Origin of the sequence: Rhizobium sp. NPDC090279, from assembly GCF_044769665.1 — a bacterium.
In the GTDB taxonomy this organism is placed as follows: domain Bacteria; phylum Pseudomonadota; class Alphaproteobacteria; order Rhizobiales; family Rhizobiaceae; genus Rhizobium.
The window spans coordinates 282,557-338,077 of sequence record NZ_JBIVYI010000002.1 but is presented as its reverse complement, the minus strand read 5'-3'; the positions used below and the strand labels follow the sequence as shown (position 1 = coordinate 338,077).

Annotated in this window: 58 protein-coding genes and 1 other RNA gene (2 of these 59 only partly in view); 20 read left to right on the top strand and 39 right to left on the bottom strand. The window is 60.8% G+C overall.

From position 1 onward, the window contains the following. Positions 1-149: the start of an outer membrane protein gene (locus ACIQWP_RS05740; RefSeq protein WP_402783357.1), read on the bottom strand. Its footprint begins 673 nt before the window's first position; 149 of the gene's 822 nt are visible here — the first part of the coding sequence; the start codon lies at positions 147-149; the stop codon falls past the left edge of the window. A 245-nt stretch (positions 150-394) separates the two neighbouring features. Continuing rightward, on the bottom strand, positions 395-1,246 hold the full coding sequence (locus ACIQWP_RS05735) for an outer membrane protein (protein ID WP_402783355.1): 852 nt from the start codon (positions 1,244-1,246) through the stop codon (positions 395-397). A gap of 319 nt (positions 1,247-1,565) precedes the next feature. On the opposite strand from ACIQWP_RS05735, the gene ACIQWP_RS05730 reads away from it, so the two are divergent. Then, positions 1,566-2,126, top strand: a complete 561-nt coding sequence (locus tag ACIQWP_RS05730; RefSeq protein WP_402783353.1) for an SH3 domain-containing protein — start codon at positions 1,566-1,568, stop codon at positions 2,124-2,126. A 91-nt stretch (positions 2,127-2,217) separates the two neighbouring features. On the opposite strand, the gene glmM is transcribed toward ACIQWP_RS05730, so the two are convergent. The 11 genes from glmM to ybgC all read right to left on the bottom strand — a co-directional run bounded on the left by glmM (position 2,218) and on the right by ybgC (position 14,288). After that, positions 2,218-3,570, bottom strand: a complete 1,353-nt coding sequence (glmM, locus tag ACIQWP_RS05725; RefSeq protein WP_402783351.1) for a phosphoglucosamine mutase — start codon at positions 3,568-3,570, stop codon at positions 2,218-2,220. A 377-nt stretch (positions 3,571-3,947) separates the two neighbouring features. Further along, positions 3,948-5,891 carry an ATP-dependent zinc metalloprotease FtsH gene (gene ftsH / locus ACIQWP_RS05720; RefSeq protein WP_402783349.1) on the bottom strand — a complete coding sequence of 648 codons (1,944 nt, stop codon included), beginning with the start codon at positions 5,889-5,891 and terminating at the stop codon, positions 3,948-3,950. 116 nt (positions 5,892-6,007) lie between these two features. Further along, entirely contained in the window at positions 6,008-7,333 is a 1,326-nt protein-coding gene (gene tilS / locus ACIQWP_RS05715) for a tRNA lysidine(34) synthetase TilS (protein WP_402783347.1), read from the bottom strand. A 5-nt stretch (positions 7,334-7,338) separates the two neighbouring features. Beyond that, positions 7,339-8,370 carry a tol-pal system protein YbgF gene (ybgF, locus tag ACIQWP_RS05710; RefSeq protein WP_402783345.1) on the bottom strand — a complete coding sequence of 344 codons (1,032 nt, stop codon included), beginning with the start codon at positions 8,368-8,370 and terminating at the stop codon, positions 7,339-7,341. 158 nt (positions 8,371-8,528) lie between these two features. Continuing rightward, positions 8,529-9,062, bottom strand: coding sequence for a peptidoglycan-associated lipoprotein Pal (pal, locus tag ACIQWP_RS05705; RefSeq protein ID WP_402783343.1), 534 nt, complete (start codon positions 9,060-9,062; stop codon positions 8,529-8,531). Positions 9,063-9,217: 155 nt separating this feature from the next. Then, positions 9,218-10,543, bottom strand: coding sequence for a Tol-Pal system beta propeller repeat protein TolB (gene tolB, locus ACIQWP_RS05700; protein ID WP_402783341.1), 1,326 nt, complete (start codon positions 10,541-10,543; stop codon positions 9,218-9,220). Beyond that, a complete protein-coding gene (locus ACIQWP_RS05695) occupies positions 10,543-10,965 on the bottom strand; it encodes a cell envelope integrity protein TolA (protein WP_402783339.1) in 423 nt (140 codons plus the stop codon). Before ACIQWP_RS05695 ends, tolB begins: the two co-directional genes overlap by 1 nt. Before the next feature lie 8 nt (positions 10,966-10,973). Continuing rightward, on the bottom strand, positions 10,974-12,197 hold the full coding sequence (locus tag ACIQWP_RS05690) for a hypothetical protein (protein ID WP_402783337.1): 1,224 nt from the start codon (positions 12,195-12,197) through the stop codon (positions 10,974-10,976). Positions 12,198-12,206: 9 nt separating this feature from the next. Then, positions 12,207-12,668, bottom strand: a complete 462-nt coding sequence (gene tolR / locus ACIQWP_RS05685) for a protein TolR (protein ID WP_402783335.1) — start codon at positions 12,666-12,668, stop codon at positions 12,207-12,209. A gap of 26 nt (positions 12,669-12,694) precedes the next feature. Further along, positions 12,695-13,417: a protein TolQ gene (gene tolQ, locus ACIQWP_RS05680; protein ID WP_112343405.1), complete on the bottom strand. Its 723-nt coding sequence runs from the start codon at positions 13,415-13,417 to the stop codon at positions 12,695-12,697. A 415-nt stretch (positions 13,418-13,832) separates the two neighbouring features. Next, positions 13,833-14,288 carry a tol-pal system-associated acyl-CoA thioesterase gene (ybgC, locus tag ACIQWP_RS05675; RefSeq protein ID WP_402783332.1) on the bottom strand — a complete coding sequence of 152 codons (456 nt, stop codon included), beginning with the start codon at positions 14,286-14,288 and terminating at the stop codon, positions 13,833-13,835. 136 nt (positions 14,289-14,424) lie between these two features. Here ybgC and ACIQWP_RS05670 point away from each other — a divergent pair, with 136 nt between their 5' ends. From ACIQWP_RS05670 to ACIQWP_RS05660, 3 genes are read left to right on the top strand one after another with little or no spacing between them, the layout of a single operon-like run. Further along, the gene (locus ACIQWP_RS05670) at positions 14,425-15,645 is read left to right on the top strand and encodes an NAD-dependent epimerase/dehydratase family protein (protein ID WP_402783330.1); all 1,221 of its coding nucleotides are present in this window, start codon (positions 14,425-14,427) and stop codon (positions 15,643-15,645) included. Positions 15,646-15,659: 14 nt separating this feature from the next. Continuing rightward, positions 15,660-16,508: a glycosyltransferase gene (locus ACIQWP_RS05665; RefSeq protein WP_402783328.1), complete on the top strand. Its 849-nt coding sequence runs from the start codon at positions 15,660-15,662 to the stop codon at positions 16,506-16,508. Beyond that, positions 16,505-17,458, top strand: a complete 954-nt coding sequence (locus ACIQWP_RS05660) for an NAD-dependent epimerase/dehydratase family protein (RefSeq protein ID WP_402783326.1) — start codon at positions 16,505-16,507, stop codon at positions 17,456-17,458. The genes ACIQWP_RS05665 and ACIQWP_RS05660 overlap by 4 nt, the downstream gene beginning before the upstream one ends. On the opposite strand, the gene ACIQWP_RS05655 is transcribed toward ACIQWP_RS05660, so the two are convergent. The 8 genes from ACIQWP_RS05655 to ruvC form a co-directional block, all read right to left on the bottom strand. After that, complete coding sequence (locus tag ACIQWP_RS05655) at positions 17,403-17,966, bottom strand: DinB family protein (RefSeq protein ID WP_402783324.1); 564 nt, start codon at positions 17,964-17,966, stop codon at positions 17,403-17,405. The genes ACIQWP_RS05660 and ACIQWP_RS05655 overlap by 56 nt on opposite strands. Before the next feature lie 9 nt (positions 17,967-17,975). Beyond that, positions 17,976-18,488, bottom strand: a complete 513-nt coding sequence (locus ACIQWP_RS05650; RefSeq protein WP_402783322.1) for an NUDIX hydrolase — start codon at positions 18,486-18,488, stop codon at positions 17,976-17,978. A gap of 5 nt (positions 18,489-18,493) precedes the next feature. Beyond that, complete coding sequence (locus ACIQWP_RS05645) at positions 18,494-19,396, bottom strand: metallophosphoesterase (protein ID WP_402783320.1); 903 nt, start codon at positions 19,394-19,396, stop codon at positions 18,494-18,496. Next, a complete protein-coding gene (gene ruvB, locus ACIQWP_RS05640; protein WP_402783318.1) occupies positions 19,397-20,437 on the bottom strand; it encodes a Holliday junction branch migration DNA helicase RuvB in 1,041 nt (346 codons plus the stop codon). Positions 20,438-20,590: 153 nt separating this feature from the next. Beyond that, positions 20,591-21,205, bottom strand: coding sequence for a Holliday junction branch migration protein RuvA (ruvA, locus tag ACIQWP_RS05635; protein ID WP_402783316.1), 615 nt, complete (start codon positions 21,203-21,205; stop codon positions 20,591-20,593). A 12-nt stretch (positions 21,206-21,217) separates the two neighbouring features. After that, entirely contained in the window at positions 21,218-21,631 is a 414-nt protein-coding gene (locus ACIQWP_RS05630) for a type II toxin-antitoxin system VapC family toxin (protein WP_402783314.1), read from the bottom strand. A 2-nt stretch (positions 21,632-21,633) separates the two neighbouring features. Beyond that, on the bottom strand, positions 21,634-21,885 hold the full coding sequence (locus tag ACIQWP_RS05625) for an AbrB/MazE/SpoVT family DNA-binding domain-containing protein (RefSeq protein WP_402783312.1): 252 nt from the start codon (positions 21,883-21,885) through the stop codon (positions 21,634-21,636). A gap of 60 nt (positions 21,886-21,945) precedes the next feature. Beyond that, the gene (gene ruvC, locus ACIQWP_RS05620; RefSeq protein ID WP_402783310.1) at positions 21,946-22,458 is read right to left on the bottom strand and encodes a crossover junction endodeoxyribonuclease RuvC; all 513 of its coding nucleotides are present in this window, start codon (positions 22,456-22,458) and stop codon (positions 21,946-21,948) included. 191 nt (positions 22,459-22,649) lie between these two features. Here ruvC and ACIQWP_RS05615 point away from each other — a divergent pair, with 191 nt between their 5' ends. Then, positions 22,650-23,648, top strand: coding sequence for an LLM class flavin-dependent oxidoreductase (locus tag ACIQWP_RS05615; protein ID WP_402784351.1), 999 nt, complete (start codon positions 22,650-22,652; stop codon positions 23,646-23,648). Between the two features lie 65 nt (positions 23,649-23,713). Here ACIQWP_RS05615 and ACIQWP_RS05610 read toward each other — a convergent pair whose 3' ends face one another. The 3 genes from ACIQWP_RS05610 to ACIQWP_RS05600 all read right to left on the bottom strand — a co-directional run bounded on the left by ACIQWP_RS05610 (position 23,714) and on the right by ACIQWP_RS05600 (position 25,708). Further along, positions 23,714-24,151: a DoxX family protein gene (locus tag ACIQWP_RS05610; RefSeq protein ID WP_402783308.1), complete on the bottom strand. Its 438-nt coding sequence runs from the start codon at positions 24,149-24,151 to the stop codon at positions 23,714-23,716. Positions 24,152-24,247: 96 nt separating this feature from the next. Further along, the gene (locus ACIQWP_RS05605; RefSeq protein ID WP_402783306.1) at positions 24,248-24,709 is read right to left on the bottom strand and encodes a tetratricopeptide repeat protein; all 462 of its coding nucleotides are present in this window, start codon (positions 24,707-24,709) and stop codon (positions 24,248-24,250) included. A 24-nt stretch (positions 24,710-24,733) separates the two neighbouring features. Further along, complete coding sequence (locus ACIQWP_RS05600) at positions 24,734-25,708, bottom strand: MBL fold metallo-hydrolase (RefSeq protein ID WP_402783304.1); 975 nt, start codon at positions 25,706-25,708, stop codon at positions 24,734-24,736. 343 nt (positions 25,709-26,051) lie between these two features. Here ACIQWP_RS05600 and ACIQWP_RS05595 point away from each other — a divergent pair, with 343 nt between their 5' ends. Together ACIQWP_RS05595 and ACIQWP_RS05590 are read left to right on the top strand one after the other, a co-directional pair. Continuing rightward, positions 26,052-26,807, top strand: coding sequence for a sigma-70 family RNA polymerase sigma factor (locus ACIQWP_RS05595; RefSeq protein ID WP_402784348.1), 756 nt, complete (start codon positions 26,052-26,054; stop codon positions 26,805-26,807). Beyond that, positions 26,804-27,607 carry an anti-sigma factor family protein gene (locus tag ACIQWP_RS05590; RefSeq protein ID WP_402783302.1) on the top strand — a complete coding sequence of 268 codons (804 nt, stop codon included), beginning with the start codon at positions 26,804-26,806 and terminating at the stop codon, positions 27,605-27,607. The genes ACIQWP_RS05595 and ACIQWP_RS05590 overlap by 4 nt, the downstream gene beginning before the upstream one ends. 119 nt (positions 27,608-27,726) lie before the next feature. On the opposite strand, the gene ACIQWP_RS05585 is transcribed toward ACIQWP_RS05590, so the two are convergent. The 8 genes from ACIQWP_RS05585 to ACIQWP_RS05550 form a co-directional block, all read right to left on the bottom strand. Then, positions 27,727-28,473: a YebC/PmpR family DNA-binding transcriptional regulator gene (locus tag ACIQWP_RS05585; protein WP_402783300.1), complete on the bottom strand. Its 747-nt coding sequence runs from the start codon at positions 28,471-28,473 to the stop codon at positions 27,727-27,729. A gap of 133 nt (positions 28,474-28,606) precedes the next feature. Further along, complete coding sequence (locus tag ACIQWP_RS05580; RefSeq protein WP_402783298.1) at positions 28,607-29,449, bottom strand: MBL fold metallo-hydrolase; 843 nt, start codon at positions 29,447-29,449, stop codon at positions 28,607-28,609. A gap of 126 nt (positions 29,450-29,575) precedes the next feature. Then, on the bottom strand, positions 29,576-30,400 hold the full coding sequence (locus ACIQWP_RS05575) for a YmdB family metallophosphoesterase (RefSeq protein WP_402783296.1): 825 nt from the start codon (positions 30,398-30,400) through the stop codon (positions 29,576-29,578). A 3-nt stretch (positions 30,401-30,403) separates the two neighbouring features. After that, entirely contained in the window at positions 30,404-30,991 is a 588-nt protein-coding gene (locus ACIQWP_RS05570) for a 5-formyltetrahydrofolate cyclo-ligase (RefSeq protein ID WP_402783294.1), read from the bottom strand. A 105-nt stretch (positions 30,992-31,096) separates the two neighbouring features. Continuing rightward, positions 31,097-31,771 (bottom strand): HAD-IA family hydrolase, encoded by a 675-nt coding sequence (locus ACIQWP_RS05565; RefSeq protein ID WP_402783292.1) that lies wholly within the window; start codon positions 31,769-31,771, stop codon positions 31,097-31,099. Between the two features lie 186 nt (positions 31,772-31,957). Then, entirely contained in the window at positions 31,958-33,355 is a 1,398-nt protein-coding gene (locus ACIQWP_RS05560; RefSeq protein WP_402783290.1) for a virulence factor, read from the bottom strand. Then, entirely contained in the window at positions 33,352-35,961 is a 2,610-nt protein-coding gene (gene mprF, locus ACIQWP_RS05555; protein WP_402783288.1) for a bifunctional lysylphosphatidylglycerol flippase/synthetase MprF, read from the bottom strand. The genes ACIQWP_RS05560 and mprF overlap by 4 nt, the downstream gene beginning before the upstream one ends. A gap of 632 nt (positions 35,962-36,593) precedes the next feature. Further along, positions 36,594-37,076: an SRPBCC domain-containing protein gene (locus ACIQWP_RS05550; RefSeq protein ID WP_402783285.1), complete on the bottom strand. Its 483-nt coding sequence runs from the start codon at positions 37,074-37,076 to the stop codon at positions 36,594-36,596. Positions 37,077-37,149: 73 nt separating this feature from the next. Between ACIQWP_RS05550 and ACIQWP_RS05545 the strand changes: the two genes are divergently transcribed. Beyond that, the gene (locus ACIQWP_RS05545; protein WP_402783283.1) at positions 37,150-37,473 is read left to right on the top strand and encodes an ArsR/SmtB family transcription factor; all 324 of its coding nucleotides are present in this window, start codon (positions 37,150-37,152) and stop codon (positions 37,471-37,473) included. A gap of 9 nt (positions 37,474-37,482) precedes the next feature. Here ACIQWP_RS05545 and ACIQWP_RS05540 read toward each other — a convergent pair whose 3' ends face one another. Beyond that, positions 37,483-38,346, bottom strand: a complete 864-nt coding sequence (locus ACIQWP_RS05540) for a helix-turn-helix transcriptional regulator (protein ID WP_402783281.1) — start codon at positions 38,344-38,346, stop codon at positions 37,483-37,485. Between the two features lie 101 nt (positions 38,347-38,447). Here ACIQWP_RS05540 and ACIQWP_RS05535 point away from each other — a divergent pair, with 101 nt between their 5' ends. Both ACIQWP_RS05535 and ACIQWP_RS05530 read left to right on the top strand, forming a co-directional pair. Further along, positions 38,448-39,266 carry an SDR family NAD(P)-dependent oxidoreductase gene (locus ACIQWP_RS05535; protein WP_402783279.1) on the top strand — a complete coding sequence of 273 codons (819 nt, stop codon included), beginning with the start codon at positions 38,448-38,450 and terminating at the stop codon, positions 39,264-39,266. A 45-nt stretch (positions 39,267-39,311) separates the two neighbouring features. Next, the gene (locus ACIQWP_RS05530; protein WP_402783277.1) at positions 39,312-40,028 is read left to right on the top strand and encodes an SDR family oxidoreductase; all 717 of its coding nucleotides are present in this window, start codon (positions 39,312-39,314) and stop codon (positions 40,026-40,028) included. A gap of 40 nt (positions 40,029-40,068) precedes the next feature. Here the strand turns inward: ACIQWP_RS05530 and ACIQWP_RS05525 are convergent, their stop codons facing one another. Then, positions 40,069-40,506: a MarR family winged helix-turn-helix transcriptional regulator gene (locus tag ACIQWP_RS05525; RefSeq protein WP_402783275.1), complete on the bottom strand. Its 438-nt coding sequence runs from the start codon at positions 40,504-40,506 to the stop codon at positions 40,069-40,071. A gap of 323 nt (positions 40,507-40,829) precedes the next feature. On the opposite strand from ACIQWP_RS05525, the gene ACIQWP_RS05520 reads away from it, so the two are divergent. After that, positions 40,830-42,626 (top strand): chloride channel protein, encoded by a 1,797-nt coding sequence (locus ACIQWP_RS05520; protein ID WP_402783272.1) that lies wholly within the window; start codon positions 40,830-40,832, stop codon positions 42,624-42,626. Positions 42,627-42,718: 92 nt separating this feature from the next. Here the strand turns inward: ACIQWP_RS05520 and ssrS are convergent. The 3 genes from ssrS to ACIQWP_RS05505 all read right to left on the bottom strand — a co-directional run bounded on the left by ssrS (position 42,719) and on the right by ACIQWP_RS05505 (position 43,644). Then, a non-coding RNA gene (gene ssrS, locus ACIQWP_RS05515) (6S RNA) lies at positions 42,719-42,877 on the bottom strand. Between the two features lie 66 nt (positions 42,878-42,943). Further along, positions 42,944-43,321, bottom strand: a complete 378-nt coding sequence (locus tag ACIQWP_RS05510) for a cell division protein ZapA (protein ID WP_402783270.1) — start codon at positions 43,319-43,321, stop codon at positions 42,944-42,946. 47 nt (positions 43,322-43,368) lie between these two features. Continuing rightward, positions 43,369-43,644 carry a DUF4164 domain-containing protein gene (locus tag ACIQWP_RS05505; protein ID WP_015341018.1) on the bottom strand — a complete coding sequence of 92 codons (276 nt, stop codon included), beginning with the start codon at positions 43,642-43,644 and terminating at the stop codon, positions 43,369-43,371. 406 nt (positions 43,645-44,050) lie between these two features. Here ACIQWP_RS05505 and tkt point away from each other — a divergent pair, with 406 nt between their 5' ends. From tkt to ACIQWP_RS05475, 6 genes are all read left to right on the top strand, one after another. Then, positions 44,051-46,033, top strand: coding sequence for a transketolase (tkt, locus tag ACIQWP_RS05500; protein ID WP_402783268.1), 1,983 nt, complete (start codon positions 44,051-44,053; stop codon positions 46,031-46,033). Between the two features lie 63 nt (positions 46,034-46,096). Beyond that, the gene (gap, locus tag ACIQWP_RS05495; RefSeq protein WP_402783266.1) at positions 46,097-47,107 is read left to right on the top strand and encodes a type I glyceraldehyde-3-phosphate dehydrogenase; all 1,011 of its coding nucleotides are present in this window, start codon (positions 46,097-46,099) and stop codon (positions 47,105-47,107) included. 417 nt (positions 47,108-47,524) lie between these two features. After that, positions 47,525-49,375: a potassium/proton antiporter gene (locus ACIQWP_RS05490; protein ID WP_402784345.1), complete on the top strand. Its 1,851-nt coding sequence runs from the start codon at positions 47,525-47,527 to the stop codon at positions 49,373-49,375. Positions 49,376-49,548: 173 nt separating this feature from the next. Next, positions 49,549-50,751, top strand: a complete 1,203-nt coding sequence (locus tag ACIQWP_RS05485) for a phosphoglycerate kinase (protein WP_402783264.1) — start codon at positions 49,549-49,551, stop codon at positions 50,749-50,751. A 427-nt stretch (positions 50,752-51,178) separates the two neighbouring features. Next, positions 51,179-52,258 carry a serine hydrolase domain-containing protein gene (locus tag ACIQWP_RS05480; RefSeq protein ID WP_402783262.1) on the top strand — a complete coding sequence of 360 codons (1,080 nt, stop codon included), beginning with the start codon at positions 51,179-51,181 and terminating at the stop codon, positions 52,256-52,258. A 10-nt stretch (positions 52,259-52,268) separates the two neighbouring features. Then, positions 52,269-52,397, top strand: a complete 129-nt coding sequence (locus ACIQWP_RS05475) for a hypothetical protein (protein WP_402784401.1) — start codon at positions 52,269-52,271, stop codon at positions 52,395-52,397. Positions 52,398-52,579: 182 nt separating this feature from the next. On the opposite strand, the gene ACIQWP_RS05470 is transcribed toward ACIQWP_RS05475, so the two are convergent. After that, on the bottom strand, positions 52,580-53,389 hold the full coding sequence (locus ACIQWP_RS05470) for an SDR family NAD(P)-dependent oxidoreductase (protein ID WP_402783260.1): 810 nt from the start codon (positions 53,387-53,389) through the stop codon (positions 52,580-52,582). Positions 53,390-53,436: 47 nt separating this feature from the next. Here ACIQWP_RS05470 and ACIQWP_RS05465 point away from each other — a divergent pair, with 47 nt between their 5' ends. Further along, complete coding sequence (locus tag ACIQWP_RS05465) at positions 53,437-53,817, top strand: winged helix-turn-helix transcriptional regulator (RefSeq protein ID WP_402783258.1); 381 nt, start codon at positions 53,437-53,439, stop codon at positions 53,815-53,817. A 137-nt stretch (positions 53,818-53,954) separates the two neighbouring features. Next, entirely contained in the window at positions 53,955-54,872 is a 918-nt protein-coding gene (locus ACIQWP_RS05460) for a PhzF family phenazine biosynthesis protein (RefSeq protein WP_402783255.1), read from the top strand. Positions 54,873-54,920: 48 nt separating this feature from the next. Here ACIQWP_RS05460 and ACIQWP_RS05455 read toward each other — a convergent pair whose 3' ends face one another. Next, on the bottom strand, positions 54,921-55,082 hold the full coding sequence (locus tag ACIQWP_RS05455; RefSeq protein ID WP_402783253.1) for a hypothetical protein: 162 nt from the start codon (positions 55,080-55,082) through the stop codon (positions 54,921-54,923). 227 nt (positions 55,083-55,309) lie between these two features. On the opposite strand from ACIQWP_RS05455, the gene ACIQWP_RS05450 reads away from it, so the two are divergent. Then, on the top strand, positions 55,310-55,521 hold the start of the coding sequence (locus ACIQWP_RS05450) for an MFS transporter (RefSeq protein WP_402783251.1). Its footprint extends 1,063 nt past the window's final position; the window shows 212 of its 1,275 coding nt (coding positions 1-212); the start codon lies at positions 55,310-55,312; its stop codon lies off the right edge, out of view.

Sequence of the window (55,521 nt, the reverse complement as noted above, 5' to 3'; positions counted from 1 at the left end):
ACGTCGCCGCGCACATACCATCCCTTGGCATCCTTGACGCTGACCTCGGGCATCTTGATCTCCGGCGGCGCAGCATCGGCCGCGATGGCAACACCCGCCGATGCGCCTGCCATCGCCGCGGCCAGCGCCAAAGCGTCAAAACGGATCATTACCCCTCGCCTTCCATCCTCAGGCTGACGCCAGCGCGTCAAGTCGGCCGGCCTGCCCTTATCTGCGACGCCCCTCAAACGGGAGTTCGATCAGGGAAAGCCGCCATTCTCATTTCATTAACCATAGGGAATTCATGGTTAATGAAGCTTTAAGGCGGCGGAGAATTGCTTAACGGGACGGACAAAAAGCGAAAAGCCGTCCGGAGGAAACCGGACGGCTTTTCAGTGGCTTGTATGGAGATCGCTTACTTGTAGACCGGTGGCTGAACCGGAATGTCTGCCGGCGGCATGTAGCTTGCGGTCTGGCAGCCGCCGAAGGTGTAGCGGGCACCGATGCGGGCTTCGTGCAGGTTCAGACCCTTGTCGTAGCCAGGACCGCCATTCTCGTTGTAACCGAACATGTCGCCGCCCTGAACGTGGCGGTAGCGATAACCGACGTCGGCCTTGAGGTTGCAGGTCAGGTCGATGGAGGTACCGGCCATCAGCGCGTAGGTGAAGCGCCAGCTGCCACGGCCGTTATGCGTGACCGATCCGTCGCATGAATCCGGATTGGCGTCGGAGCAGGACGTGTTCTTCAGATTGCTCCACTTGACATAGGTGCCGCCGAGACCGCCACCGACATAGGGAGTGAAGATGCCGTAGGTGCCGAGATCGACATAGGCGTTGGCAAGCAAGCTGTAGGCGGTCAGGGACGCCAGGTCACGGGAGGTCGCCGGCACGGCCGTATAGCCCGGACCGCAACCGCCGCAATCGCCCTTCGTCGAGCCCTTGAAATCGGACTTGAAGAGGTAGTCGAGCGTCAAGTCCGTGCGCAGGTAGTTGTTGATCTGGTAACCGACACCGCCACCGAGCGTGACATTGCCATCGACCTTTGCGCTGTTGAAATCGACCAGGCTGGAATTGGAGCCCTGGAAGTAGTTGGCGCCGCGCAGGTTCGTGAAGGCATAGCCGACATCGCCGCGCAGGTACCAGCCGCCGGATTGGGCGACACTTACCTCCGGTGCCGGCTGGACGGGTTCCGGTGTATAAAGATCAGCGGAAAAGGCCGACGTGCCGACAAGCAAAGTGGCAAGTGCCCCGATCAGGGTTTTCATCATGGCTTTGGCTCCAAATTTCTTGCCCTTGGCACAGCAAATGCTTGCCAACTGAAAAGACATGACAAGGATAATGATGAAAAGGAGTTAAAACCTGATTAACTACGAATATTTACCCTGTTTATTCAGGAGTTATACTTTATTTTATATATTAGCAAACCAAGATTTTTAAATAAAGAGAATGAGATACGCTCGCCTGCATCCTTGCTTTCTCCACCATGGCGCGGGAGCTGCGGATATTCTGAAGCCGGCTTTCTAAACCAATTGGCAAGAATCGAACCATTACAGTGCCGCGGCCGGGAGATAACTCAGGAGGAAGTCGTTGACTTACCGTCGAACAATATGGGCCGGCTTGGGCCTTGCTTTTGTCTTCCTGAGCTCCGCCGCGCTGGCCGGTACGATGCCGGCAAAGCCGATAACAGCCACGGTTACGGCCTGGAACAAGGGGCGCGAAACGGGCTTGCCGATCCCGCGCTATGTTTCGCTGAGAGCCCATAAGGCGCGCATGCGCGTGGGACCGTCGACGATCTATGCCACGAAATGGATCTATACGAAGCCGGGCCTTCCGATGGAAATCATCGACGAATACGGCCATTGGCGGCAGGTCCGCGACGATACCGGCGTGACCGGCTGGATGCACAGCGCCCTGCTTTCCGGAACGCGCACGGCCGTGATCGCGTCCTGGCTGACGAAGAATGCCATGCTGCGCGCCGATCCCAATCCGGCCGCAGGGGCAATTGCGGAACTGCAGCCGCGCGTACTGGTTTCGCTACAATCCTGTACCGGAACATGGTGCCGCGTTTCCGTCCGCGAGCATTCCGCAAAAGGCTATATCAGGCAGGACAAGCTCTGGGGTGCCTATCCCGGAGAAATGTTCCAATAGGCCGGCACATCACTCCGAGGCCTGAAATACTATGGCCGCCCCGATAGGACGGCCATAGCATTATATCCGCAATGACTTCTCTCCCGCCTGTTCAGGCGGCCGAACGCACACTTGAGATTACGTCGATCAGCCCGCCGACGATACGCTCGATCTGGCCGCGATCGTCCCCTTCCGCCATGACGCGGATCAGAGGCTCGGTGCCGGACGGGCGGATCACCAGGCGACCGCTGCGGGCAAGCTCGCTTTCCGCATCGGCGATTGCCTGCCGTACCTGAATATCCTCCAGCGGCTTGCCACCGGAAATGCGGACATTGCGCAGCAGCTGCGGCACCGGATCGAAACGGCGACAGACTTCGCTGACCGGCTTGCCCGTACGCTTCACCGCGGCAAGGATCTGCAGCGCGGCCACGAGACCGTCGCCCGTTGTACCGTAGTCGGACAGAACGATGTGACCGGACTGCTCGCCGCCGACATTGTAATTGTGCTGGCGCATATGCTCGACGACATAGCGGTCGCCGACGGCAGTACGGGCAAGCGACATGCCGCGCTCTTCCAGGAAGCGTTCCAGGCCGAGATTCGACATCACGGTCGCAACGATGCCGTTGCCGCGCAGCGTCTGGCTCTCGGCCCAGCTTTCGGCGATGACGGCCATCAGCTGGTCGCCATCGATGATCGTGCCGGTTTCATCGACGATGATGACGCGATCGGCGTCGCCATCCAGCGCGATGCCGATATCGGCGCGCACTTCGTCCACCTTCTTCTGAAGGGCGACAGGGCTGGTGGAGCCACAATTCAGATTGATATTCGTGCCGTTCGGTTCGTTGCCGATGGTCACGACCTCGGCGCCAAGTTCCCAAAGGGCGGCCGGGGCAACCTTGTAGGCCGCACCATTGGCGCAGTCGATGGCGATCCGCAGCCCCTGCAGCGTCACATCGCGCGGCAGCGTGCGCTTGGCATGCTCGATATAGCGGTCATGGACACCGTCGATACGCTTGGCGCGACCGATATTCTCGGACTTGGCAAGATGTTCCGACATGTCCCTGTCGAGCATGTCCTCGATCTTCATTTCCAGATCGTCGGAGAGCTTGTAGCCATCGGGGCCGAAGAGCTTGATGCCATTATCTTCATAAGGGTTATGCGAGGCGGAAATCATAACGCCGATATCGGCACGCAACGAACGCGTCAGCATGGCCACCGCCGGCGTCGGGATCGGGCCGAGAACGAAAGCATCGACACCGGCCGCGGTGAAGCCCGCCACTATCGCATTTTCCAGCATATAGCCGGAAAGACGCGTATCCTTGCCGATCACGACGCGATGACGATGACTGCCTCGATGGAAGATCGTGCCGGCAGCGATACCCACGCGCATGGCAAGATCCGGCGTCATCGGATAGATATTGGATCGACCGCGAATTCCGTCAGTTCCGAAATAACGACGTTTCATATGCACTCCTGTCGTTGCCGCGTCCTCGCAAGGATTGCGGCGGCACCGATATCGCCGCTTCGAAACCAGCGACACTACCAACATCGGTGCTCGTGGCTCATGCCACAGATCGTAAAACTCGGCACTTAAATTACCGAGAACGCCTATTACAACGCGTTACCATTAATAAGCACTAAAAAACTGTATCGGGTCGAGATGAACAATAGTCCAATTCACAGCCAATGCCGTTCGCATTACTTCGCCCTGATACCGCGATTGCCGTAAGCCTCGGCCGGCACCCGAACGTTACCTGCCTTTGGCGCTCGCAAAGCAAAAGGCCAGCCACCCGAAAAAGGTGGCTGGCCTCTCAACCATAAGCTTTGAACGCCTTCGCGCTTTTAGCGCGGCTGCGGTTCGAAGCCGCTTTCGGGCTCTTCACCCTTGGCGCCGAGCGAACCGTCCTTCTTCGCGCCGGTCTTCGGCACGGCCGAACCACGGCTCGGAGGCGTGTCGTCACCGAGATCGCGAGCCGGCTTTTCGCCGCGAAGGAGAGCCTTGATCTCGTCGCCGGTCAGCGTCTCGTATTCCAGCAAGCCTTCGGCGATCGCCACGAAGCCATCGTGATGCTCCGTAAGAATATCCTTGGCCTGCCTATACGCCTGGTCGATCAGACGGCGGACTTCCGTGTCGATCGTCTGCGCCGTCGCCTCGGACACGTTCTTCGACTGCGAAACCGAGTGGCCGAGGAATACTTCCTGCTGGTTCTCGCCGTAGGCAACCTGACCAAGCTGATCGGAGAAGCCCCATTGCGTGACCATGGCGCGGGCAAGCTTGGTGGCCTGCTCGATATCCGAGGATGCGCCTGATGTGATGTTTTCCTTGCCGAACGTCAGCTCTTCGGCAACGCGGCCACCCATCATGATGCAGAGGCGCGACACCATCCACATATAGCTCATGGAGTAACGGTCACCCTCCGGCAACTGCATGACCATGCCGAGCGCACGGCCGCGCGGAATGATCGTCGCCTTGTGCAACGGATCGGCAACGGCAACCTTGAGCGCCGTGATCGCATGACCGGCTTCGTGATAGGCGGTGAGCTTCTTTTCCGCTTCGGTCATGGCCGAAGAGCGGCGCTCGGCGCCCATCATGATCTTGTCCTTGGCGTCTTCGAATTCCTGCATGGTCACCAGACGCTTGTTGCGGCGTGCGGCCATGAGGGCGGCTTCGTTGACGAGGTTCATCAGATCGGCACCGGAGAACCCGGGCGTACCGCGTGCGAGCGTCTTCAGATCGACATTCGGTGCCAGCGGCACGTTGCGGGCATGAACTTTCAGGATACGCTCGCGGCCGACGATATCCGGGTTCGGCACGACGACCTGGCGGTCGAAGCGGCCCGGACGCAGCAGCGCAGGGTCGAGAACGTCGGGACGGTTGGTGGCGGCAATGAGGATGATGCCTTCATTGGCCTCGAAGCCGTCCATCTCGACCAGCAACTGGTTGAGCGTCTGTTCGCGTTCGTCGTTACCGCCGCCGAGACCGGCGCCACGATGGCGGCCGACGGCGTCGATTTCGTCGATGAAGATGATGCAGGGCGCGTTCTTCTTGGCCTGCTCGAACATGTCGCGGACGCGGCTTGCACCCACGCCGACGAACATTTCAACGAAGTCGGAACCGGAAATGGTGAAGAACGGCACATTGGCTTCGCCGGCGATGGCGCGTGCCAGAAGCGTCTTACCCGTACCCGGAGGACCGACGAGCAGAACGCCGCGCGGGATGCGACCGCCGAGGCGCTGGAACTTCTGCGGGTCGCGCAGGAATTCCACAATCTCTTCCAGATCCTGTTTGGCCTCGTCGACGCCTGCGACGTCATCGAAGGTGACGCGGCCATGCGCTTCCGTCAAAAGCTTCGCCTTCGACTTGCCAAAGCCCATGGCGCCGCGCGAGCCACCCTGCATCTGCCGCATGAAGAACAGCCAGACGCCGAGGATCAGGAGCATCGGCAGCAGCGTGCCGAGATAGCTCAGGAAGCTCGAGGAACCATCCGATTCCGGACGGGCGACGATGTTGACGTTTTTGGTCTGCAGGCGTTCAAGCAGGCTGTCATCAATGACCGGAGCATAGGTCTGGAAGGGAGTGCCGTTTTCGACATAGCTGCCGACGACACGATTGCCCGTGACGGTCACGTCACGAACGCGGCCGGAATCAACTTCCCGGAGGAACTGCGAATACGGTATTTCCCTGGAGCCTGTTTGTGCCGGCGCGTTCTGAAACATGCTGAACAGGGCAATCAGCAACAAGGCTATGATTGCCCACAGAGCGAAATTACGAAAATTAGGGTTCATCGAACTCCCCAGCACTGAAACTTCCGCCGCTTGAGCGACGGCATTACTTGATCCCTAACATAGGGTTGCGCCAAGCCGTTGCCAAGGCAAACCGCATCGGTGCATGTTTTTTCCGTCTATAGGGCCGAAAGCGGCAGCCGCCTATAGGCTTCACGGCCGAAAGCAACAGATAGGCGATCCGCAAATGTGAGGTCGAATCGTGTCAAAAAGCGGTCGAAGGGCGCAAGATAAGGCAGAAGCGCAACCGCTGCCGCCCCCGAGCTCCCCGCCGGCGCAATCGATGGCATCGCCGCCCGGGCGCGCTGCACCACGCCTTTCGGCAGATTCGCCGGAAAAATCGTCGCATTTTCCGCTCCGCTGGCGCTGACGACGACCGGCGCCGAGCCAGAATTGGCTATCTCAAAGCGGCCATCCCAGTTGCCCTTTTCGCCGGGCGAGACCGAAACAGCGACGATATTGCGGCATTCTCGCATCAGGTAAAGCGCGTCGCGGCGCAGGTCGAAGACCACTCCGCCGGCCGTACGCCGACCGGATTTCGCCCCGTTCACAAATTCGAGAACACGCTCCATCTGCACGCGCGCCGGCCCGTAAGTCCTGCCGCCGAAGGCGGCGGAAAGATAAGACAGGGCATAGGCAACGACCGCTTCATCCGCCGAAAGACCGGATCGGTCGATGATGCAGAGCGCACTCGCATGGATCGCGACATGATCGTCAAACCATGCGGCCGCCCGCCTGGAAAGCGCGGCACGATCGGCTCCGCCATCTGCCGGCGGTTCGGCCACGGGCTGCCTTGCAAGGTCCATGCGGGTGCGCACCCGCTCGTATTTCACATCCTCGTTGCTCGGGTCGTCGAGCCAGGGTACGCCATGCGTCTTGAGATAGGCCCTGATATCCTCCCGCTGGCAGGCGAGAAACGGCCTCATGATCCAGATGCGTCTGTCAAACAACACCGCGTCGGCAATACCTGTGCCGTAAGCGCCTTGCGCACGGCGCGCGGCGCGCATGACCATCGTCTCGCGCTGATCGTCGAGCGTATGGGCGGTCACGATCACATCGGCGGAAATGTCGAAGGCCAGGCCCGCAAGCAGCGCATAGCGCGCCTCGCGCGCCGCCGCCATGATGCCGGTCTCAGGCTTTTCGCCCTCCCAGCGGCGGACAAAATGAGAAATCCCGCGCGCGGCGCAGAGTGCGGCAACCTCCAGCGCTTCGTCCGCAGCTGCGGCGCGCAATCCGTGGTCGACGGTCGCGGCGGTCAGGGTAATATTTTCGTGAGGATAGGATTTCAGCCGCTCGGCAAGGGCAATCAGCAGCCCGGTGGAATCGCTGCCGCCCGAAACGGCGACGAGAATGTGAGCAGGCTTCGCTAGAGAGTGCAGAAATTCGCTTGCTGCGGCTTCAGGCGTGAGGGCTGTGGCCCCGCCGGTCACAGCGTCAATGGGCATGGCAATCAGCAGGCAAGCCGCTTCTCTTCGCTGGCGACCTTGCTGGTCACGGCCTTGGAAGCCTTCGGGTAGCGCTTGGTCACCTCGCGAAGCGTAGCGCAGGCCGTATCCTTGTTGTCGAGTGCCGCAAGCGACATGCCGAGCTTCAGCAGCATTTCGGGGGCCTTTTCGGAACCGCTATATTTCTGATGCGCGTTCAGGAAGGTCTTGGCGGCCTCGTTGTACTTGCCCTGCGAATAAAGGGCTTCGCCGAGCCAGAAATTCGCATCCGAGGCCCGCGAGCTGCTCGGATAGCTGTCGAGATACTGACGGAACTCCTGCTCGGCGACACTATAGTCGCCGGACAGGACGTGGCCGTATGCGGCCCTGTATTGGTCGTTCTCGCTGCCGAGCGAAGCCGTCTGCGAGCCCGAGCTGGAGCCTCCAGCGCTCGGTGGCGCACCCGAACCGTTGTTTGTCCCGGTCATCGAGGAGCCAACCTGGTCGCCGCTCTGGTCGAACTGGATCGAACCGAGCTCGCTCGGCGCCTTGCCCGAGCCATTGTCGCGCGACGAGGCCACGTTGCCATTCTGCGAGCCGGAGATGACGCCGGCGACATCGTCCTGCTGGCCACCGCCGCCCTGCGAGGGGACATCGGCCTCGCTCTTCTTCATCGTGCCGCCCGCACCCGCGGCCGGCGCAGGTGCGCCGCCACCACGCTTTTCGAGCTGCTGGAAGCGGAATTCATTGTCTTCCTGCGCCTTGCGAATCGTCTCCTGCATCTGCAGAAGTTGATAGCTCATTTCCTCGACGCGGCCGTTCAGCTGGCGCATCTGGTCCTCGAGCTGCTGCAGGCGTACTTCGGCATCGCTGTTTTGAACGTTGATGACCGGTGCCTGGCCGTATTGCGCTTGTCTTTGGGAATTGCCGGAAGCCGACTGCGCGGAAGCATCCCGGCCTCCGAGATGGATTCCAAACAACGACAAGGCAGAAGCATCGCGCTCGCTACCGATGACGGCAGCGAGACAAAGCATGCTCGCCATGACAAGTTTTCTCATATGGATCTTCCTGTCCTATTGATTCTTCGGGCCTGAGGGCTCGAACAGGAGATTTTTACAATTGCTCTCAAAAAGCAACGGAGTTCGGCCAAAGTGTGGTCAAAAAAGTAAAGGCGGCCACGAGGCCGCCTTTTGCATTTTGATTGGTCTTTCGACGATCAGGAACCAGCGCCGTTCAGCACGGTGACGGCACGGCGGTTCTGCGACCAGCAGGAGATGTCGTCGCAGGTCGCAACCGGACGTTCCTTGCCGTAGGAGATCGTCTTCATGCGCTTGGCCGGAACGCCGCGCGAAGCGAGATAATCCTTGGCGGCAGAGGCGCGACGCGCGCCGAGAGCCAGGTTGTATTCGCGGGTGCCGCGCTCGTCGGCATGGCCTTCGACGGTGATGGCGTAGTTCGGATAGCGAGCGAGCCACTGCGCCTGACGGTCAAGCGTCTGGGCGGCGTCGGCGCGGATGGACGTGCTATCCGTATCGAAGAAGATGCGGTCGCCGACATTGACCGTGAAGTCCTGCGGCGAGCCCGGAGTAGCATTGCCGGCACCGTTCAGGCCAAGACCGTTGGCATCGTTCGGCAGACCCTTCTTGGAGGCGCAGCCGGCCAGCGAAAGGCCGACGAAAAGCGCGATCATGATCGGGTTGCGGGCGAGGTTCTGCATGTGGCCAACGGCCGGGGTTGCGATGCGGCTCATGGCCGGGTCTCTCCTTAGTCTCTCTATCAGGGTTGCCAGACTGTAACCGGGTTCGGTTAATCGGATTCCAACGAATATGGTTAATGATGTCCTAAAATTGTCCCGAAACGGTTCCCTCACAGGACTTTGCGGCGATAACGTGGCAGGCCTTTTCACTACTCGAGAAGCGGCGACCACGCCGGGTCCGAAGCGAAGCCCGGAGTCGGGATTTTCTGCTCGTTATAGCCTGTGAGATCGATGGAGTAGAGCTGCGGGCCGCCGGCGCCGGCCGGCTGGCGGAAGAACATGATGACACGGCCGTTCGGCGCCCAGGTCGGGCCTTCATTGTGGAAGCCGGTGGTCAGCAGGCGCTCGCCCGAACCGTCCGTCTTCATCACGCCGATGGAGAAGCTGCCGCCGGACTGCTTGGTGAAGGCGATGAGATCGCCGCGCGGCGACCAGACCGGCGTGGAATAGGAGCCGTCGCCGAAGGAAATGCGGCGCTGGTTGGAACCGTCCGCGCCCATCACGTAGATCTGCGGCTTGCCGCCGCGGTCGCTTTCGAAGGCGATCTGCGAGCCGTCGGGCGAATAGGACGGCGAGGTGTCGATCGCGGCCGTCGACGTCAGGCGCGTCGTGGTGCGCGAGCGCAGGTCCATCGTATAGATATTGGCGTTGCCCTCCTGCTGCAGGCTCATGATGACGCGCTGGCCATCCGGCGAGAAGCGCGGCGAGAAGGTCATGCCGGGGAAATTGCCGACCAGTTCGCGCTGGCCCGTCTGCAGCTGCAGCAGATAGACGCGCGGCTGCTGGTTGGCAAACGACATGTAGGTCACTTCCTGGCGGCTCGGCGAGAAGCGCGGCGTCAGCACGAGGTCGCTGCCGTCGGTCAGCATGCGCACATTGGCGCCGTCCTGATCCATGATGCCGAGCTGCGTCTTGCGAGCCGTCTTCGGGCCGCTTTCCGAGACGAAGACGACGCGCGTGTCGAAATAACCCTTTTCACCGGTGATCTTCTGGTAGATCGCGTCGGCAATGATGTGAGCGACACGGCGCCAGTTGTCCGGCTGGGCATAGAACTGCTGGCCGATCATCTGGCTGTTGCCGAACGTATCCCAGAGGCGGAACTCGGCGCGAAGGCGGCCGCCTTCCTGCGTCACGCGGCCGGTCATCAGCGCCTGCGCGTTGATCGACGTCCAGTCCTGGAAGCGCGGCGTCGAATCCGGATTGGTGATCTTCTCGATGAAGGCCTGCTTGTTGATCGGAGCGAACAGTCCGGAGCGCTGCAGGTCGGCGGCGATCACGCCCGAGATCTGCTGGCCGAGCGTATCATTCGACAAAAGGTCGGTGATGGCGATCGGCATGGGCTGAACGTTGCCCTTGTTGATGTTGAGCTCGACCACGGCGTAGGCCGGGGTGGACAGCACTGCCATCAGGCCTGCCAGCACCAGCAGGAGACGGACGAAGGGTTTTCTGATCATATGTATCAAGCCTTTCAGCATTAATGCCCGAAGTCGTCCGAGTTGAAGCTAATGGCTACTTCTTTCCAGACGTCATACTTATCCATTGGCAGGTTTTTGAACGGAGCCGACCGGAGCACGGCTCGCAGCGCACTTGCCGCCACAGCTTTTTGGGTGTTTTCGGGGCCGCCAGTCATGGTCACCTTTGGCTCGCCAATTATCTTTCCAGTGCGATCAAGCTCAAACCGGATCTGGACGCGGACATCTTTTAGGCCCGTCATGTCGGCAGGTGGAAGCCAGTTCGCCGTGACGCTGTTGTGAATGTTTTCCATGGTAGAATGACGAAGGCGATCCTCGTTGGCGGCAGTTGCCGGCGGCGCCCACACGGAAGCTGCCGACATGATCGCGAAAGCCGTCATCAACGACAGGCCGATGCGAGGACAGTGGTTTGCCGAAAGCCGCACTCCTCGCATCACATCCCCATATCCGCTGCGCTGAAATTCACGACGACTTCCTGCCAGTCCTCGTACTTATCCGCCGGAAGAATCTTCAGATACTCCGATTGCGCCCTCAAGACAGCGCGCACGGCGGCGCCCTGCATCGCAGCCTGCGTCGACGACGGTCCGCCGCTCGTGCTCGCTTCAGGCTCGCCAACGATCTGCCCCGACTTGTCGAGCCTGAAGTGCACCTTGACGCGCACGTCACCGGCACCTTCAAGTCCAGGAGTCAGATTCCAGTACTTCTGGATCAAATCGCGCAAGCCATCCTGCTGGCTCTGGCTAAGCTTGCCGGCGCCAAGCGATTTCATGCCGCCGCGCGTGTTGACCTGCGTATCCGCACCTGCCGAAGCCTGCTGTGACGACCGCTTCGCACCGCCCTTTGACGATGTGTTGTTGAGAACGTTGGCGATCTCATCGGCAAGACCGTCGTCCAAGCCCTTGTTGGAGGCCTTGGCCGTCTCGCGCTTCTTGTCAGCATCCTTCTTGCCGTCGTCGGCAGAGGTGTTCTTGCTGGTGCTCTGGGTGGTTGTCTTGTCGGTCGGCTTGGCGTCGGCCACCTTCACGTCCGGCTTCGGAGCAGGCTTGACCTCGGGCTTCTGCTCGGCGGCTTTCGGCGGCGTCGGCTGCGGCTTGATATCCGGTACGGGAACATTGTTCGGGACCGGGATTTCGGCCTGCTCCTGGGTTGGCGGTGGCGTTGGCGTCGCATCGACCTTCGGAGTCGGCGGCGCAGGGTCGGTCTTCGGCGTCGGAGCAGGAGTCACTTCCGGCTTTTGCTGCGGGATGGCGGCCACTTCCTTCGGCGCAGCCTCGGTGTCCTTCTGCTCGATCGTCTTGACGTCGTTCGGCCGCGGATCATTTTGCGGAACGGGCGCATCCACCTTCTTCGGCGCCAGTGCCGCCGTGTCGCTCTCCGGCCGTTTGGTCGGCACGACCGGGTTCTTGATATCGACGTTGTTTTCGCCAACATTCTGAGCGTTGGCGACCTGATCCTGCTTCGTGGTCTGCTTGCGCGAGACGTGATCCGTCACCGGCGCCTTCTTCTCACCCTGCTGGAGCTGGTCCGCCTGCACGATATCGACATCCATTGCCGTGCTTTCCGGCGTCTCCAGCGGCGCCGGCGCACTCAGTGTCACCATGGCGCCGACCAGCACCAAGATATGAATGACAGCAGATGTAGCAATACTGCGCTTCATGTCGGTTCGTCAGTGATCCGTTGTCTGCTGCTGCGTAACCAGGCCGATATTCTTGTAACCGGCTTCCTGAATGCGTGACATGACGTCGGCGATGACGCCGTAAGGCGCTTTCGCATCGCCCTTGACGAAGATGCGTTCACTGTAGCCAGTCGTGGCGATCGCCTTCAGCTTGTCCGAGATTTCGGTAGCCTGGATTTGCGATTCCCCGATGAACACCTGGCCATCGGCCTTGATCGAGATCGTGATCGGCTGGGTCTGGGCGTTCAGTGCGCCGGCCTGCGTCTGCGGCAGGTCGATCGGCACGCCCGAGGTCATCATCGGCGCCGCCACCATGAAGATGATGAGCAAAACGAGCATGACGTCGACCAGCGGCGTCACGTTAATCTCGGAAATCGGGCCGCTTCGGCTTCCGCCGCGACGCCCGCCACGGCGGCCACCGCCGCCACCATTGCCTCCAACAGACATTCCCATGTGAATACTCCGGTTCTGTCCGCGACTTACTGAGCAGCCTGGCGCGGCTGCAGCTTCTCATCGATCTGGCGCGAAAGAATGGCGGAGAATTCGTCCGCGAAACCTTCCATGCGTCCCGAGAGCTTGCCGGCGTCGCCAGAGAACTTGTTGTAGGCGATAACGGCCGGAATAGCGGCGACCAGACCGATGGCGGTTGCCAGCAGCGCTTCGGCGATACCGGGCGCAACAACCGCAAGGTTGGTCGACTTCGAACCGGCGATCGCCTGGAACGAGGTCATGATACCGACGACCGTACCGAAAAGACCGATGAACGGACCGGCCGAGCCGATGGTCGCGAGCGATCCGAGACGGGCGGTCAGATGTTCCGATTCGCGGGCCAGTGTGACATCCATGGCGCGGTCGATACGCATCTGCAGGCCGATCGGCGAACGGGCGCCGCGCTCGAACGACTTCTTCCATTCCCGCATCGCTGCGACGAAGATCGCGCTCAAACCTGTGTTATTGCGCTCCGAAAGCGTCCGGTAAAGCTCTTCGAGCGACTGGCCAGACCAGAAGACCTGCTCGAAATGATCGAACTGACGGCGCGCTCGCGCGTAGCTCAGATATTTGTCGATGACGATTGCCCACGTCCACACGGATGCGGCCAGAAGGCCGATCATGACGAGCTTGACGACCAAGCCCGCCTGCATGAATAGCGACCAGAGGGTGATGTCCGGTGTGGTGGCCGCTGCCAATGCTACTTGTTCCATTGATCCAAAATCCCCGAATCCAAACGCCCGGCGCTAGACCGGGCGGCTAAAAGTGATCTCACAAGAATTGTTTGGCAGCCGCCGCTGAACGCCCTGGTCAAGCCTTCCAAGCTTACAACTGCCTTCTTGCCGTCAAATTTGGTCAAAGGAAGGCGTGCATCGCACAAACTCCGACAGAACCAGTAAGACACTATTATGGTTAAAAGAATGTTAGCGTCGAAACATGAAGGATTTAACGGCGGCGAAGGTTATTCTAGCTCCAGGGAAGAACTGACCGGACGAAACCGGCGGCTAACGCAGACAAAGCTTGCGCGGCGAATTCCTTCACATAAAACTCAAGTTTTGGCAAGCGCCGACGGATAATTGGTTATATCTTTGCAAGTCGCCGCTTCTCGCGAGCCGTTGAAATGCCGTGCTAGACGACGGATTCGGATGCGGCGAGCATCTGCGCGGCGAGCTTTTCGGGCAAGCGGCGCGGTCGCCCCTTCGCGTTGATCACGGCGATGATGACCTTGGCGGCGATCAGCAAAGTATCGTCGCGGCGTATCTCCTGGGACAGCACCATCTTGGCGCCGCCGGCCTTTTCCGTCACCGTTCGGATCGTCAGCACGTCATCCATGCGCGCCGGCCCCTTGAAGTCGATCTCCATGCGATGAACGACAAAAACCAGCCCTTCTTCGTCGGCATTCAGCAGTTCGCGCTGTTCCACTCCGAGACAGCGCAGATAGTCCGTGCGGCCACGCTCGAGGAAATGCAGGTAGCGCGCGTGATAGACGAGGCCGGAAAAATCCGTATCCTCGTAATAGACTCGCTGCACCAGCCGGTGGCTTCCGGCTTCCAGTTCCCCAGCTATCAGAAAGGGGCTGTTCATCGTTGCCGCATCTCCTTGAGTGTCCGGCATCTCTTTGGCCGAACTTCCGCCATCAAGCAAGCTTTCAACAATTGTCATAGAGTCCGACTATCCGGGATGGTGCCGGCTAGCGGATCGGCGCAGAAGGAAAATTCTCATGAAAATAGCGGTTATGGGCGGCGACGGATTCATCGGCTGGCCAACCTCGCTCCATCTCTCCGACGCCGGTCATGAGGTCCATATCCTCGACAATCTCTCTCGCCGCTGGATCGATACGGAATTGGGCGTCCAGTCGCTGACGCCGATGGACTCGATCCAGGAGCGCACCCGTATCTGGCACGCAGAAACCGGCCGCCGCATCCACTTCAACCTCATCGATCTCGCCAAGGACTATGAGCTCCTGAAAAAGTGGCTGGCCGAGCATCGCCCCGATGCGATCGTGCATTTCGCCGAGCAGCGCGCAGCCCCCTATTCGATGAAGAGCGACCGCCACAAGAACTACACGGTCAACAACAACGTCAACGCAACGCACAATCTCCTGAACGCGCTGGTCGAGCTCAATCTCGACGCGCATCTCGTGCATCTCGGCACCATGGGCGTCTACGGCTATTCGACAATCGGCGCCGCCATTCCCGAAGGCTATCTGCCCGTCGGCATCGAGACAGCCGATGGCCGCACCGTCAGCCAGGAGATCCTCTATCCGGCCAATCCCGGCTCGATCTACCATATGACGAAATGCCTCGATCAGCTGCTTTTCCAGTTCTATGCCAAGAACGATGGCCTCCGGATCACCGACCTGCACCAGGGCATCGTCTGGGGCACGCATACCGAGCAGACGCGCCGGCACACGCAGCTTATCAACCGTTTCGACTACGACGGCGACTATGGCACGGTGCTCAACCGCTTCCTCATCCAGGCGGCGATCGGCTATCCCCTCACCGTGCACGGCACCGGCGGCCAGACGCGCGCCTTCATCCATATTCAGGATTCCGTGCGCTGCATCGAGCTGGCGCTGAAGAACCCGCCGGCCCGCGGCGCCCGCGTCGAAATCTTCAACCAGATGACGGAAACCCATCGCGTGCGCGATCTCGCCGAGATGATCGCCAAGATGAGCGGCGCTGAAGTCGTCCGCCTGCCCAACCCGCGCAAGGAAGCCCCCGAGAACGAACTGATCGTCAAGAACGACAAGTTCCTCGATCTCGGGCTGGCGCCGATCACGCTGGAGGCCGGCCTTCTCGGCGAAATCGTCGATGTCGCCAAGAAATACGCCTACCGCGTCGATCGTTCGCGCGTTCCGGCCGTTTCCGCCTGGACCAAGGATATCGCCGCGACGGTCAACCACGATCCAGAAGGCAAGAGGTTGAAATCCGTGTCATGATGCTGGGAAGCGAAATGCTGCAAGGTTTGCGCCCGCAAACCCGCCCCCGCTCCGGCCAGGCATTCGTGACGCTCGTCACGAATGCCGACTATGCCATGGGTGCCGTGGCGCTGGCACGCTCGATCGTTCGCAGCGGCACCAAGGCGGATATCGTCGTGCTGTATACGGAAGGGGTCGGCGAAGACGACGTCGCCCGGCTCACGGCACTCGACTGCCGGCTGATCGAAGTCGAACATCTGCCTCTGTCCGACGCTTTCAACGAGCGGCATGCCCGCGGCAATCTTCATGCCGCCGCTCCGTTTGCAAAGGGGCGCAAGCCTTCCTTCCACACGCCGCTCGACAATTTCTGCAAGCTGCGGCTCTGGCAGCTGATCGAATATGACACCTGCGTCTTCATCGACGCGGACGCGCTGGTGCTGAAAAATGTCGACCGGCTCTTCGACTACCCGGAATTTTCCGCCGCGCCGAACGTCTACGAAAGCCTTGCCGATTTTCACCGGCTGAACTCGGGCGTCTTCGTCGCCAAGCCGTCGCTTGCGACCTTTCAGCAGATGCTGGAGCACCTCGACCGTCCCGACGTCTTCTGGCGCCGCACCGATCAGACCTTCCTCGAGGCATTCTTCCCGGATTGGCACGGACTGCCAATCTTCATGAACATGCTGCAATATGTCTGGTTCAGCATGCCAGAGCTCTGGGACTGGAACAGCGTCTCGATCCTGCACTACCAATACGAGAAGCCATGGGAGAAAAATCATCCCAAAGCCGAGCAACTGGGGCCATTGATCGACCTCTGGCACAACTTCCATACCGGCCGAAACATGCCCGATATCGCTACGCTCGCAAATCCCAGAGCCGCGGCATGAAAGTCCTCATTTCAGGCGGAACGGGCCTCGTCGGTCGATACATAGCCGAAGAGCTGCTGTCGGCCGGATACAAGGTTGCAATCGGCGGGCGCAATCCGCCGCCATCGGGCCACTTTTCGCAGCCCGTCACCTTTGTGCCCTTGAGCCTCGACCCTGCAGAAAATCAGAGCTGCACCTTCGACGACGCCTATTTCTTCGTGCATGCGGCCTTCAGCCATGTCACCGGCAAATATCGCGGTGGCGAAGGCGAAGATCCGGAAGGCTTTCGCCGGCTCAATCTGGACGGCACGGTCAAGCTGTTCGAGACCGCCAGAAAGGCCGGCATCCGGCGCTGCATCTTCCTGTCTTCCCGCGCCGTCTACGGCGATGGGATTGCCGGAGAACAACTGACCGAGGCGACCAGGCCGATGCCGAATACGCTGTATGGCCAAGTGAAGCGCGACGCCGAACACGCGCTGTTCTCCCTCTCCGCTCCCGGCTTCGCGACCGCGAGCCTCAGAGCGACGGGCGTCTATGGCGACCTGCGGCCCAATAAATGGGATGGGCTGTTCGACGACTACCTCAAGGGCAAGCCGGTTCCGTCCCGCGCCGGCACCGAAGTCCACGGCCGCGATCTCGGCCGCGCGGTTCGCCTTTTGCTGGAAACGGAAACAGGCCGCATCGACGGCGAGGCCTTCAATCTGTCCGACATTCTGGCCGATACGCACGAAATCCTGAGCCATCTCCAGAGCGCAACGGACTGTCCGCACGGGCTGCCTGTACCCGCGCCTCATGACCTGGTCCGTGCCATGGATGCGTCGAAGATCAGCGCGCTCGGATGGCAGGGCGGCGGCAAGACCTTGCTCCGGCAAACGATAGAGACACTGGCAAAGTCGGCCCCGGGCCATACCGGCGTCAGCGCATCAGTTTCATCTCGTCCCAATCAAGTGCAGCCAATTCCTGGCCTCTGAAGCGCGCATCGTCGGAAACGACGAATTCGTCGAGCTGCGGCGGCGCAACACTGGTTCCGGAAAGCATCGCATGCACCTGGCCTCGATGATGGGTCTGGTGCTGGAACAGATGGTTCAGCACGTCGTCAGCCCGCTCCCGCTGGATGCGGCCGCTGCGGTGAATATCAACGATCCGCATGGCTGCCTCCGGCGTCAGGCGTTCGCAGAAAGCGACGAGCCGGCGATCCACCTCCGCCTGCTCCCGGCTCAATTCGTCCAGGCGATCATACGGCTCGTCGACTTCGAAAGCTTTCAGGCCCAGAGTGCCGCCTTCCAGTGCATCGACATAGAACCAGTCGACGGTCAGGATATGATTGAGGGTCGCCTTGATCGATGGAAAGAAGCTGATACGCCTCGCTTCGAATTCACCGGGTTTCAATGCGGCACAAGCCCGATGCAGCCGGACATTCGCCAAAGCGTTGTTGTAGGCAAGCTTGCGAAAGCTGCGAACGGGATCAAAATCGGACATGGAACCTCCTCATTGAGCCCCGTCGAGATCGCCGTCGCGCCAGACGAGGTGGCGCGGCGTTACGGGCAGGTTCTCGATTTCCTCGGCAATGAAATAGGGCGGGATATCGAGCGCAACCAGCGCCTGGCGCGTGGCGCGTACCCATTTGAATTCCAGATTGTCATCGCCATCCTGGATGCGATGCACGATTTCGTCCGGCGAGAACGGGAAGCTGCGCGGTAGGTCCATCAGATAATAGAGACCAAGTTCATGCCAGTCGCGCTGCTCGTAACGAAAGAAATTCTCCACCGACCAGAGGAGGCGCCCGACCGTCACGTCGACGCCCAGTTCCTCGACCATTTCCCGCCGCAGGGTTTCCTCCGACGTCTCGCCGATCTCCGCACGTCCGCCAGGAAAGGTCCAGAATGTCTCGTGCTCGGCCCGGTGGACAAGCACATGCCCGTCACGAAAACCAAGGCCCGCCACCCGCATCTGGAATCGCGAGCGGCCGGCATTCAATCTGATGAGCTTTCGTTTCGACACGATCTTCATCCCACATCGACCACGACGATTTCAGGCGGAACACCGAAGCGAACCGGGGCAATGGAGCAGCCGAGACCACCGGAAACGATGATATGACGGTCTTCTTCCACGATGTGGCCGTAGACATACCTGTCGCCATACCGCGACGGCGAATAGGGCGACCAGCCGAAAATCCTGACCTGCCCGCCATGCGTATGTCCGGACAGCGTGAGCGACACCCGCTGCGGAACGGTCGGGAAAATATCCGGCTCATGTGCAAGAAGGATGACGGGCGCATCATCCGTAATCTGCGCCAGCGTACCACCGAGATCGTCGAGCCCCTTCGTGAAGGGTCTTTTCCACCGCATGCTCCGGCGCAGAGCAAGCTGATCCTCGACACCGGCAAGCCAGAACCCCTGCCCGTCCTTTTCCAGCCGCGCGGAGCGATTGGAATAGACCTCAATGCCGACGCCAGCCAGGGCCCTGTGGCTGAAAGTGGGACCATGCCCGCTTCTCTGAGCGGCCGCATCGTGCCACCAGTCGTGATTGCCAATGATGGCATGAACACCCAAGGGCGCCTTCAGCTTTGCCAGTTCCGATGCCCATATACGATGATCGACGCGGGCGGTGATCAGATCTGTCCCAGACGTGTAATCGCCGAGCAGAACGATGATGTCGCCGCCGAGTTCATTGGCGTGAGCGCAGATCGAGGCAATGCGCTCGCGGTTCATCCACGGTTCGCAGGCATGGAAATCGGCAAGCGCCACGATCCTGAGCTTCAGCCCCGGTGTCCATCGAGGTGGCGTCAGGGCATATCGGGTCACATTGAGGCGGATGACGGGTTCATATCCGAGGGCATATCCCCCGAGTGCCATCAAACCGAATACGCTGCCGCCGAAAAGCTTTAAGAAGGCACGACGGCCGAGCATTCATTCGTCTCCCTGGAACAACCGGAACTGCGCGGCCTCCAGATCCTTGGGCGGCTGCAGGCCCAAATGTTTCCAGGCAATCGCTGTCAGGACGCGACCGCGGGGCGTACGCTGAATGAAACCCTGCTGGATCATGTAGGGCTCGATGATGTCCTCGATCGCGTCGCGCGGCTCGGAAAGACCAGCGGCAATCGTCTCGATACCCACGGGGCCGCCACCAAAATTGACCGCGATCATGTTGAGATAGCGCTTGTCGAGCTGATCGAAGCCGACATTGTCGACCAGAAGTCGCGTCAGAGCCTCGTCGGCGATCTCACGCGTCACCGCCTCGACCTTGGCCACTTCGGCGAAATCGCGCACGCGCCGCAGCAGGCGGCCGGCGATGCGCGGCGTTCCCCGAGCGCGGCGTGCAATCTCGCGCGCGCCTTCATCCGTCATGCCGAGGCCCATCAGCCTGGCGCCGCGCCGGACGATCAGTTCGAGCTCTTCAACGGTATAAAAGCTCAGCCGGACCGGGATGCCGAAACGATCGCGCAGCGGCGTCGTCAACAGCCCGAGACGCGTCGTCGCGGCAACCAGCGTGAACTTGGCGAGATCGATCTTCACCGAGCGTGCGGCCGGGCCCTCGCCGATGATGAGATCGAGCTGGAAATCCTCCATGGCGGGATAGAGGATTTCCTCCACGGCCGGGTTGAGGCGATGGATCTCATCGATGAAGAGCACGTCGCGCTCCTCGAGATTGGTGAGGAGTGCGGCAAGATCGCCCGCCTTGGCGATGACCGGACCGGAGGTCGAGCGGAAATTGACGCCGAGTTCCTTTGCCATGATCTGCGCCAGCGTCGTCTTGCCGAGACCCGGCGGACCGACGAACAGCACATGGTCCAGCGCCTCGCCGCGCCCCTTGGCCGCCTCGATGAAGATCTTCAGATTGGCGCGCGCCTCTGCCTGGCCGGTGAATTCGTCCAGCGATTGCGGTCTGAGCGTCACATCGATGTCTTCGCCACGTTTTTCCGGCGATATCAGACGTGCGGCTTCACTCATGTCAGCGGTTCCATTCCAGATATGCGTTTCCCTGCTCCCGCACAGAAAGCGGCATCGAATCTGCCGCGTTCAAAATATTCCCTCACGCAGGCGCGTCGCAAGTCGATCTCCCGACTTTGAGACAATAGTAAGGAATGCCGAAGGTGCAAAGCCTCACCGCGCCAGTTCCTTCAAGCCGAACCGGATCAACTTGGCACTGTCGGCGCCCTCGCCGGCCAGTTTCATCGCCGCTGCGACGGCGTTGGCGGCCTGATCGCGCGAATAGCCGAGATTGGTGAGTGCCGAAACGGCATCGGCGACGGGTGCCGCGGCGACCCCTTCGCCCAGCTCCTGCTTCAAGCCGATATTGGCCACATCGCCGGCAAAGGCTGGAGCCTTGTTCTTCAGCTCGGTCATGATGCGCATCGCGACCTTCGGGCCGACGCCCGGCGCGCGGGAAACGGCGGCACGATCCTGCAACGCGATCGCATTGGCAAGCTCTGCCGGCGTCAAGGTCGACAACAGCGCAAGCGCCACCTTGGCACCGACACCCTGCACGGTCTGAAGGATGTTGAACCACTCCCGCTCCAATACCGTGGTGAAGCCGAAGAGCCGGATCTGATCCTCGCGCACATAGGTCTCGATGAAGAGAATGCAGGCCTCGCCGACGGAGCCGAGTTTGGACAATGCGCGGGCCGAACAATAGGCGACGTAGCAGACACCGTGCACATCCACGAGCACATAGTCCTCGCCGATCTCTTCGATTGTGCCTTTCAGCTTGCCGATCATGAGTTGTGTCCGTCAGGGATGGGTTTCGGGGGTGATGAGGTCGAGCGAAGGAAAGTAGGAACGGTAGCCTTTGGGGTCCCGCGTCAATATGGAATAGCCGCGCACCGCAGCGTGCGCGCCAATCAGAAAATCAGGAAGAATGCGCTCTCTACCGCCGCCAGCCTGACGATAAATCCTGAAAGCAGCCGCCGCAGCGAATGCTGCTGACCAGGGCAGGCTTTCACGGCGAAACTCGCTTTGCGGCAGCAGCTCATCCACTTGATCCATACTGCCGTAACGCACCGAGAATTCCGCATAGATTATGGGGTTGATAACAACTGCTCCTCGCTTGAACGCGGAAAGAACCTGTCCGCTGGACCAACCATGCCAAGCTGAACCAGATATCGCCAGATCAACCAACACATTCGTGTCGACGATGGTGACCATACTTACCGGTCACGCGTCATCGACATCAGCGCTTCGGCGTCTATATCCTGATCGCCGGTGCCTTCCAGGCGCTTGAGCGTAGCCATGAGCCGATCGAGGCGCTGTCGATCCTCGATTTCCCGCTTGCCATTCTTGGGCGAGACAACCAGTTTTCCATCCTCGACGGAAAATATGACTTCACTGTTGAGCTCTATGCCGGCCAACTCACGCAAGTCACGAGGAATGGTCACCTGCCCTTTGGATGTCACCCGCATTCTTACTCTCCGATCTTGCAGTAAGAATTATCATTACCACAAGAACAAGTCAAGAACAACCTACCCGGCCAGCGCTGCCTGCCGCAGCCGGCTGGCGCCTCGGTTGTGGGCGTGACAAATGGCGATGGCGAGCGCATCGGCCGCGTCATTGCCCTTGAATTCAACCTTGGGCATCAGGATCTTCAGCATCATGTGAATCTGCTGCTTTTCGCCGTGGCCGACGCCGATGACGGCTTTCTTGACTGCGTTCGGCGCATATTCCGACACCGGCAGACCAGCGCGCGCCGGCACCAGCATGACGACGCCGCGCGCCTGGCCGAGCTTGAGCGTCGCCACCGCATCTTTGTTGACGAAGGTCTGCTCGACGGCGGCCTCATCCGGTTGATAGCTGTGGACGATCTCCGCAAGCCCGTCGTGCAGCTGGCAAAGGCGGGATGCGAGATCCATGTCACCGTCCGAGGTCACGGTTCCCGACGCCACGAAGCGCAGCGAGTTTCCGAGCGTGTCGATGATGCCCCATCCGGTGCGGCGCAGGCCTGGGTCGATGCCGATGATGCGAATCGTATTCTGCATAGGTCAACCTATCTTTCAGGCCTGACATGTGCCAGCAAAATGTGAACAAAACAAAAACAAGACACAGATTGCCACGGCTGCAGTCGCGCTGAAAACATCGTGACGAAATTGCGGCGGCAGGGTTTGGAATGAGCGGGCAACGCTCCTACATGTGGAAGCAACCCTCCCTTCCACCACGCAGGTTTCTTGCCATGGTTCCCTTTTCCATCCTCGATCTTTCGCCCGTTGCCGAAGGCAGCACCATTAGCCAGTCCTTCGACAGTTCGAAGCGCATGGCGCAGAAGGCGGAAGAGCTGGGCTACAACAGGTTCTGGCTCGCCGAACATCACGGCATGCCTGGGATCGCCAGCGCCGCGACGTCAGTCGTCATCGGCCATGTCGGCGCCGCAACCTCGCGCATCCGCATCGGCTCTGGCGGCGTCATGCTGCCGAACCATTCGCCGCTGGTCATTGCCGAACAGTTCGGCACGCTGGAAGCCCTGTTTCCCGGCCGCGTCGATCTCGGCCTTGGCCGCGCCCCCGGCACCGACATGCGCACGGCGCAGGCCCTGCGCCGCAATATCGATGCCGGCGCGCAGAGCTTCCCTCAGGATATCGTCGAACTACAGCATCTCTTCAGCCCGGCCGACGAGGGACAGATCATCCTCGCCGTCCCCGGCCATGGCTCCAGCATACCCATCTGGCTGCTCGGCTCCAGCCTCTACAGCGCGCATCTCGCCGCCATGCTCGGCCTGCCCTATGCCTTCGCCTCGCATTTTGCACCGGAAGCCCTGATGGATGCCATCGCCATATACCGCGACCGCTTCACCCCTTCGGCCACACTCGACAAGCCCTATGTGATGGTCGGCGTCATGGGTGCTGTGGCGGATACGGACGAGGAGGCACGATATCACTTCACCTCCGCACAACAGCAATTCGTCAATCTGCGCCGCAACGTGCGCGGCCCCTTCCCGCGCCCGCGCAACGACATGGACGATTTTTGGACGCCGATGGAAAAGCTGAATGTGGAAAATACGCTGCGCTACGCCGTGGTCGGCTCTCCCGCCACGGCAGAGGCAAAGCTTTCGCGATTCATCAAGGACACCGAAGCCGATGAGGTCATCATTTCGATGCCGGTTCACGACATAGAGGCACGTTTGAAGTCGGTGGAACTCTTCGCAACGCTTCCAAGCTTCAAGAAAGTGTCCTGACGTTTGCAGGCGGGCAATCCGGTGAGCCGATCTTGTAAGCGCGGCTCACCTCACGATCGACGGGCTCAAGCGGCGAGCCTCGTCTTCCAATGACGCCGGATGAGCATGTCGAGCGACAGCTTGCCGGCGCCGGCGACGATCAGGGCGAACATGCCGCCTGCGATCGCCAGATCCTTTTCGAAATGCAGCAGCTCGTTGTGGCTGGCGAAATTCGTGTGAAACAGCGTTGCCGTCAGCAGGCAGAACAGGCCGAGGCCGAAGGCCGCCAGTCGGGTCATCAGCCCGAACGCAATGGCAAGGCCGGCGCCAAGCTGCAGCACGATGGTTGCAATCGCGATGGGCGCTGAGACGCCGAGCCTGGCCATGGCCTCCAACACGCTGTCGAAATTGCTGGCAAGTTCGATGCCCTCTTCCAGAAAGAGCAGCGACAGCAATATGCGGCCGAACAGCAATGCCATATCGGTCATATTGACAAGAACGGCATTCTCCTCTTCGAATTCCATGACCTATCTCCTTCCCGTTAATATCCGCAGGCTATCCGGCGGCATCTCACCGACTTGATCGAATGGAAATACCGCCGGATCGGTTGAGGCCGGGCTCTAGTTGGTTCCCTTGGCGGCGATCGCCTTGGTCAGATCCTCAAGTTCCTCGCAGCCGGCCGGGCAAAGCTTGGTGAGTGTGGCGAGCTGCTCGCGAGCCTTGGGCATATCGCCGGTCTCGACATAGAGTTCGCCGAGATATTCGTGCGCGCCCTTGTGATCGGGCTGTAGCTCGAGGGCCTTGGTGTAGTAGGTGAGCGACGTCTTGAAGTCGCCGGTCTTGCGCAGAGTGAAGCCCATCAGGTTGTAGACGTCGGCCTGCTGGTGTTCTTCGGCAATATCCCGAAGCTCGGCAAGCGCGCCGGCATAGTCCTTCGCATCGATCTTGGCACGCACCGAGGTCAGATCAGGCGCATCGGTCGATTCCATATTGTCGACAGCAAAGGCGACGCCAGCCGTCGCGGCCGGCAGGATGGTGACGGCGCACAGGCCGGCGATCCCGAAAATGGCGTATTTGAACATGGTCATGCTCCTCTGTGTGGCCGCTCAGGCCTGAATGGTGGGGGTGAAACCGTATGAATTGCCGTCCTTGACGAAGGTACCCGAGCCCGGAAACGGGAAATGCGAGCCGCAGATCCTGATCTTGTCGGCAATGACGCGATCGATGAGCCTGCGGCGGGTGGCGACGGCCATCGGACCGTCCTGGTCGTAGGCGCCTTCCCATTCCGGATGGGGCGCCAGCAGCGCCGGCACGTACATGATGTCGGCCGAGACCATCAGCTGCTCGCTGCCGCCATCGATGAGGAAGACGGAATGGCCCGGCGTGTGGCCGTATGCAGCCAGCATATGGACGCCGGGCACCACTTCGGCATTATCCTCGACAAGCTTCCAGTTCTTCCACTTCGGGAAGACGGAAGCGATGCGCCGGCCGGCTTCCTTGCGTCCCTCAGCCAGCTTGTCGACGCGGCCGGGATCGGTCCACCAATTGTATTCGGTCGCATTGACGATCAGCTCGGCATTCGGGAATACGGCCGCATTCGTCCCCTTTTCCATCAAGCCCCAGACATGGTCCGGATGGAAATGCGAGATCATTATCGTATCGATCTTCTTGTAGTCGATGCCGGCGGCGGCCATGTTGGCGGGCAGATGCGTGGCGTTGGTCTGCCACTGCCCGACGCCGGAGCCAGCATCCATCATGATCTTGCGTCCGCCGATATCGAGAACGACGACGGTCAGCGGAATGGGCATGAAGTCGGTGGTCAGGCCGGCCTTGGAAAGCGCTTCCTTGGTGTCGTCGACGGAAGCGTTCTTGATGAAGGCCGGATCATGCGGCTTGCGCCAGATACCGTCATAAATGGCCGTCACCTCGATCGAGCCGACCTTGTATTTATAGAAGCCGACTGTCGGCTCCAGCGGCGTCGCGGCAAAGGCTTGCGGAATGAATTCGAGCTTCGACGACAGCCCGAAGGCTGCCGCGGCTGCGGCCGTGCCGAGAACGGCGCGGCGGGTCATATCAAACATCGCACTATCTCCTCATGGTTATGGCTTTTCGGGCCAGGCGGAGGTCGCGACTGATCACGGCCGTCCACTGAGGAAGAAGATCGATGGCGCTGGGCGCTTATTCCCCGACGCCTGAAGAATTCTCACAAGCCGTTGAGATATATGGTGTTATTTTTGCCGACATGGATTGAAGCGGTGGAGCCGCAGGCTCTAACATTCGGTATCTGCGATTTTTTACATCCGATCGGGAATAAAACCGGCGCGAGCGCGATCTAGCTTCTCAGGCAACATTGCAAGCGCCCTATCCGAAGCTTACAGTCGGCATCGGCGTTTTGCGGGGATCACGATGACAGACGCCCGAACGATGACTTCGATCACGCTTGGCGACCAGCTCCACACATGGACATGGAATTGGTCGCATACCACCGCGATACGCAGGCTCGCGCGGTTTCTGGCTTCCCTGCGCACCTTCGTTGCGCAGCCGAAAACGGCGTGTCACGCCGTCCTCACGGCGATGGCCGAACCGACAGCAACCGCCGAACCGCTGAAGCCCGCGATCTCGTCGCCCGACGAGACCATGCACCGCTTCCAGCGCACGATCATCCCGCATCTCGACGCCGCCTATAATTTCGCACGTTTCCTGAGCCGGGATGCCGATGCCGCTCAGGACATCGTCCAGGAGGCATATCTGCGCGCCTATCGAGGCTTCGGCGGCTTTCGCGACGGCGACGCCCGTGCCTGGACCTTCACCATCGTCCGCAACTGCTATCATGCCTGGCTGCAGGAAGGGCGGCGCAAGACGCGCTACGAACAGCCGATGACCGACGACAGAGATCGGGATGAAGGCTCGCCATCGCCCGATCCCGCCTCCGAAGAGGACACACCGGAAGTAGCCTTTATCCGCAAGTCGGAAATGCAGCGCGTGCGCGCGGTCATCAACTTGCTGCCAGATGCCATGCGCGAAGTTCTGGTTCTGCGTGAACTCGAGGACCTTTCCTACAAGGAGATCGCCGACATTATCGATGCGCCGATCGGCACTGTCATGTCGCGCCTTGCCCGCGCCCGCCGCGATTTCGGCGAGGCCTGGCGCAGCCTCGACGAGAAGGGAGCGGCGCGATGAGCGGCAAGGAGCACAATGATCACGGTGCATGGGCAGACCTGCTGCACGGCTTCATCGACGGAGAACTGGATGCAGCCAACGCGACACGTTTCGAAGCACATCTGGCGACCTGCCCGGAATGTGCCGGCGAAATGGAGAATGCTCTGATGGTCAAGCGTCTCTCCGCACGCGAAGGTGTCAAATGGCAAGCGCCGGATGCCGTCCATGCCCGCGTTCAGGCGGCACTTACACTGGAACAGGCTATGACGAGGCGCGCCACAGCTGCCACGATCCAAACGGAAAGCCCGTGGCGGCGCGTCTGGCGGTTCGTCCGTGAATGGAGCTTCGTGCCCTCGCTTGCCGTCCTTGCCGCAAGCCTCATGCTGGTGCTGAATGTGCCGCAGCAGGGCCAGACGATCGAGGACCAGCTCCTTGCCAGCCATGTGCGCTCGATGCTGGCCGATCACCTGACCGACGTGCTGACCTCCGACCAGCACACCGTCAAACCATGGTTCAACGGCAAGATCGATTTCTCGCCGCCCGTGGTCGATCTGACATCTCAGGGCTTCCCCTTGGTCGGCGGCCGGGTGGATTATCTCGACGGCCGGGTGGTGGCGGCACTGATCTATCGCCGGCACGGCCATGTCATCAATCTCTTCATCTGGCCGGGCGCCTCAGGCGCTCATGGCAATGCCGAGAAGGACGGCTACAATTTCGTCGAATGGCATGCCGATGGGCTGGTGTTCTGGGCCGTCTCCGATGTCGCCGCACCCGATCTTTCCGCCTTCCGCGACGATTTCACCCGCGCGACAAACCCATAGAGCAGTTCCAGGAAAAGTGCGCAGCGGTTTTCCGTCCGGAATTGCGCAGAGAAACAATGCTCTCAAGCAAAAAGCCGGCCGCATCGCTGCAGCCGGCTTTTCTGATTGATCTGTGCAGATCAGGCCGAGAGCTTGGCCAGCACTTCCTCGGAGACTTCGAAGTTCGAATAGACATTCTGAACGTCGTCGTCGTCTTCGAGGCTGTCGATGAGCTTCATCAGCGACTGGGCCTTTTCTTCGTCGACCGGCACGTTGTTCTGCGCGCGCCAGATCGCCTTGACCGTTTCGGCCTCGCCGAGCGTTGCTTCGAGGGCCTTGGCGACTTCACCGAGGGATTCGAAGGCGCAGATGATCCAATGACCTTCCTCGTCGCTCTCGACATCATCGGCACCGGCTTCGATTGCCGCTTCCATAACCTTGTCGGCGTCGCCGACGGTCGGCTTGTAGGTGATTTCGCCGACGTGATCGAAGGAGAAGGACACCGAACCGGTTTCGCCAAGCGCGCCGCCAGCCTTGGTGAAGATCGAACGGACGTTGGAAGCCGTGCGGTTGCGATTGTCGGTCAGCGCCTCGACGATGATCGCCGTCCCGCCGGGACCGTAGCCCTCGTAGCGGACCGCATCGTAATTCTCGGTGTCGGCTCCGGAGGCCTTCTTGATGGCGCGATCGATATTGTCCTTCGGCATCGACTGCGCCTTGGCGTTCTGGATGGCCAGACGCAGGCTCGCATTCATGGTCGGGTCGGGCAGGCCCGTCTTGGCGGCGACGGTGATTTCACGCGCCAGCTTCGAGAACATTTTCGAACGCACCGAGTCCTGACGACCCTTGCGGTGCATGATGTTTTTAAACTGTGAATGGCCAGCCATGGCACCCCTGTTCACGTCTTTTGTTGGGAATGGCGCCTTATAAGAGCGAAGCGGGCTTCATTCAAGTAAAAAGCCGGATAATGGCGATGGAGGATACTCCACATCAAGACGATCGCAGAGGCGGTCAGGATGCTCAAAGTCCCTTGAGCACATAGATCAACGGCTTGCGCGGCAAGGTCTTCATCGACACCGTGACGCTAGGTGACGGCGCATAGCCGACATCGAACTCCGGACCGAACAAGGCCAGGAACTGGTCGATCGGCGGCCCCCAGCGGTGCATGGGCAGGATCAGCGACGAGCGCAGCCGCTTGACCACCCGGCTCATGCTGTCAGCCCCCATTGTCAGGCCGCCATCGACCGGCACCATGACGACATCGAGCCGCCCGATCTCGGCATATTGCTGGTCGGTAAGCTCGAAATGCAGATGCCCGAGATGGCCGATGCACAGGCCCGCCACCTCGAAGATGAAGATCGAATTGCCGTTGGCTTCGATGCCGCCACCCCAGGAGCGGATATCGGTGACGACATTGCGGATCAGCGTATCGCCCACAGTCATATGAATCTTGGCCGGTTCTCCGGGCACGTCGCTCCATCCATGCAGCACATATTTGATCGCCGGATCGGGCGTCAGCGTATAGTGGCTCGGATGCGCCTTGTTCATCGTCACGACTTCAGGCGTGTAGGGCGGCGGGTATGCACCGCTATAATCCGTGGCGATGGAAACGCCGCCTGGCGTTTCGATGAAGAGCGTCGCGTGCCCGAGGAAGGTGATCTTGACGTCACCATCGACGGGGTCATTGGCAAGTGTCGGACCGGGCGGAGAAAAGCTGGCGAATGTCGCCTTGGGCAGGGACTGCGCAATCGCCTGGCATTGGCTGGGCTCCGGGCGCGCCGGCTTTTGCTGGGCGTCCACCACGCCCGAGCCAAAGATCAACATCAGGAAGAACGCGGCAAGGACAGGAAATCGCGGCATCATGCCATCCCCTCAAGCCCAATAGTGGCGGAAGGATGCGGCATGAGCGCAGACTGGTCCAGTTGCAATCAGGCACGATTGCTCACAATCGCGTCATCGCGCGGCGACAAGGAATTGCCGTGAGGACGATCAGCGCCAAAAGTCGGGAATGGTTTCCGAAAGCCGCGGGCCGAGCCGCAGCGGTGCGATCTTCTCGGCCAATCCCGTTGCATCGGAAATCTCGACACCGACGCCGCAGATGGTCGCCGGGCCGGAAGCGGCCTCGAAGCGGCCCTTCGGCATTTTCGAAATGAACCGGTTGAGCGGCTCCTCCTTTTCCATGCCGAGCGAGGAATCATAATCGCCGCACATGCCGGCATCCGACATGTAGGCCGTGCCGCCGTTCAGGATCTGCGCATCCGCGGTCGGCACATGCGTATGCGTGCCGACGACGAAGCTGGCGCGGCCATCGACGAAATGGCCGAAGCACTGCTTTTCGCTCGTCGCTTCGGCATGAAAGTCGAAGATGATCGCATCCGCCTGCTCCTTCAGCGGGCAGGCAGCGAGGATGGCTTCGGCGGACTTGAAGGGATCGTCCAGCTCCGGATGCATGAAGACGCGGCCCATGATGTTGGCGACCAGCACGCGGGCGCCATTGCGGGCATAATAGATGCCGGAGCCTCGGCCGGGCGTGCCGGCGGGATAGTTGGCGGGGCGCAGAAACTGGTCGTGGCGCTCGCAGAAGACAACGGCTTCCTTCTGGTCCCAGACATGGTTGCCTGTCGTCACCACATCGGCGCCGGCATTGATCGTTTCCAGAAAGATATCCTCGGTAATGCCGAAGCCGCCGGCGGCATTCTCACCATTGACGATGACGAAATCGAGCTTCAGATCGGACACGAGACCCGGCAAACGGTCCCACACCGCAACCCGTCCGGTCTTGCCGACCATGTCACCCAGAAAAAGCAGCCGCATTCGCTATCCAATCACTTCCGAAACGAAATTGAGTCCGCTCTCGGTCAAAATCGCGTCAAGACGGACATCATGCGGCTCAGCCGGTACTGATGGCACTTCTTGGCAATCGAATGCAATGCCGATCAGCTGCGGATTCATGCCTTTTTGGTGCAAACGGTCGATGGCGCGATCATAATAGCCGGCCCCGTAGCCGATCCGATGGCCGGTTCCGTCGAAAGCCGAAAGCGGCACCAGCATGACATCGGGGTCCAGCACCGCCGCATCCGGCCCCGGCCCGAAGGTTCCAAATCCACACGCAACCAGCGCCGCGCCGGGAACGAGTTCCCGGAAAGCGATCGTGCTGCGGTCGAGGATGACAGGCACGCAAAGCCGCGCGCCACGCTCCCGCAAACGGGCCATCAACGGCCTTATGTCCACTTCGGAGCGGATCGGCAGAAACCCGGAAACCACCGTCCCCGGTTCGATATCGATGACATCGCCGCCATGGGCAAGCATGGCAAGCCCCTTTTCGATGCGCTCATCGGCCGGAATGGCGTCGCGCGCCGCCAGGCGCTCGTTGCGATACTGGGCTTTCTGCTGTTTGGGGGTCATCGGCTCTTCGCGAAAATTTATAATATCACGAAAACATAATGAGCCGGCGGTCTATTGCAATGCGCGAAAGCGACATGCGAGCCCGCCAGCGATCGCGCGATGACATCAGTCCTTGCGAAGGATCGACATCGAGCCGTCGCCGGCCACATGCGCGCGGACGTTTTCATAATTCTGCAGCGTCGTATGATTTGTTTCGACCGGATGCGAATGCGTGGCGGTGATGACGAGCACATCGGCACCGGCTGCCTCGCCGGCCTTGATACCGGCCATCACGTCCTCGAACACCAGGCATTCCGAGGTGCCGAGGCCAAGGCGCTGCGCGCCGAGAATATAGCACTGCGGATCGGGCTTGCCGACCTTGACGTCTTCCGCGGTTACGATGAAGCGCGGCACAGGAATGCCGGCGGCGGCAAGTCGGGCCATCGCCAGGCGGTAGGGAGAGGAGGTAACGATCGCCCAGCGCTCCGGTGGCAGGGAAGCCAGGAAATCGATGGCGCCCGGCAGTGCGACCACGCCCTCGACGTCGGCGATCTCCGCCTCCATGATGCCGGCCGACTCCGCGACCGGATCGACGCCGGGCAGGTTCAATTGGCCGATCGTGTCGACACCGCGCTTGCCATGCATGGTCGGCATGAACTTCTCGACATCAAGACCCTTGCTGCGGGCCCAATCGCCCCAGACGCGTTCGGCAGCAGCGATCGAATTGATGATCGTGCCGTCCATGTCGAACAGGAAACCGGAATAGGTCTTGGTAATGGCGGAAGACGATGCAGCGGACAAGGATGGACCTTTCTGGATAGACGGCGATCAGCCGCAAAAAACAGCCTCGCGATATGAGCCTTCCCCGACTAGCGGCAGCCGCGGCAAGAAGCAAACGAATGCTGAGTTTCACGGCGAGGAAAACACGTTCGGCCAGTGGTAAGGGCGAACGACGCGCGGCGGCAAATGTGCCGCGCGTCATGAACATCATTCGCCGAGGCGGCTCTTCAGACCATTGATGATATGGTTCGCCAGCGCCTCGTAGTCGTCATCGAAATGATGGCCGCCATCCATGGCGATGACTTCGGCGCCGGTGCCCTTCACCAGCGGGCAGGCGACATCTTCGTCATCATCCTTGCCGTAGACGCACTGCACCATCTTCGGATTGATCGACTTGAGGTCGTTGACGGGATCGCCGCCCTTGCCCTCGCTCGAAGCGCCGAGCCAGCCCATGACCGAGATCACGTAATCGACCTTCTGCGACAGCGACAGCAGCGACATCTGGACGATCTTGTCCTTTGCGGGCTGCGGCAAGCGATTGTAGCTCGCCGGCAGGACATCGGCGCCAAAGGAATAGCCGACCAGCACCACATGCTTGACCTTGAATCGCTTGGTGTAGAAATCGATGATCCGGGCGAGGTCGTTGGCCGTCTGCTGCGGGTCCTTCTCGGTCCAGAAATAGTGCAGGGTATCGACACCCACCACCGGGATGCCCTGATCCTGCAGATAGCTGCCGACTTCCTTGTCGATGTCGCGCCAGCCTCCATCACCCGAATAAACGATGGCGAGCGTATCTTCGGTCGGCGTCGTTTCCATGACGTCGACCGGCAGGCCAAGCGGCGACTTGGAACTGTCGATCGTCTTCATCAGGTCCGTCAGCGAAGCCTCTAGCGTCGCATAGGTGTCGGCATTGTCCGAATCCGTGGTCTGGACTTCAGGATGGTCCTTCTGGATTTCCTCGACATGGTCGCGTCCGTCCTTCGGCGCATTGGCCGTGAAGGTCACCAGTATCGGGTTCGGCAAGGCGCCTTCCTGCAGGCCGAAGGACACCATGTCGCCATCGGTCTTCTTCTCGGCCGGCGTGCAGAGTTCCTGCTTCAACCCGATGCCTGCGGTCGGGTCGACTGCCAGCGTGCCCGCAACCGTCGCATCCGGGGTCTGCGCGGCGATCGTCAGCGCCATGGCGCCACCGGCGCCGACGCCGGCGATGATCGGCAGCTGATAGGTGCTGTCGGCGAAAGAACGCTGCACCTGCTGGCTCAGCGATTCCAGATCCGAAACGATATAGATGCAGCCATCGTTCTGCTTGACATCATATTTATTAAGAGAATCCAGGAAGGACGGATAGTCGATGCCGATCACAAGCGAACCGTTGGCAACCAGCTTGTCGGCAACAGCCTTCTCCTTGTCGCCCCAGCCGGCCAGATCTGAAATCAGAACGACTTCGCTCGAGACCTTGCCCTGCGGACGCATGATATGCGGCGCCGGGATCATGCCCAGATCATATTTGGCATCGTCAGCATCCGCCCGCGCCGGGCCAGACACCAGCAGGCCCATCGACAGCATGCCTGCGAAAGCCAATGACATTGCGTATTTCAAGATCATTTCCTCACGACCCCCTTAAGTCCGCCCCCGATGAGGAATGTGGCATCCATCAACGCGATCATTGGACTAACACCTCCCGAAACAGCCAGGTAGCGCGGCTGCCATTCGGGATGGAACTTGGATTTGAAGGCACGAAGCCCTTTGAAGTTATAGAAGCGCTCGCCGTGTTCGAACACGGTCCCCCCGACCCTGTCCCAAACCGGCGCCGATTCCCGTCTCGACATGCCCGATAGCGGCGCCATGCCGAGATTGAAACGCTGAAAGCCCTGTCCCCTGAGATATTCGAGGATCTGCACGAACAGAAAATCCATCGAACCCTTCGGGGCATCGGGCGAAAAACGCATCAGGTCGACGGACCCCTCCTCCCTGGTTTCCGTCATCAGAATATTCGCAAAAGCGACGATCTTACCATCCTTCTTCAACACGCCGATCGGCTGCGAGCACACATAGTCCAGATCGAACGCGCCAAGCGAGAAACTCTTTTCCTTGGCATTGTGATCGGCAAGCCATGTGTCGGACACATGGGTAAGCTGATCCATGACTTCGGGTATATTTTGAGGCTCGATAACGGCAAATTCTAGTCCATCACGAACCGCGCGGCTCGCGGTTTGCCTCAGGTTGGCCCATTTACCGCCCTTGAGCTCGAAACTGGCAAGATTGACCACGGCCAATTCGCCAAGCTTGTAGGCCCGCAGACCGGCATCGGCGCAATAGGACAGAAGCGCCGGCGAGATCTGGTAGAACACGGAACGGCAACCCGCCGCGCGCGCGGCCTCGACGAAACGCCAGATCAGATCGGGGAGTTCGTGACGCGGGCCGACCGGATCGAAGAGCGCAATCCACGAGCGGCCCTGCTTGCCGTACATGATGAAGGCGTCGCCCTTTTCCGAGAACATGATGTTCTTGTCGCCCATGCGCACCAGATTGGCGTCGGCCACGCCTTGCTTGCGGACGATATCGACGGCGCCCGTCACCGCGTCGCCCGTCACCGGTTCGAGGCGCTTCGTCGCCGGTCGCAGAAGGCTGAAGATCGCGATTGCCGCCGACAGAATGCAGATGCCGAGCGCGGCGCGAAGGCCGCGCGGCGCCTCGTCGGCAAATTCGAACTGCCACCAGAGCTGGTTGTTGTAGCCGACATCGCGATAGACGAAGAGCAGGACCACGATGGCGCCGATGCAGATCACGGCAATGGACGTCAGCCACCCGGCCGTCAGCGTCTGGTTGAGCAGCGATGCCGGCCGCTTGAACAGGCGGCGGCTGACGACGAGGCTGAAGACGAAGAAGGCCAGAAGCCCGGCCTCGACAATGGCGATGGCCTTGAGCAACGAGAGGAACAGGGCCAGCAGCGCCGAGAAGATCGCCACCCACCAGGCGCCGTCCAGACGCTGGCTAAGACCGCGCGCGCCCACGATGATCGCAAGCCCGAGCAGGCTCGAGAGAAAATGTGCGCTTTCGACGAGCGGCAGCGGCAGATAGCCGGAGAGCACGATCAGATTCTGGTCCGGCGTCGGCGTGACGCTCGAGAAGACCAGCATCATGCCGAGCAGCAATGCGAAGGCCGACAGCAGCTGCGGCATGACACGGCCGCCGATGCGGCGCATGCTCGAGGCTACCGGATGATCGACGAAACGGCGTAGCTCCGCCACGGAGATCGCGGCGATCGCGATGACGAGCGGAATGACGTTGTAGATGACGCGATAAAGGACCAGAGAGCCCAGAACGGCGTCTTCGTTCACCGAGCTGCCGAGCCAGGCGATGATGATCGTCTCGAAGATGCCGAAGCCGGCCGGAACATGGCTGAGCACGCCGAGGCCGACGGCGATGGCATAGATGGCGAAGAAGCCCGGCCATCCGATGGAGGTTTCCGGCAGCAGCACATAGAGCACGGAGGCCGATGCTGCGATATCGAATGCGGTGACGAGGAACTGCCGCGACCAGGTGCGCGAATCCGGCAGCCGAACCTCGACCGGCCCGATGCGCACCTCACGACCGTTGCGGCCGGCATAGACGACGAAGGCAAGTGCCGCGAGAATGGCGATGGCGATCAGCCGCAGCCACAGCCCATCGACGCTGATCAGCGGCCCGATCTCGTCGGCAATGACCAGAAGCGCGATGGCGCCGACGGCTGCCAGGCCAAGACCGAAGGCGAGCGTGACGAAAGCGATCACGCGGGTAATGTCGTCGGGCGACAGCCCGAGCCGGGTATAGGCGCGGTAGCGGATCGCGCCGGCGCTGAGCGCGCCGAAACCGGCCGTGTTGCCCACCGCATAGGCGCTGAAGGAGGTCAGCGCCACATGCGGGAACGGCAGCCGCTTGCCGATATATTCGAGCGCATTCTGGTCGTAGAAGATCAGGGAGGCAAAGCTCAGGCCGGTAAACAAGAGCGCAAGCAGCACCGAGGAGATCTTCGTCGTCGTCAAGGCGTGGACGACGTCGTCATAGCGCACTTCCGTAGTCAGGTCATAGATCGCGTAGGCGGCGATGCAGAAGACGGCGACGGTGAGGAGAGCGACGATCAGCGCCCGATAGCGGTTCAACAGACCGACGATACCGCCACGCTCTTCCAACTCCTCATCGGCATTTTCCAGATCGATTGGGCTCGACATACTCTACCTGTTTATAGTGATCTTCGCCGGTTCCGACTGTTCGGATATTCAATAACATCGACGACGCGTCTTCGCGGTGCCGTATACACTTCTTTCGATGAGCCCGTTGTGACGCGCGCTCCCATCATTCTGAATTTAGGCAATTTTGGCGCAGGCCCCGTCACGCCAGCAATGAATCCGCAATTATTTAGAGGATTTTGTCATTCACCCGGCTTTTAAGCTTATCCACACACAAAAGTGATCGTCCATCCTAACCCGAACGCAGCCTCTATCAGGAATTCGCGACCCGGTCACCTGCCCGGCCGCACCTTCATGCAAACCCGTCTTCGTGTTCGAAGAGCCGGCACAAATTACAATCCTTCAGACGAACCCAGCCAGACAACATTCGAGCGCCGAAGCTTGCATTTCTTCCGCTTGCCGGAAAGCTACTACAACGAGAGATAGATATCCACCTCGCGCTATCAACCGATCTCCTGGCAAGATCGCGCCGAGCCGCCTGACATGAGGGGAGCAAGCGCCTGAACCGGCGAGCAAGCGGATTGGCCCGGCGCGGAAATCTGCGCCGGGTCTCAAGCTGATGACAAACTCAGGGGGAAAGGATTTGGTGACGCTGGATATGCCCTTGCCGGAGCTCAGCGGTCCGGCGCTTCTGCCGGCTCGCCGCGCATTTCGCTGAGGAAGAACCCTTCGCGCAGATTGATCCCGTATTCGACGAAGGCCTTCATGCAGCAGAGCATTTGCGTCCACCCCTCGCAGTTCAGATAGGTGCCGCGGCGGCCGGCATCATCCTCGCGCCAGCCGGTTTCCTCGATGACGACAAGCGTGCCGCCATCGTCCAGCGCATCGAACGTCATCTCGACCTTCGTCCTGTAGTGAACGCCATCCTCGCCCGTGCCGCCGTCCCAGTGAAAGACAATGCGCTTGTTGTCCTCCACTTCATTGACTTCGACGGGCGCATTCTTCCACCAGATGACTGTCGTTCCCGCCACCAGCGGCGCACTGGCGCCGCCGACCGTGGTGAAATAGCTCGAAAGCTTCTTCGGATTGACGACCGCATCGAAGACTTCATCGACCTTCCGGCCGATCCGTCCTGAAATCCGGACATTCAATGTCATGGCATCTCCTCCGTAGTCTGTTTGTCGTTATTGCTCCATTGCGAGCGCCCCTATTATGTTATAAAAACATAACATGTCAAACGAATCGGACAGCGACCTGATTTTCAAGGCCCTTGCGCATCGTCGCCGGCGCGAAATCCTGGACATGCTCAAGGATGCGCCGCGCACGACCGGCATGCTCTGCGAGACCTTCACTGATATGGACCGCTGCACTGTCATGCAGCATCTGAAAGTGCTGGAAGAGGCCGATCTTGTAGTCGCCAGGAAAGAGGGGCGCGAGCGCTGGAACCACCTGAACAGCCTGCCGATCAAGCAGATTCACGATCGCTGGATCAGCGCCTATGCCGGCCACGCCCTTTCGATCCTCGATCAGCTGAAGAACGATCTGGAGGGCTGAGATGGAAAACTAAGCAGTGGCGCGTTGCCACAGCAGTTCCTTCAGCCTGGCGCTCGTTCCATCTTCATCGAGCGGTGTATAGACCACCAGCTTCATATCGGGCCGGTCCATGACCGCAAGCGCGGTGTATTCGAATGTCATTAGTCCGCCCTCAGGGTGACGAAGGCGCTTGTGCCCCGTCAGCGGCCGCAGAACATCCTGCCTCGGCCACCAGGAGCGAAATTCGGGGCTCGCCTGCGTTAGCGCAGCGATCAACCGTTCGAAATCGGGATCGCCAGCATAACGGGCGCTGTCGGCGCGGAACATCGCGAGCGAGTTTACAGCCACGCTTTCCCAATCGACGAGAAGCTTCCTATGGGCCGGATCGGTGAACACCCGGTGGACGCTGTTGCGCGCATCGCCCTGCAACAGGCCATAGTCGCCAAAAAGCACCACAGCGGCTGCATTCCAGGCCAGCACATCCCAGCGCCGGCCGAGGACATAGGCCGGCTGGCCGGCAAGGCTTGCAAGCATGCGCCGCAGCGCATCCGGCACATCCTCTGGCCCACGCGACGGCAGATCTGCGGAAGGCCGATCGCTGAGCGTAAAGAGGTGGCGCCGCTCGGCCGGGTCAAGCCGCAGGGCATCCGCCAGCGACGATAGAACCTCCGCGGAGGGGCGGACGTCCCGGCCCTGTTCCAGCCATGTGTACCAAGTGGTGCCGACGCCGGCCAAAAGCGCCACTTCCTCGCGCCTCAACCCAGGCGTTCGCCGTCGAAATCCTTCGGGAAGCCCAACGTCGGCCGGCGTTAGCTTTTCCCGCCTGGACCGCAGGAAGGCGCCGAACTCGCGGCGCCTGGCTTCGATGATGGTCTGGTTCGGATTGATGGTCATCGCTCATCATAGCAGGATCAATACTAGGATAAAGTCAGAACTGTTTGCAGCCTCCGTGAGCTGCCAAATATCGGCTCATCGACGATTTGGAGACAATTGCGATGAACATGAGCGGTAAGACAGTCCTGATTACCGGTTCGACCGATGGAGTCGGTCGCCGGGTTGCAGAAAGGCTGGCGGAAGCGGGTGCCCTCGTGCTGGTGCATGGCCGCAACGCGGCGCGAGCCGAAGCTCTGGTTTCCCGCATTCGCGATGCTGGCGGAAAAGCGACCTTCTATCTCGCGGACTTCTCTTCGCTGGATGAGGTCCGCACGCTGGCCGATACAATCGAACGCGATCACGATCGCCTTGACATCCTGATAAACAATGCCGGTATCGGCACCAGTAGCGACGACGCGGGGCGCCAGACAAGCCGAGATGGGCACGAGCTGCGTTTTGCCGTCAACTATTTAGCTGGCTTCCTACTGACGCATCGCCTGCTGTCGCTGTTGAGAGCGAGCGATCATGCCCGCATCGTCAATGTATCTTCCGTCGGTCAGCAGCCCATCGACTTCTCCGACGTCATGCTGACGCGCGGCTACAGTGGAGTGCGCGCCTATTGCCAGAGCAAATTGGCGCAGATCATTTTCACCCTCGACCTTGCCGAGGAGCTGATGGGCGCCGGCATCACCGTCAACTGCCTTCACCCAGCGACCTACATGGACACGACAATGGTGCGGCGGGCCGGCGTCGCACCGTTGAGCACGGTCGAACAAGGCGCCGATGCCATCCTCAATCTGGCAACGGGCGGTGCTCTGGACGGACGCACCGGTCTCTATTTCGACGGGCTGCGCCCTTCGCGCGCCGATACCCAGGCCTACGACGCAACGGTGCGCCGCGAGCTGCGAACACTCAGCCAAAGTCTCACCGGCCTGGTTTAAGCCCTTATCCCCTACCCACTCACTCCGTATAGAAAGGAGACACACATGGCGTCTCAGCACACAATCATTGTCGGTGGCTCATTCGGTATCGGCCTTGCGACCGCTGCCCACCTTCTCCAAAAAGGACATCGGGTGACGATCGCAGGTCGCGATGCGGCAAAGCTGCATGCGGCGGCGGAAAGCCTGGATGGAGACATCGCCGCAATCGTCATGGACGCCGCCGACCTCGCCGGTCTTCCCACCGCCTTCCAGGCAATTGGCCCGCTCGATCATCTCGTCCTGGCCCTGGGCGGCGGCAATGGCGCCGGTCCCTTTGCCACCGTCGACCTCGCTGATATCAGGAAAGGTTTCGAGCAGAAGACGATGGCGCATTTCGCCTGTGCCCAGGCCTGCCTGCCCAATCTTTCGAAGCAGGGCAGCATCACCTTCGTCTCTGCCGTTTCGGCGCAGGCAGCGATGCCCGGAACCGCAGGGCTCGGAGCCATCAACGCCGCCATTGCCGCGCTGGCCCCGATTCTCGCCGTCGAACTCAAACCGATCCGGGTGAATTGCGTGTCTCCCGGCGTCGTCGACACGCCCTGGTGGGATTTTCTAAGCGCAGATCAGAAGGAACCGACTTTTGAAGGCTTTGCGGCCCGCACACCCGTCGGCCGCATCGGCCGATCGCGGGAAATAGCCGAAGCCATCGCCTTCCTCATCGGTAACGGCTTTACCAGCGGCCACACGCTGATCTGTGACGGCGGCATTCGCCTCGGTCAATAATCCTCAGTGCCATCGCCGGCCAGTAACGGCGATGGCATCCTCAGCGGTTGCGGACACCTGCCTGCAAATGCGTGAGAATCTCGATCAGCCGTGGCGCCATATCGCGGATTTCGACCAGGTGGATCGAGCTCAGCGTTTGAAGAACCTCTTCGGACTTTTCCGTCAATTGCAGGATTTGTCGGCGCTTGTCCGTCGGATCGGGATGGCGGGTAACGTAGCCGCCATCGATCAACCGTCCCACAAGCTCCGTTGCCGTATGCGGCGCGATCAGCAGCTTTTCAGCCAGCATGCCGATCGTCATCGCCTCGCCGGCGCCGTTACCCTTGATGGCAAGCAGCGCCTGATGCTGCTGCGGCGGCAGGCCCGCCTCCTGCGCTGCCGAGGTGCTAAAATCCATGAATTTGCGCAGGGTGTAGCGCAGCGTCGCCAGCGCCTCATAATCCGCCTGCGAAAGAACTTCATCCGAACGTCGCACCATCAAACATTCCCTATTGCCGCAGTTCACGGTCCTAAAGCATGTCGCGCAAAATGTTCAGCGGTTTTGCGGCGACACTACGCATTAGATCAAGGACCTAAAGCGTCGGAAGCGAATCCTGGAGATCGCGATGCGCTTTGGTTGATTTATATCGTATTACGATATATTTGTCATCTCAAAGCGGGAATGGCTGAAGGACGGCCGCGCGCTTGGAGCATTTCCAGGAAGAGTGCGTAGCGGTTTTCCGTCCGGAATGCGTGAAACAGGAAGATGGAGCGCTTTCGCTGTTCGAAGAAAAGCGAAGCGCTCAGCACAGAAGGCCCCCAATGCAGGACACCACCTCACATAGTCACAGCCACGATTTCTCCGGCGGGGCCTCCCGCAAGGACAATGGCGATTTCACCACGGACAGGCGCGTCCTGGTCTTGATTGCCATGGCGCTCGTCGTCGGCACCGGCGGCGCATTCGCCGCCTGGGTGCTCATCAAGCTCATCGCGCTCGTCAGCAACGCTGTCTGGCTGTTCAGGATCAGCACCGAACCACTCTCCTTTACAACGGTCGCGCGCTCGCCCTGGATGGTCGCCGCTCCCGTTCTTGGCGGCCTCGTCATCGGCCTCATGGCGCGCTACGGCTCGGAGAAGATCCGTGGCCACGGCATTCCCGAGGCCATCGAGGCGATCCTGATCGGCGGCAGCCGCATGTCGCCGAAGGTGGCGGTGCTGAAGCCCCTGTCGTCAGCGATCTCGATCGGCTCCGGCGGCCCATTCGGTGCAGAAGGCCCGATCATCATGACCGGCGGCGCCATCGGCTCGCTCTTCGCCCAGCTCTTTCATATGAGTGCCGCCGAAAGGAAGACCCTGCTGGTTGCCGGCGCCGCAGCCGGCATGACCGCAGTCTTCGGCACGCCGATCGCGGCCGTCATGCTCGCCGTCGAACTGCTGCTGTTCGAATGGAAGCCACGCAGCTTCATTCCTGTCGCGGTCGCGGCCTGCGTTTCGGTCGTCTGGCGTCCGCTGCTGCTCGGCGGCGGTCCGCTCTTCCCCGCACATTTCGACATACCGCTCTCGTGGTGGGGCATCCTGCTCGCCGCCGGCCTCGGTATCATCTCCGGCCTGCAATCCGGCCTGTTGACGACCCTGCTCTACAAGATCGAAGACGCCTTCGAGAAGTTGCCGATCCACTGGATGTGGTGGCCGGCGCTCGGCGGCCTCGTCGTCGGGCTTGGTGGATTGATCGAGCCGCGCGCCCTCGGCGTCGGCTACGATATCATCGCCGATCTCTTGCATAGCCACATCACCGTCGCGGCCGTGCTGGCGATCCTGCTGGTCAAGGCGAGTATCTGGCTGGTCGCGCTATCTTCGGGCACATCGGGCGGCGTGCTGGCGCCGCTACTCATCCTCGGCGGCGCGCTCGGCTGGCTGGTCGGCCTGGTCCTGCCCGGCGATCCCGGCTTCTGGGCGATGCTCGGCATGGCGGCGATGATGGGCGGCACGATGCGCGCACCGCTGACGGGCACCTTTTTCGCCGTCGAGCTGACCGGAGACACGAGCGCACTGGTGCCTCTGCTTGCGGCAACGGTCGCCGCCTATGCCGTTACGGTATTGCTGTTGAAACGATCAATTCTGACGGAAAAGATCGCCCGGCGCGGCCAGCACATCACCCGCGAATACGGTATCGACCCGTTCGAACTGACCCGCGCCCGCGACATCATGATCGCCAAGGTGGACACCCTGCCCGCCTCCATGCGCCTGTCGGAAGCGCTGGCATATATGACGGAGCGGCCGGATGCGCATCGCTTTTATCCCGTCGTCGGCGACAATGATCGCCTCGTCGGCATGATCTCGCGCGCCGATGCCCTGCGCTGGCAGAGCGAGCCGGACCTCATGGATCAATCGCTCTATGACGTGATCTCGGATACGTCTCTTCCGGTCGCCCATGCCGAGGATACCGTCGGGCGCGTTGCCGACATCATGATCCATGCCGATACGGGGCGCGTTCCCGTCGTCGAACCGCAGACCGGCCGCCTCGTCGGTCTCATCGCCCGCAAGGATCTACTGCGGCTGCGCAGCGCGACCAACCGCGCGGAGCTCGAGCGTGGCGCTTATCTTCGATCGAAAGGTTAAGGGGAGGAGGAGTGGCGTCAGCGCGGCGAAAGAACCGCGCGGCGCCTTCCTTGGCTATCAGCCGGAAACTGGCCATCAGCCGGAAAATTTGAGAGCGATCCACGACGACCGATGGATGTTTACGATCCTGGGTGCCTACAAACGTAGGTGGGCGCCGTGTGTCCAGGCCCACGGGCCTAGTCAGGGACAGCTCCCTTTGGATCGAGTATGGCCCCAGGGATTGTGGTTCCTGTCGGGAAGCGCAGACCGCACAAAATATATAGAGCGGATTGCGCCGTCACGCCAGAGGGCGGCGAACGGCATCCGCAGAAATAAAGCTAAGCCTGCTCGGCACCCGGCCGCGCGAGAAGCTTCTCGGTGATACCGTGAATGCGCGTCGTCACTTCGTCGATGACGCTTGCCAGCGTCTCCTCGGCCCGCGCATTGGCCGCCACGGTCGTATCCCGATTGCTGGTCAGGGTTTCCAGCTCCGCTTCCAGCGAAGACACCCGCCGCGTCAGTTCGGACACCTCGTCCATGATCATGATGCCGGCCATTACGGTCACGCGGAGATCGCCGATTTCGCCGAACTGGCTCTTCAAATGCATGACATAGCGGTCGAAGCGATTGGCAAGATCCGTCAGATGGTCTTCCTGGCCTTCTTCGCAGGCCATCCGGTAGGCTTTGCCGTCGATCGTTACCGTTACTTGTGCCATTCGACTTTCCGATCATTGCCGTTCTGCGACGGCTGCCTCCCGAGGGATCAGCGGTCCAGCACGGCTCTTATGGTTTCCATCGCCGTGACAAGCCGGCGCGACACTTCACGATTGACCTCCTCGAGCCGGTTCGCTCGGAACTCGGCCTGGTCCAATTCCTGGGCAAGGCGGGACCGGTCGGCATGGACTCTCCGGACCTCGCCTTCTATGTCGCTCTGTGCCCGTTCCCGCTCGAACCGCCCGTCAACGGCACTCTCCAAAGTCGAAAGCGCCTGGCGCAATTGGGCGAGCGCCGCGTCCACCGTTTTGCCTGAAGGTGTCATACCCTTCGCTTCTCCGCGCAAGGCCCGAATCAAAACATCCGGCCACTTGTCTGATTTCGCAACAATATTCAACTCGGCAACAGCACGTCAATAAAGGCTGTCATGTGGCACCCCCCCTATTCTGTGGATGAATGCCGCCTTTGCCGTCTACACAGGCCTTGTCGCATGATTGTCGTCTTTTGTAAAAGTGAACGGGCAAATGTCAAAAAATTGCCTCGGGATGGCCGGATTGGGTCCTCGATTTATTGACTTGCTCGCCCCAACTGCTATGTCTCGACCGTCTGAGGCGACGTTGAAAATGGAGTTCAGAGGACCGTCTGTCTCCCTTTTTGCCCGCCTTTCAACCGATGGCCTCCCTCCCAAGCGTGCGGCCATCCCCCGAACCCGGAACATTGCGGAAAAACCCATGAACTCTCGCGAACAACACGACCGGATGGCGAATGCGATCCGTTTCCTTGCCATGGATGCTGTCGAGAAGGCCAATTCCGGTCACCCCGGTTTGCCGATGGGGATGGCTGATGTCGCCACCGTTCTCTTTGGCAAATATCTGCGCTTCGATCCGAAGAACCCGCTCTGGCCGGACCGCGACCGTTTCGTCCTGTCGGCTGGCCACGGCTCGATGCTGCTCTATTCGGTTCTGTACCTGACCGGCTACGCCGACATGACGGTCGATGAGCTGCAGCGTTTCCGCCAGCTCGGCTCCAAGACCGCCGGCCATCCGGAATACGGCCACGCCACCGGCATCGAAACCACCACCGGCCCGCTCGGCCAGGGCATTGCCAATGCCGTCGGCATGGCGATCGCCGAGCGCAAGCTGCGCGAGGAGTTCGGCACTGAGCTGCAGGACCACCACATCTATGCCATGTGCGGCGACGGCTGCCTGATGGAAGGCATCAGCCATGAAGCGATCGCGCTTGCCGGCCACCTCAAGCTCAACAAGCTGATCCTGTTCTGGGACAACAACTCCATCACCATCGACGGCGCCGTTTCGCTGTCGGATTCGACCGACCAGGTCGCCCGCTTCAGGGCCGTTCACTGGAACACGATCGAAGTCGACGGTCACGACCAGGCCGCCATCAGCGCCGCCATCGAGGCCGCACACAAGTCCGACCGCCCGACGCTGATCGCCTGCAAGACGATCATCGGCTTCGGCGCTCCGCACAAGCAAGGCACCCACAAGGTCCACGGCTCGCCGCTCGGCGCCGAGGAAATCGCCGCCACCCGCGTTGCGCTGAACTGGCCCTACGAGCCCTTCGTCATCCCGAACGACATTCTCGGTGAATGGCGCGCTGCCGGCGAACGCTCCGTCGGCACCCGCGAAGCCTGGGAAGGCCGCCTTGCCGCTGCCGACGCCGCCAAGAAGGCCGAGTTCACGCGCCGCTTCGATCACAAGCTGCCTGTTGGCTTCGACGCCGCCATCAGCGACTACAAGAAGAAGCTCGCCGAAACCAAGCCGACGCTTGCAACCCGCAAGGCATCGGAAGACGCGCTCGAAGTCATCAACGGCTTCATTCCGGAAACGATCGGCGGCTCCGCCGACCTGACGCCGTCGAACAACACCAAGACCAGCCAGATGACGTCGATCACCCCGACCGATTTCGCCGGTCGCTACATGCACTGGGGCATCCGCGAGCACGGCATGGCTGCGGCCATGAACGGCATCGCCCTGCATGGCGGTCTGATCCCCTATAGCGGCGGCTTCCTGATCTTCTCGGATTATTGCCGCCCGCCGCTGCGCCTCGCTGCCCTGATGGGTATCCGCGCCATTCACGTCTTCACGCACGATTCCATCGGCGTCGGCGAAGACGGCCCGACCCACCAGCCTGTCGAGCAGGTCGCCAGCCTGCGCGCCATCCCGAACTTCCAGCTGTTCCGCCCGGCGGACGCCACGGAAACGGCCGAGTGCTGGCAGATCGCCATCAAGACGACCAACCGTCCGTCCGGCCTGGCGCTGACCCGTCAGAACCTTTTGGCCGCTCGTACCGAATACAGCGAGAAGAACCTCTGCGAACTCGGCGCCTATACGCTGGCTGGCAATGCCGACGCCAAGGTGACGATCTTCGCTTCCGGTTCCGAAGTCGAACTGGCCAACGCGGCCCGCACGGTTCTGGAAGGCAAGGGCATCTCTACCCGCGTCGTTTCCGTTCCCTGCACCGAACTCTTCTTCGAGCAGCCGGACGCCTACCGCAAGGAAGTCATCGGCAACTCGCCGGTCAAGGTTGCCGTCGAAGCCGGTGTTCGCGAAGGCTGGGATGCCTTCATCGGACCGGAAGGCGCCTTCATCGGCATGAAGGGCTTCGGCGCTTCGGCTCCGTACAAGGACGTCTACAAGCACTTCGGCATCACGACTGAAGCCGTTGTCGCCGCCGCCGAGGCAAAGCTTTCCTGAGGGCGCTGACAAGCGCTCTCAAATCCAATAGATAAACACCCTGAGTGAAAGGGAGTGACATTCATGACTGTAAAAGTAGCCATCAACGGCTTTGGCCGTATCGGCCGTAACGTCCTGCGCGCCATCGTCGAATCCGGCCGCACCGACATCGAAGTCGTTGCCATCAACGACCTCGGCCCGGTCGAGACCAATGCCCACCTGCTGCGTTACGATTCGATCCACGGCCGCTTCCCGGCCGAAGTGAAGGTCGAAGGCGACTCGATCATCGTTGGCGGCGGCAAGCCGATCAAGGTCACGGCGATCAAGGACCCGGCGACCCTGCCGCACCGCGATCTCGGCGTCGACATCGCCATGGAATGCACCGGCATCTTCACGTCTCGCGACAAGGCTGCCGCCCACCTGACGGCCGGCGCCAAGCGCGTCATCGTTTCGGCTCCTGCCGACGGCGCCGACCTGACCGTCGTTTTCGGCGTCACCCACGACCATCTCACCAAGGAGCACCTGGTCATCTCCAACGCGTCCTGCACCACGAACTGCCTGGTGCCGGTCGTCAAGGTTCTCGACGACGCCGTCGGCATCGACCACGGCTTCATGACGACCATTCACTCCTACACCGGCGACCAACCGACGCTCGACACCATGCACAAGGACCTGTACCGCGCCCGCGCCGCAGCCCTGTCCATGATCCCGACGTCGACGGGCGCTGCAAAGGCCGTTGGTCTCGTCCTGCCGCACCTGAAGGGCAAGCTCGACGGCACGTCGATCCGCGTCCCGACCCCGAACGTCTCGGTTATCGACTTCAAGTTCGTGGCCAAGAAGGCAACGACGGTCGGCGAAATCAACGAAGCCATCAAGGCTGCATCGAACGGCAAGCTGAAGGGCATCCTCGGCTACACCGACGAGCCGCTGGTTTCCCGCGACTTCAACCATGACAGCCACTCGTCGATCTTCGCGACCGACCAGACCAAGGTCATGGAAGGCAACTTCGTGCGCGTCCTGTCCTGGTACGACAACGAATGGGGCTTCTCCAGCCGCATGTCGGACACGGCCGTCGCCTTTGCAAAGCTGATCTAATAAGGGCTCAGCCCTAATCAATCCTGATGCCGACGGTGCGGTTTCCCGCCCGTCGGCATTGTCATTTTTGGAGAGCGCCTCCGTTCGCCCGAGCTCGAAAGCACGGACACCGGTGATCCTTGCGTCATCTTAAAGCATTTCGATTTTTTTCGTCCCCTGCCCTGCTATGGTCCAGATTTACCAGTAAATTTTGAGCTGGAAGTCTCCCAGGGCATTCCAAACCGTCTTGCCGTTCTGGCAAGGCGCATCACACCATGACGATGCAGTCATCGGAAAGAGTTTCGATCCATGAACTCTCCTCCGAACGATTTCCGTGTTTGCCAATTTGCCAGGCACGGCGACATGGTGGAAAGTGGAGAGATTTCCGGCATTCCGGGCTTTGGCCCCAGCAGCGGCGCGCGGAAAGGGGAAGAAAAAGTGGAGGCATTTTACGTCATCGTGCTGATCAGCACGGTTCTTATTCTCATTGCGGCCTTCTCCAGCCTCCTCGCCTTCCGGTTTGGCGCCCCCTTGCTGCTGCTCTTCCTGATGATCGGCCTTGCCGCCGGCACGGATGGGCTCGGCATCGAATTCTCCAACAATTATCTCGCCTATATTCTCGGTTCCCTAGCGCTTGCCATCATCCTTTTCGATTCCGGCTACGGTACACCGATCCAGGCTTTCAAGCTTGCCGCGGCGCCGGCGCTGACCATCGCCTCCGCCGGAGTCATCGTGACGGCGGCGCTGTTCGGGCTTGCCGCCACCTGGCTGCTCGGCTTCACCTGGCTGCAGGGCCTGCTGCTCGGCTCGATCGTCGCCTCGACGGATGCGGCCGCCGTCTTCTTCCTGCTGCGCATCGGCGGCATCAATATCCGTGACAAGGTGCGCTCGACGCTGGAAGTCGAATCCGGAACCAACGATCCGATGGCGATCTTCCTGACGCTTGCCCTGGTCGAGCTGCTGGCAAGCGGCGAAGGCTATGCCGGCATCAACCTTGCCATGCTCGCAACCTTCGTCCAGCAGATGGGGCTTGGCGTCATTCTCGGCCTGCTCGGCGGCATGATGATCGTCCTCATCGTCAGCCGTCTGGAAACGGATCGCGGCCTGACGCCGATCTTCGTGCTGGCGCTCGCCCTCCTCGTCTTCTCGTTTACCGGCGCCGTCGGCGGCAGCGGCTTCCTCGCCGTCTATGTCGCCGGCATCTATGCCGGCAATCGACGCCTGCCGGCATCCGCCTCGATCAAACGCTTCCAGGACGGCATGACCTGGCTGGCGCAAATCATCATGTTCCTCGTTCTCGGCCTGCTCGCGACCCCATCGGAATTTCCCGCAATCGCCATACCCGCGGTGGCGCTGGCGCTGTTCCTGATCTTCGTCGCCCGGCCGATCGCCGTCTGGCTTTGCCTGCTACCCTTCGACTACACCCAGCGCGAGACGGGCTTTGTCGCCTGGGTCGGCCTGCGCGGCGCAGTCTCCATTCTTCTGGCGATCATGCCCATCCTCGGCGGCCTGCAGTCCGGCCAGACCTATTTCAACGTCGCCTTCATCGTCGTGCTGGTATCGCTGCTCGTTCAGGGCTGGACCATCAAGCCGATGGCGCGTCGCCTCGGCCTCATCGTGCCCCGGCGCATGGGCGCGATCGACAAGGTCGAGGTCGATCTGCCCGGCACCGTCAACCACGAACTCCTCTCCTATCGCGTCGTGAAAGACAGCCCGGTTCTGCGCGGCGAACGCATTCCACGCTGGGCGACGCCGTCGCTCATCGTACGCGACGGCAAATCCATGCGTTATCAATATGCCGGCCGTCTGCGCGAAAGCGATATCGTCTACCTTTTTGTCTCTCCCAACTATTCGCGCCTGCTCGACCGCCTCTTCGCCAGCCGCGCGCCGGTCGATCCCGAGGACGCCGAATTCTTCGGCGCTTTCTCGATCTCGCCGCTACGCCCCGCCGCGGATCTGGACGCCGCCTATGGGCCGGGGTTGCTGAGCGAGCAGGAGAAAGGCCTCACCATTGCGGAACTCATGCGCCATCGCCTCGGCGGCAAGGCCGACTATGCCGATCGTGTTCGTCTGGGCGAGATCATCCTCATCGTCCGCGATCTCGACGAGAACGATCATATCCAGTCCGTCGGCATGTCGCTGGAAGCGGTGGAACCGCCTGTCATCATGCCGATCTTCATCAATCTGCACGATATTTTGAACAGCATCCGCAGCTATCTTCAGAAGCGTCGCGCGCGCGCGAGCGGAGCTGTTTCAAGCGATTCAGGCACAGGCAAAAACGACGCCTGAACGCCTTGAGCAATTCCAGGAAAAGTGCGCTGCGATTTTCCGTTCGGAATTTCGAAAAAGCAAGGAAATAGAACCGTTCAGCGATTTCGTGAAACGCTGAACGGTTCTTGCGTCTCCGATCATCCGTAGTATGGTCGGCGCGCTTTTCGCCACCAACAATATTGGACCCTCCCATGGCAGCCTTCAAAACTCTCGACGATCTCACCGACATCACTGGCAAGCGCGTGCTCGTGCGCGTCGACCTCAACGTGCCGGTCAAGGATGGCAAGGTCACCGATGCGACCCGCATCGAGCGTGTCGCCCCGACGATTCTCGAATTGTCGGAAAGGGGCGCCAAGGTCATCCTGCTCGCCCATTTCGGCCGCCCGAAGGATGGCCCGTCGCCGGACCTTTCCCTTAGCCTCATCGTGCCGGCCGTCGAGGAAGTTCTCGACCACGCGGTTCTCTTTGCTTCCGACAGCATCGGCGCTCCAGCAGCCGACGCGGTTGCCAAGATGAGCAATGGCGACATTCTGCTGCTCGAAAACACCCGCTTTCACAAGGAAGAAGAGAAGAACGACGCAGCCTACACCAAGGCGCTGGCCGCCAACGGCGATATCTACGTCAACGACGCCTTCTCCGCCGCGCACCGCGCTCACTCCTCGACCGAGGGCCTCGCTCACCTGCTGCCGGCCTATGCCGGCCGCACCATGCAGGCCGAACTGGAAGCGCTGGAAAAAGGCCTTGGTAACCCGGTCCGCCCGGTCGTTGCCATCGTCGGCGGCGCCAAGGTTTCCTCCAAGATCGACCTTTTGATGAACCTCGTGAAGAAGGTCGATGCGCTTGTCATCGGCGGCGGCATGGCCAACACCTTCATTGCCGCCCGCGGCACGAATGTCGGCAAGTCGCTCTGCGAACATGATCTCGCCGCCACCGCCAAGCAGATCATGATCGAAGCTGCCGCCTCCGGCTGCGCGATCGTTCTGCCTGAGGACGGCGTCGTCGCCCGCGAATTCAAGGCCGGTGCCGACAACGAAGTCGTTGATATCGAAGCCATCCCGGCCGACGCCATGGTGCTCGATGTCGGTCCGAAGTCGGTCGAGGCCGTCAAGAACTGGATCGGCCGCGCCACCACGCTGGTCTGGAACGGCCCGCTCGGCGCCTTCGAAATCGCTCCCTTCGACGCCGCGACCGTCGCGGTCGCCAAATATGCCGCCGAATGCACCAAGTCCGGCAAGCTGACCTCGGTTGCCGGCGGCGGCGACACGGTTTCGGCGCTGAACCATGCCGGCGTTGCCGACGACTTCACCTATGTCTCGACGGCTGGCGGCGCCTTCCTCGAATGGATGGAAGGCAAAGTCCTTCCGGGCGTCGCCGTTCTGCAGGCGGCCAAGTAAATCAGCCAGCACTTCAAGAGAAAAAGAGCCCCGGTCGCGATCTGACCGGGGCTCTTTTGCTTTCCTGCAATAGCCAACCAAGCGTTCAGGACAGAGCAAGTCACATTTGCGACAATGACAAGAATAGGTTTGCTGTGATATCGGAAATGAGACCATGTCAAATAGATGTTACGAAAGCACGGCACTAGGTTGTCCCGCTAATAATAATGGGGCCCAATAGAGGGATTGCCATATGCTTGCCTGGCGCAGTTTTGTTGTTGTTCTTACTGTATTCTTAGTTGCTCAATCAGGCATAGCTCACGCCCAGCAGTTGCGCGCAGCTGTTCCCGTCTTCTCTCCGACCGGACCGGACGCCGAAGCTTATGGTGAGAAACTCGGTTATCCCACAGGCCCGTCACTAAGCCCACCAATGGGCAAGCAGCAAAACATGATCGGCAACTTCAGCCACGCCGATCAACTGGCCCCGACACACACGATCGCTGCGGCCGAACGCCCACTGCCGCTGCTGCGCGCTGCGGCCGAGATTTCGGTCAAGTTCACGTTCGGTAAGGAAGCCGCCTCTTTGGCGAAATATCTCGACACCAATCCGACCACGGGATTGCTGATTGCACACAACGACACCATCCTGTTCGAGCACTATCAATATGGGCGCACCGATCGCGACCGCCTTGTCTCGCAATCCATGGCGAAGACATTGACCGGCATGATGATCGGGATTGCGATTTCCGAGGGTGCCATTCACTCCGTTGACGATACCGTGCAGACCTATGTGCCGGAGCTGAAAGGCACCGAAATGGGCAGCACGCCGATCCGCGCCTTGCTGCACATGGCCTCCGGCATTGCCTTCACCGAAAACTTCGGCAATCCCGACGACAATGTTCGGCTCAGCAACTCCTTGCTCGGCCCGGAAAGGCTCGATCCCATCACTGCCGTATCGCGGTTCAACAAGCGGGTCGCCGCGCCCGACACGGTCTGGCACTACAGCAACCTCGACACAGAAGGGCTGAGTCTCGTATTGACCCACGCCACCCATATGTCGATGTCGGACTATCTCCAGACCCGCATATGGCAGCCGATGGGTGCCGAAGCCAGCGCGAATTGGCAGGTCGACAGCACGGGCCAGGAAGTCGGCTACTGCTGCTTCAGCGCGACATTGCGCGACTACGCCCGCTTTGGCATGCTGCTCGCCCATGACGGTGCCTTGAACGGCCGCCAGATCATCCCGCGCCAATGGCTGCTGGACGCGACGCAGCCGGTCAAGCAAGGCTCGTTTCTTGCGGTCAATCACGAGACAAACCCGTGGGGCTACGGCTATCAGACCTGGCTCATGCCTGGTCCACGCCGCACGTTTTTTCTGGACGGTCGGGCAGGTCAGCGCATCCTCGTCGATCCGACAACGCATCTGGTTCTCGTTCACACCGCCGTACGGGCGAAGCCGGGCGATGTAGGCAGCGCCGAGCTGGTCGAGCTGTGGTCCAGTGTGCTGAAGCAGTTCCAGAACAATTGACGCAATCGTCATGCAGGCCGCAAACTCGCAAGGTGGCGTAAAGGTTGCCGCCGGCCAGCGTGCCTTCACCCACCGCGCCGAGATGAACTATCTCGCCGCCAAGGGCGACTGGACGAAAGCTCGCGAACAGGCCGCCTGATTTTAGGCAGCGTTCGAATGAACAAAGCCCCGGTCGCGCTGCGGTCGGGGCTTTTGGTTTTGGTGCCGCAACATAAATCTGAAGCACACTTCTTATGCCCTTTCCAACACAAGAGCAGGACAAACCCACAACTCGGTCTTCTGTGGCAAGGCCTCCAGACACCCTTCGCCAACCAATTCTCCCTAGATGGTCGGCAACATTCCGCCATCGAGCCTCAGATTGACGCCGGTTATGTACGCCGCTCGCGGACTGACTAGGAAGGAAACAGCATCGGCTATCTCTTCCAGGGTCCCCACGCGGCCTATGGGCACCTGGGCAAACATCGGTAGCACGGTCTGCTCGATCGTCTCCCACGGAGCGTCTCGCGCAAGCCCCTGTTCCACTGCAACCTCGCGAAACCGCATGTCTAGCCTCGCGCTGTGTATCGTGCCGGGCGACAGGGTATTCACTGTGACGCCGTCGGCCGCGACCGCTTTCGCCATGGAGGCTGTCATCGCATTCATGGCGGCCTTGCAGGCTGAGTAATCCGGCCTGGAGGCTGGCGGCATCAAACCGGCTAGGCTGGAAATGTTGACGACCCGTCCCCACTTGACCTGCCGCATTCTCGGCAACAGCAGGGTCGTTACTCTCACAGCGGCGAGAACGTTGCGGTCGTAGGCGGACGCCCATGAAGCGGCGCGGCTGTTCGTCCAATCCTCCGCCTCGCCCGATCCGCCGGCATTGTTGACTACGATATCTATCGGACCGGCAAGCGCCTGCGCCTCGTCGACGAGGCGCTGCACGTCCTCATCGATCGTGAGGTCCCCGACAACGGCACAGGCGCGTGCTCCTTCGGCGATGATGTCTTGGGCAACTCGCTCCGTCTGCGCCCTGTCGCGGCCGTGGACCACGACAACCGCCTTCTCGCGAGCCAGCCCTCTGGCGATCGCCTCTCCTATACCCTTGCTGCTGCCGGTGACGAGCGCCGTCTTGCCGTCCAGTTTCAAATCCATGACTTGGTACCTATCTTGAAGTCGATACCTCACAGAAGAACAGAACGATGATCGAGACAATTACGCACTTTAAAGTGCCTGTAGAACGTGAAGAACGATCAGTTTGCCTCGGTCCCGACGGGTCAGTGGCCCATGTTACCAGGATGCTTCGAATGATCAGCGGACGCTGGAAATTGCCGATCCTGTTTCGCCTTTTCGCGGAGCCATCGATGCGAACCTCGCAGTTGAAACGCGACATGCCGGGGATTTCGCAGAAGATGCTGACGCAACACCTGCGAGAGCTGGAGGATGACCGCCTTGTCGCAAGGCGAGACTTTGGCGAACAGCCGCCGCGCGTCGAATACCAGCTCACTGACGCCGGTCGCGGGCTGATGCCCGTCTTGATGGCCGCACGGGAGTTTTCAATACGTCATATCGCTGAAGGCTAGCTCCCCAACCTGTGCTTGGGCGCAACTCGAATCGCGTTGACGACCTGAACTTGTCACCGGCACAAGTTCTCGCATTCAGCCTCGCTCGACCTGCGGCTATATCCTTGGCAGTCCAATGAAAGCCATCGGGAGCCGTCATGAACACCGTCGCCTATGTCACCGTCGATGTCTTCACCTCGGAGCGTTTCGTCGGCAATCCACTGGCGGTCATTCCCGATGCCCGTGGCCTCAGCGGCGACGCCATGCAGAAGATCGCAACCGAGTTCAACTACGCGGAAACGACCTTCGTGCTGCCGCCGGAAAATCCGGATCATACGGCCCGCGTCCGTATCTTCACGCCGACGACTGAAGTTCCCTTTGCCGGCCACCCCAACGTCGGCACCGCCTTTGCGCTTGGCCAGCAAAGGGAGATCCTCGGCAAGCCTGTGGCTGACAAGATGACCTTCGAGGAGGATGCCGGCCTGGTGAATGTTACCTTGCTGCGCAGCGGTGAAGACGTCACCGGCGCCAGCATACGCGCGCCGGCGCCGCTCACGATTGGCGAGACCGTTGCCGATGAGCTGATTGCCCGCTGCGTTCAAATCGACCCGCGATCGATCCTCCGGACAACGCATGCGCCGACATTTGCCTCCGTCGGCCTACCCTTTGCCTTTGCGGAGCTGGACAGCCTCGATACGCTCGGCAAGGCTCAACCGAATGCAGCTATCTTCGCCGAAGCCGCAGCAAGGCATAAGGAAGACAAGACCGGCTTCTCGCTCTTTCTCTACACGCGCTCGGCCGAGAGCCCGTGGCATATCCGTGCCCGCATGTTCGCGCCGCTCGACAACGTCACCGAAGACCCAGCCACCGGCAGCGCTTCGGCGGCGCTCGGCGCCTATCTGACCTCGCTGCTCTCAGCCCGCGATGCCGAGGTCAAGATCACCATAGAACAGGGTGTCGAGATGGGGCGGCGCAGCCTGATCAATGTCGATGTCAGCAAATCCGCCGGCACGGTAAACGAAGTCTTGCTCTCCGGCAGCTGCGTCCACGCCATGCGTGGCGAGATCCTGCTTTAAGCTTCGGTTGCGCTGCGCCCAAAAGGCCAAATCGGCGCTTAAAACGCCCTAAAACGTCTCGTTGATGATCAGCGCGATCGTCCAGACGGCAAAGGCGAAGATGGCGATCTTCCAGAAGTCGGCCCTGCGCTTCAGGCCCGGCAGCCCCAAAGGCTTGATGATATGCACCGCCATGGCGAGCAGGAGCAGCACCGCTATGGCTTTTGTCACGCTATTTTTCCCCGTTTATGCAAGAGTGAGAGCAGCCGAGACCAAAAACCGCTGCGCGGCTTTCGCGATCATGCTCTAATCGCCATAGGACGGACATTTTTCCGCGCCAACAGACTGTTTCTACAGGCCGATAACGGCAATCCGGGACACAATCAATAGCGAAAGCAGGCAGGGAGGGATTCCTGCCTTATCGGTTCCTTAAGCGGAGCCGCATGAAGGTGGGGAGCATGAAAAGAAACATATTGCCCATATTGGCCCTGTTGTTCGGCACGCTCTTCCTGTTTACGGGAAACGGCCTGCATAGCCTCCTGCTGCCGGTGCGCGGCACGGCGGAAGGCTATGCGACGACGACACTCGGCCTGCTCGGCACGACCTGGGCGACCGGCTTCGTGCTCGGTTGCCTGACGGCGCCGAAGCTGGTCAGGCGCATCGGTCATGT

Coding starts and splice junctions, on each gene's coding strand:
- ACIQWP_RS05525 (WP_402783275.1), bottom strand. CDS start 40,506: ATGGTGCGACGTTCGGATGAAGTTCTTTCGCAGGCGGATTATGAGGCG.
- ACIQWP_RS05480 (WP_402783262.1), top strand. CDS start 51,179: ATGATCGGCAACTTCAGCCACGCCGATCAACTGGCCCCGACACACACG.
- ACIQWP_RS05690 (WP_402783337.1), bottom strand. CDS start 12,197: ATGAAGCGCAGTATTGCTACATCTGCTGTCATTCATATCTTGGTGCTG.
- ACIQWP_RS05735 (WP_402783355.1), bottom strand. CDS start 1,246: ATGATGAAAACCCTGATCGGGGCACTTGCCACTTTGCTTGTCGGCACG.
- ACIQWP_RS05580 (WP_402783298.1), bottom strand. CDS start 29,449: ATGATGCCGCGATTTCCTGTCCTTGCCGCGTTCTTCCTGATGTTGATC.
- ACIQWP_RS05665 (WP_402783328.1), top strand. CDS start 15,660: ATGCTGCAAGGTTTGCGCCCGCAAACCCGCCCCCGCTCCGGCCAGGCA.
- ACIQWP_RS05590 (WP_402783302.1), top strand. CDS start 26,804: ATGAGCGGCAAGGAGCACAATGATCACGGTGCATGGGCAGACCTGCTG.
- ACIQWP_RS05575 (WP_402783296.1), bottom strand. CDS start 30,400: ATGCGGCTGCTTTTTCTGGGTGACATGGTCGGCAAGACCGGACGGGTT.
- ACIQWP_RS05570 (WP_402783294.1), bottom strand. CDS start 30,991: ATGACCCCCAAACAGCAGAAAGCCCAGTATCGCAACGAGCGCCTGGCG.
- ACIQWP_RS05625 (WP_402783312.1), bottom strand. CDS start 21,885: ATGCGGGTGACATCCAAAGGGCAGGTGACCATTCCTCGTGACTTGCGT.
- ACIQWP_RS05520 (WP_402783272.1), top strand. CDS start 40,830: ATGCAGGACACCACCTCACATAGTCACAGCCACGATTTCTCCGGCGGG.
- ACIQWP_RS05660 (WP_402783326.1), top strand. CDS start 16,505: ATGAAAGTCCTCATTTCAGGCGGAACGGGCCTCGTCGGTCGATACATA.
- ACIQWP_RS05560 (WP_402783290.1), bottom strand. CDS start 33,355: ATGATCTTGAAATACGCAATGTCATTGGCTTTCGCAGGCATGCTGTCG.
- ruvA (WP_402783316.1), bottom strand. CDS start 21,205: ATGATCGGCAAGCTGAAAGGCACAATCGAAGAGATCGGCGAGGACTAT.
- ruvB (WP_402783318.1), bottom strand. CDS start 20,437: ATGAGTGAAGCCGCACGTCTGATATCGCCGGAAAAACGTGGCGAAGAC.
- ACIQWP_RS05545 (WP_402783283.1), top strand. CDS start 37,150: ATGTCAAACGAATCGGACAGCGACCTGATTTTCAAGGCCCTTGCGCAT.
- ACIQWP_RS05465 (WP_402783258.1), top strand. CDS start 53,437: ATGATCGAGACAATTACGCACTTTAAAGTGCCTGTAGAACGTGAAGAA.
- ACIQWP_RS05530 (WP_402783277.1), top strand. CDS start 39,312: ATGGCGTCTCAGCACACAATCATTGTCGGTGGCTCATTCGGTATCGGC.
- ACIQWP_RS05485 (WP_402783264.1), top strand. CDS start 49,549: ATGGCAGCCTTCAAAACTCTCGACGATCTCACCGACATCACTGGCAAG.
- ACIQWP_RS05630 (WP_402783314.1), bottom strand. CDS start 21,631: ATGGTCACCATCGTCGACACGAATGTGTTGGTTGATCTGGCGATATCT.
- ACIQWP_RS05535 (WP_402783279.1), top strand. CDS start 38,448: ATGAACATGAGCGGTAAGACAGTCCTGATTACCGGTTCGACCGATGGA.
- ACIQWP_RS05610 (WP_402783308.1), bottom strand. CDS start 24,151: ATGGAATTCGAAGAGGAGAATGCCGTTCTTGTCAATATGACCGATATG.
- tolR (WP_402783335.1), bottom strand. CDS start 12,668: ATGGGAATGTCTGTTGGAGGCAATGGTGGCGGCGGTGGCCGCCGTGGC.
- ybgF (WP_402783345.1), bottom strand. CDS start 8,370: ATGAGAAAACTTGTCATGGCGAGCATGCTTTGTCTCGCTGCCGTCATC.
- ACIQWP_RS05605 (WP_402783306.1), bottom strand. CDS start 24,709: ATGTTCAAATACGCCATTTTCGGGATCGCCGGCCTGTGCGCCGTCACC.
- ACIQWP_RS05655 (WP_402783324.1), bottom strand. CDS start 17,966: ATGTCCGATTTTGATCCCGTTCGCAGCTTTCGCAAGCTTGCCTACAAC.
- mprF (WP_402783288.1), bottom strand. CDS start 35,961: ATGTCGAGCCCAATCGATCTGGAAAATGCCGATGAGGAGTTGGAAGAG.
- tilS (WP_402783347.1), bottom strand. CDS start 7,333: ATGCCCATTGACGCTGTGACCGGCGGGGCCACAGCCCTCACGCCTGAA.
- pal (WP_402783343.1), bottom strand. CDS start 9,062: ATGAGCCGCATCGCAACCCCGGCCGTTGGCCACATGCAGAACCTCGCC.
- ACIQWP_RS05550 (WP_402783285.1), bottom strand. CDS start 37,076: ATGACATTGAATGTCCGGATTTCAGGACGGATCGGCCGGAAGGTCGAT.
- glmM (WP_402783351.1), bottom strand. CDS start 3,570: ATGAAACGTCGTTATTTCGGAACTGACGGAATTCGCGGTCGATCCAAT.
- ACIQWP_RS05505 (WP_015341018.1), bottom strand. CDS start 43,644: ATGACACCTTCAGGCAAAACGGTGGACGCGGCGCTCGCCCAATTGCGC.
- ACIQWP_RS05585 (WP_402783300.1), bottom strand. CDS start 28,473: ATGGCTGGCCATTCACAGTTTAAAAACATCATGCACCGCAAGGGTCGT.
- ACIQWP_RS05670 (WP_402783330.1), top strand. CDS start 14,425: ATGAAAATAGCGGTTATGGGCGGCGACGGATTCATCGGCTGGCCAACC.
- tolQ (WP_112343405.1), bottom strand. CDS start 13,417: ATGGAACAAGTAGCATTGGCAGCGGCCACCACACCGGACATCACCCTC.
- ACIQWP_RS05595 (WP_402784348.1), top strand. CDS start 26,052: ATGACTTCGATCACGCTTGGCGACCAGCTCCACACATGGACATGGAAT.
- ACIQWP_RS05540 (WP_402783281.1), bottom strand. CDS start 38,346: ATGACCATCAATCCGAACCAGACCATCATCGAAGCCAGGCGCCGCGAG.
- ACIQWP_RS05615 (WP_402784351.1), top strand. CDS start 22,650: ATGGTTCCCTTTTCCATCCTCGATCTTTCGCCCGTTGCCGAAGGCAGC.
- ACIQWP_RS05645 (WP_402783320.1), bottom strand. CDS start 19,396: ATGCTCGGCCGTCGTGCCTTCTTAAAGCTTTTCGGCGGCAGCGTATTC.
- ACIQWP_RS05475 (WP_402784401.1), top strand. CDS start 52,269: ATGCAGGCCGCAAACTCGCAAGGTGGCGTAAAGGTTGCCGCCGGCCAG.
- ybgC (WP_402783332.1), bottom strand. CDS start 14,288: ATGAACAGCCCCTTTCTGATAGCTGGGGAACTGGAAGCCGGAAGCCAC.
- tkt (WP_402783268.1), top strand. CDS start 44,051: ATGAACTCTCGCGAACAACACGACCGGATGGCGAATGCGATCCGTTTC.
- ftsH (WP_402783349.1), bottom strand. CDS start 5,891: ATGAACCCTAATTTTCGTAATTTCGCTCTGTGGGCAATCATAGCCTTG.
- ACIQWP_RS05470 (WP_402783260.1), bottom strand. CDS start 53,389: ATGGATTTGAAACTGGACGGCAAGACGGCGCTCGTCACCGGCAGCAGC.
- ACIQWP_RS05460 (WP_402783255.1), top strand. CDS start 53,955: ATGAACACCGTCGCCTATGTCACCGTCGATGTCTTCACCTCGGAGCGT.
- ACIQWP_RS05510 (WP_402783270.1), bottom strand. CDS start 43,321: ATGGCACAAGTAACGGTAACGATCGACGGCAAAGCCTACCGGATGGCC.
- ACIQWP_RS05600 (WP_402783304.1), bottom strand. CDS start 25,708: ATGTTTGATATGACCCGCCGCGCCGTTCTCGGCACGGCCGCAGCCGCG.
- ruvC (WP_402783310.1), bottom strand. CDS start 22,458: ATGCAGAATACGATTCGCATCATCGGCATCGACCCAGGCCTGCGCCGC.
- tolB (WP_402783341.1), bottom strand. CDS start 10,543: ATGCTGAAAGGCTTGATACATATGATCAGAAAACCCTTCGTCCGTCTC.
- gap (WP_402783266.1), top strand. CDS start 46,097: ATGACTGTAAAAGTAGCCATCAACGGCTTTGGCCGTATCGGCCGTAAC.